We start from the raw sequence: 45,735 nt of genomic DNA on the forward strand, positions 1-45,735 counted from the left end.
CGCGGTGAAGCCTGGCTCGGCCAATGGGATCTGGCGCTCTATCGCTCGGAAGTTCGCCACGAGCTGCTTTCTGTAGAGACCCAGGCCCAGACTGCCACCAGCAACGCTATCATCGCCGAATCCAACGCTAGCCCCACCGTGCACCAGGGCGTGGAACTGAGCCTGCTCAGCCCGCTGTGGGACGGCGGCGGCAGCGGTGAGCTCCAGCTGCGCCAGGCCTACACCTTCAGCGACTTCCACTACCGCGACGACGAGCGTTTCGGCGACAACACCTTGCCCGGCATTCCCAAGCACTACTACCAGGCGCAACTGCGCTACAGCCACCCGACGGGTTTCTACACCAGCCTCAATACCGAGCATGCATCACGGGTAGCGGTGGACTACGCCAATACCTACTACGCGGCGGCCTACACCACCCTCGGCGCTACCTTCGGCTACGACGCGCCCAAGCAGGACTGGCAAGCCTGGGTCGACCTGCGCAACCTCACCAACCGCCGTTACGCCAACACCGTCACGCCGGGCTACGACGACAAAGGCATGGACGCTGCACGCTCCACCCCCGCTGATGGGCGGGGTATCTACACCGGCGTTTCCTGGAGCTGGCGTTAAATCAACCTTCGTGTTGGCGCAGGCGCTTGTACAGGGTGTTGCGACTCACCCCCAGCTCTCGCGCCAGGTGGGAAATATTCCCGCCCACGGCTTCCAGGCGCTGGCTCAGGTCGAGACTTTCATCCAGGTGTTCAGGTTTAGACAGCGGCACTGTTGCCTGCAAATCCACAAAAAAATCATCGGGCAGGTGCTCTGCGCGGATCGGCTGCTCCTCGGCCATTGCCAGCGCCACCTGCAACACGCTGCTCACTTGGCGTAAATTCCCCGGCCACGGGTGTTGCTCGAATAGCCTCAGCACTTCGGCGCTCAGCCCGGCCCATTGCGTCGGCTCGCGGTGTTGCTGCCACAGTTGCTGGAACAGCGCCTGCTTGTCGGTACGCTCGCGCAACGGCGGCAATTCCAGGGTCAGGCCGCCGATGCGGTAGTACAAGTCCTCGCGAAAGCGCCCGGCCTGCACCAGCTCGCGCAGTGCGCGGTTGGTCGCCGAGATGATGCGCAAGTCCACTGGGAATACCTCGCTACTGCCCACCGGCTGCACACAGCGCTCCTGCAATACCCGTAACAGGCGGGCCTGGGTGGGCAGCGGCATATCGCCGATTTCGTCGAGAAACAGCGTGCCCTTGTCGGCCTTGCGGATCAGACCGATGCTGCCTTTTTGGTTGGCGCCGGTGAAGGCGCCTTTTTCGTAGCCGAACAGTTCCGATTCCACCAGTTCTGCGGGAATCGCCGCACAGTTCACTGCGATCAACGCCTGCCGGCTGCGGGAACTGGCCTGGTGCAGGGCTTTGACGAACACCTCTTTGCCCACGCCGGTCTCGCCGTGAATCAACAACGGAATGTCCTTTTCCAGCAGGCGCTCGGCCTGGCGCACGGCTTTTTCCACGCGCACATCGCCAAAATGCAGGGTCTGGAGGTTGATCGAGGTCGGTGCTGGCGGCTGCGGTTGGCTGAACACCCGGGCCTGCACCGGCATCTGCCTGGGGCGCTTCAACAGGCACTGGAACCGATTGCGTCCCGCCGCTTGCAACGCAAAGGGCAGCCCTTCCGGCTGGTTGAGCAACTCCAGCAGCGACACCTTGAATAGACTGTCGATCATCACCCGCGAGAGGCTGATGCCCAGCAAGTTATCCGCACGCCGATTGGCCGAGAGCACCTGGCCGCTTTCATCAAAGATCAGCAGGCCGGCCCATTGGCTGTCGAGGTTGCTCAGGCCGGTGTTGAAGGTCAGTTGGAAATGTTCGCCGCGAAACAGGTTGAGGATCAGCCGGTTTTCCACGGTCTGGCTCATCATCTTGACCATGCCCAGGGTGTGGGAGGGCGGCAGGTAACTGTCGCTGGACACGTCCAGCACCGCGATGATTTCGCGCTGGGCGTCGAAAATCGGTGCCGCGGAACCGGTCATGAAGCGGTTGGCCTTGAGGAAGTGTTCATCGTGCTCAATATGCACGGCCTGGGCGCAGGCCAGTGCGGTGCCGATGGCGTTGGTGCCACTGGCGCGTTCCATCCAACTGGCGCCGGGGCTGAAGCCACGGGCCAGCGTGGGTTCGATAAACCGCTGGGTGCCCCACGAGGTCAGCACCTGGCCCTGATTGTCGGCCAGCATGATCAGGCAATTGGAATTGCTGAGGATGTTCTCGTAGTAGGGCAATACTTCCTGGTGGGTGGTCTGCACCAGGGAATGCTGGCTTTCCAGGAGCTGGCGAATGCCTTCGGCGGGCAGTTGGTCAAAGCTGGGGGCGCTCTGGTGGTCCAGGCCGTAGGCGCGGCAACGGCGCCAGGATTCCTGGATAAGGGTGTCGTGGGTCAAGGGTTCGGCCATCGTGCGACCTTCTTTATTATTGTTGTCGGGTCTTGCGCCATCTAACGTCAGACATCGAGCAATGTGGGAGCGGGCAAGCCCGCTCCCACATTTGATCTTCGTCGCGCATAAAGTGTTGTTCACAACTGTTCATTGTCAACCCCGGCAGTGTTCAGTTGTTCAGCCGGATTGTTCACTCCTGAACATCATGATTCACCCATCTCCTTACACATCAAGCGCTTGCGGTTTTGGCACGAAACTCGCTCTGACAACGCACCAGATTCATTCCAATAATAAAAAAGGTCGTGTCATGTCATTGACCCTGGAACATGTCTCCCGCGTTGTCGACGGCCAAACCTGGATCGACGACGCCAACCTGCGGTTCGAAGCCGGTTCTTTCAACGTCCTGCTCGGTCGCACCCTGTCCGGCAAGACCAGCCTGATGCGCCTGATGGCCGGCCTGGACAAGCCCGACAGCGGTCGCATCCTGATGAACGGTGTGGATGTCACGCAAAAGCCGGTACGCCTGCGCAATGTGTCGATGGTCTACCAGCAGTTCATCAACTACCCGACCATGACCGTGTTCGAGAACATCGCCTCGCCGTTGCGCCAGGCCGGTGTGTCCCAGGAGGTGATCCAGAGCAAGGTGCTGGAAACCGCCAAGATGCTGCGCATCGAGAAATTCCTGCAGCGCCACCCCCTGGAATTGTCCGGTGGCCAGCAACAACGCACCGCCATGGCCCGCGCCCTGGTGAAAGATGCCGAACTGATTCTGTTCGATGAGCCGCTGGTCAACCTGGACTACAAACTGCGCGAAGAGCTGCGCCAGGAAATGCGCGAACTGTTCAAGGCGCGCCACACCATCGCGATATATGCCACCACCGAGCCCAACGAAGCCCTGGCCTTGGGTGGCACCACCACCATTCTTCACGAGGGGCGAGTGATTCAGAGCGGCAAGGCCGCCGAGGTCTACCATCAGCCGCAAACGGTCCTCGCCGCTGAGCTGTTCTCCGAGCCGCCGATCAACCTGATGCCAGGGCGCATCAGCGGCAACGAAGTGAGCTTCGCCAATTTCGTGCATTTCCCACTCAATGTTGACCTGCGTCCTATCGGCGAAGGCGAATTCCGCTTTGGCGTGCGCCCCAGCCATATCAGCCTGGTGCCCAGCAACGATGATGACCTGGAGCTGGCGGTGACCGTGGAAGTCGCCGAAATCAGCGGCTCGGAAACCTTCCTGCATGTGCGCAGTGAGCATTTCCTGCTGGTGCTGCACCTGCCGGGGGTGCATGAATACGATGTCGACGCGCCGATCCGCGTGTATATCCCCACCCATAAACTGTTTGTGTTCGATGGTCAGGGCCGCTTGGTCCAGGCCCCCGGACGCCGTGTCGCGAGGGTTGCCTGATGGCCGAGATCCATTTGCGCAACCTGGCCCATAGCTACAGCCCTACGCCTACAGGGCCAGAAGACTACGCCATTCGGGAAATGAATCATGTGTGGGAGCAGGGCGGTGCCTACGCCTTGCTCGGGCCGTCGGGCTGCGGCAAGTCCACGCTGCTCAATATCATTTCCGGCCTGCTCAGCCCGTCCGAAGGCCAGGTGCTGTTCGATACCCAAGTCGTCAACGACTTGACCCCGGAAAAGCGCAACATCGCCCAGGTGTTCCAGTTCCCGGTGGTGTACGACACCATGACGGTGTTCGACAACCTGGCGTTCCCACTGCGCAACCAGGGCATGGCCGAAGCGAGAATTCACAGCAAGGTGCAGGAGATCGCCGAAGTCCTCGACCTGCAAAACCTGCTGAGCAAAAAAGCCCGCAACCTCACCGCCGACGAAAAACAGAAAGTCTCCATGGGCCGTGGCCTGGTGCGCGATGACGTGTCGGCCATTCTGTTCGATGAGCCGCTGACGGTGATCGACCCGCACCTGAAGTGGAAACTGCGGCGCAAGCTCAAGCAGATTCACGAGCAGTTCAATATCACCATGGTCTACGTCACCCACGATCAGCTGGAAGCCTCCACGTTCGCCGACAAGATCGCGGTGATGTATGGCGGGCAGATTGTGCAGTTCGGTACGCCGCGTGAATTGTTCGAACGGCCTAGCCACACCTTTGTCGGTTACTTCATCGGTAGCCCTGGGATGAATCTGATCGAGGTGCAGGCCAAGGCTGGCGGTGTAGGGTTCGCCAATACCCTGTTGCCGCTGTCCGAAGCGATGCAGCAACGTCTCAACACCACCGACTACAAAAAGCTCCAGGTCGGCATTCGTCCGGAATTTATCCACGTATGGGACGAGTACAACCCTGACGCCCTGCAAGCCGACGTCGTACATGTGGAGGACCTAGGCACCTACAAGATCATGACCCTCAACCTCGACGGCGCCACCCTCAAGGTGCGCCTGGCCGAGGACAAGCCGGTGCCGGAAGGCAAGGCCTCCATCAGCTTCCCCGCGCAATGGCTGATGCTCTACGCCGACGATTACCTGCTGGAGGTGGCGCCATGAACAAGGTGCAGAACAACAAGGCCTGGTGGCTGGTGCTGCCGGTGTTCCTGCTGGTGGCGTTCAGTGCAGTGATCCCGATGATGACCGTGGTCAACTATTCGGTGCAGGACATTTTCGACCAATCCAGCCGCTATTTCGTCGGGGCCGACTGGTACAAGCAGGTGCTGCTCGACCCACGCCTGCACGACTCGCTGCTGCGCCAGTTCATCTACTCGGCCTGCGTGCTGTTGATCGAGATCCCGCTGGGCATCGCCATCGCCCTGACCATGCCCACCAAGGGCCGCTGGTCCTCGCTGGTGCTGATCATCCTCGCCATTCCCTTGCTGATTCCGTGGAACGTGGTCGGCACTATCTGGCAGATTTTTGGCCGTGCCGACATCGGCCTGCTGGGCTCGACCCTCAACGCCCTGGGCATCAGCTACAACTATGCGGCCAACACCATGGACGCCTGGGTCACCGTGCTGGTGATGGACGTGTGGCACTGGACCTCACTGGTGGCGCTGCTGTGCTACTCAGGTTTAAGGGCCATTCCGGACGTGTACTACCAGGCCGCGCGGATTGATCGTGCATCGGCCTGGGCGGTGTTCCGACATATCCAGTTGCCGAAGATGAAAAGCGTGCTGCTGATCGCGGTGATGTTGCGCTTCATGGACAGCTTCATGATCTACACCGAACCTTTCGTGCTCACCGGCGGCGGACCGGGTAATGCCACCACCTTCCTGAGTCAGACGCTTACCCAGATGGCCGTCGGCCAATTCGACCTGGGCCCGGCGGCGGCGTTTTCCCTGGTGTACTTCCTGATCATCCTGTTGGTGTCCTGGCTGTTCTACACCGCCATGACCCATTCCGACGCCAACCGCTGAGGCCGCCAACATGAGCAAGCGCAAGCTTATTCCATTACTGATCTACATCCTGTTCCTGCTGGTACCGATCTACTGGCTGCTGAACATGTCCTTCAAGAGCAACACCGAAATCCTCGGCGGCTTGACCCTGTTTCCGCAGGATTTCACCTTGGCCAACTACAAGGTGATCTTCACCGACCCAAGCTGGTACACCGGCTACCTCAACTCGCTGTACTACGTGAGTCTGAACACGGTGATCTCCCTGAGTGTGGCGTTGCCGGCGGCCTATGCGTTCTCGCGCTACCGCTTCCTCGGTGACAAGCACTTGTTCTTCTGGCTGCTCACCAACCGCATGGCGCCGCCGGCGGTGTTCCTGCTGCCGTTCTTCCAGCTGTATTCATCCATTGGCCTGTTCGATACGCACATCGCCGTGGCGTTGGCCCATTGCCTGTTCAACGTGCCGTTGGCGGTATGGATCCTTGAAGGCTTCATGTCCGGCGTACCCAAGGAAATCGACGAAACTGCCTACATCGACGGCTATAGTTTTCCTAAGTTCTTCGTGAAGATTTTTATCCCGCTGATCGGCTCCGGTATCGGCGTCACGGCGTTTTTCTGTTTCATGTTTTCCTGGGTAGAACTGCTGCTGGCGCGCACGCTCACCTCGGTCAACGCCAAACCCATCGCAGCGGTGATGACCCGTACGGTGTCGGCTTCCGGCATTGATTGGGGCGTGCTGGCAGCGGCGGGGGTGTTGACCATCCTGCCGGGCATGCTGGTGATCTGGTTTGTACGCAACCACGTGGCCAAGGGCTTTGCCCTGGGCCGGGTCTAGAGGAGTCGATGATGGAATGGATGGCCTGGACCACCCCCACTGCGCTGTTCTTTGGCGGCATTGCCCTGATTCTGGCGGGCATGACCACTTGGGAATTACGTTCGCCGAGTATCCCGCGGCGCGGTTTGCTGCCGATCAGCACCACCCGTGGCGATCGCTTGTTTATCGGTCTTCTCGGCAGCGCCTACCTGCATTTGCTGGTCATTGGCGTTACCGACTGGAGCATCTGGGTGGCGTCCGCGCTCTCCCTTGTTTGGCTGTTGAGTGTGATGCGTTGGGGCTAGCTGTGCACGGGCTTGTGTGGCGAGGGAGCTTGCTCCCGCTGGAGTGCGCAGCACTCCCAAACCGATAACCGACTCGGATATCTATTTTGGGGCCGCTTCGCAGCCCAGCGGGAGCAAGCTCCCTCGCCACAGCAAGCTCGCTCCTACAAGCCCCGTTTGAAATTAACCTGGAGGTCTCTATGTTGAATAAAAACAATAAGCTGCGACATAGCATTTCATTGGCCGCCGTACTGGCCCTCAGTGGTTTGAGCGCTTCGGCCTGGGCTGATGCGTATGAAGATGCCGCGAAAAAATGGATCGGCAGCGAGTTCAAACCCTCGACCCTTACCGAAGCCCAGCAGTTGGAGGAGTTGAAGTGGTTTATCAAGGCGTCGGAGCCGTTCCGTGGGATGAAGATCAACGTGGTGTCGGAAACCCTCACCACCCATGAATACGAATCCAAGGTGCTGGCCAAGGCCTTCAGTGAAATCACCGGCATCAAGCTGACCCACGACCTGCTGCAGGAAGGCGACGTGGTGGAGAAGCTGCAAACCCAGATGCAGTCCGACAAGAACATCTATGACGGCTGGGTCAACGATTCCGACTTGATCGGTACGCACTTTCGCTACGGCAAGACCGAGTCCATCACCGACCTGATGGCCAACGAAGGCAAGGATTTCACCTCGCCCACCCTGGACCTCAAGGACTTTATCGGCCTGTCTTTCACCACCGCGCCGGACGGCAAGATCTACCAGTTGCCCGACCAGCAGTTCGCCAACCTCTATTGGTTCCGCGCCGACTGGTTCGAGCGGCCGGAGTTGAAGGCCAAGTTCAAGGAGAAATACGGCTACGACCTGGGCGTGCCGGTGAACTGGTCGGCTTATGAAGACATCGCCAAGTTCTTCAGCGAAGACGTCAAGGAAATCGACGGCAAGCGCATTTATGGGCACATGGACTACGGCAAGAAAGACCCGTCCCTGGGCTGGCGTTTCACCGATGCCTGGTTCTCCATGGCCGGCGGCGGCGACAAAGGCTTGCCCAACGGTTTGCCGGTGGACGAGTGGGGCATCCGTGTAGAGGATTGCCACCCGGTGGGCTCCAGCGTCACCCGCGGCGGCGACACCAACGGCCCGGCGGCAGTATTCGCCACGCAGAAATACGTGGACTGGATGAAAGCCTACGCGCCACCGGAAGCGGCGGGCATGACCTTCTCCGAATCCGGCCCGGTGCCGTCCCAGGGCAACATCGCCCAGCAGATCTTCTGGTACACCGCGTTTACCGCCGACATGGTCAAACCGGGCCTGCCGGTGGTGAATGCCGACGGTACGCCGAAATGGCGCATGGCACCGTCCCCAGTCGGGCCGTATTGGGAAAAGGGCATGAAGAAGGGCTATCAGGACGTAGGTTCCTGGACCTTCCTCAAGTCCACGCCCGAAAAGCAGAAACTCGCGGCCTGGCTTTACGCGCAATTCGTGACCTCAAAAACGGTGTCGCTGAAGAAAACCATCGTTGGCCTGACGCCGATTCGTGAGTCCGATATCAACTCCCAGGCCATGACCGACATGGCGCCCAAACTCGGGGGGCTGGTGGAGTTCTACCGCAGCCCGGCCCGCACCGAGTGGTCCCCGACGGGCACCAACGTGCCGGACTACCCGCGCCTGGCGCAACTGTGGTGGAGCAACATCGCCGCAGCGGCCAGCGGCGAGAAAACCCCGCAACAGGCGCTGGACAACCTGGCCAAGGAGCAGGATGCGATCATGACGCGCCTGGAACGCTCCAAGGTGCAACCGGTGTGCGGCCCGAAAATGAACCCCGAGCGTGACGCGCAATACTGGTTCGACCAGCCGGGTGCACCGAAGCCGAAACTGGCCAACGAAAAGCCCAAGGGTGAAACCGTGAACTACAACGACCTGCTCAAGCAGTGGGAGGCGGCGCGTAAGTAACAGCGCCATCTCAACCCCTGTAGGAGCGAGCTTGCTCGCGAAGAACTCACCGACGCCGCGTTTATTCAGGAAGCACGCGTTATCGTTGACGTTTTTCGCGAGCAAGCTCGCTCCTACAGGCATTTTTTGGTTTTGTGAGCCCTGACAAACGACCGCTTATCCCTCCCAACCCAACCTCATTTGAATTTTCCGCACGCCCCGAGGCTCTGCATTTTAGAAGCGCGTGATGTTGAGCGCTCTTGCGGGGCCACCTTGTGGGAGGCCCGTTGTAACGGACTTTGCGGAAACTGCCATCATGACACTCCTTACAGCGCTGTCTGGCCAGCCGGCCTCTCTCACCGACTCGGCCCAGGGCCGCCATCAACGGGTCTACCAACAGCTGCATGGCGAAACCCAAGACGCCACCGAACTGGCGCGTGAATACCTGCACGATCAATTGGCCCTGGTAGAGGCCACCGACTGCGACTTGCCAGAGGCCCCCGAACAGCTGCTGGCCTGGGTCGAGCAGCGCTGCGCCGAGGTGGCCCAGGCCTATGCCGACTATCTGGAACAGCGTCGAAACGGTGGGCCACGGCGGTATTTCCAGAACAAGGCCCATGCTTTGTACTTTCTGCAGTGCGTGGCGCCGACCAAACAGGTCGACGGCGCCTGGCTATACGGCTTGCTGCGCTATTGGCAAGACCAGCGCTTCGACGGCCTGCTCACCACTTACCTGGAAGAATTGGGCGACGGTGAAGCTGCGCAGAACCATGTGGTGATCTACCGCAAGTTGCTCAGCGAGCACGATGCCGACAGCGACGCCGGCCTTGAGGATGACCATTACCTGCAAGGCGCGCTGCAACTGGCGCTGGGCGTGTGCGCCGACGAGTTCCTGCCGGAGGTCATTGGCTTCAACCTGGGTTACGAGCAACTGCCGCTGCACCTGTTGATCACCGCCTATGAACTCAGTGAGCTAGGCATCGACCCTTATTACTTCACGCTGCATGTCACCATCGACAACGCCAGCAGTGGCCACGCGTGCAAAGCTGCACAATCGGTGCTGAACCTGTTGCCGCTGGGCGAGGGCAGGGCAGACTTCTATCGCCGTGTGGCGGCAGGCTACCGTCTGAATGATTTGGGCCTGGGTACCACGTCTATCATCAAACAATTCAACTTGCAGGACGAGGTGGTGGCGATGCTTGAGCGCAAGCGCGCCTTCGGCCAGCACATGCATTCGGACTATTGCCGCTTTGAAGGGCAGACCGTCAACCAATGGCTGGCCCGGCCTGGGCAGATCGGCGCTTTCCTCAAGGCCCTCGAAGACAAAGGCTGGATCAAGCACAACCAGGACCCCACCAACAGTCGCTTCTGGCAATTGATCGAGGGCGCTGGCGCCGCGATGTTCGGGGTGTTCAGCGGTTATGAAAAACAACTGATCCATGACTGGATTGCGGGTGAATGGGTTGCCAGCGAACGCGTGCCGCCCGTCCGGCCGGGACGCGGCAGCCGGTTTTCCCGCGAGCAGCATCGTCCCGCGGATCCTGATACCCAGGCCCTGGCGGAGTCATTGTGCAACTTGCCCGATGTGCAGCAGCTCAATGCACTGATCCCGTGGCTGTCGGCACGCCGTCACTGCACGCCTGCCGGGCTGTATGCCACTCGCCGCTTTATCCAACTGCGTGCGCGCCTGCGCTAAGGAATGTGCCTATGTCTGCGCAACAACTGGCTGATCGTGCCTTGTTGAATTTGGGCCGCGGGTTGAAGGAGGGTGGTTATCGCTTTATCACGCCAACGCCCTTGACCCATGAGCGTGTCTATCGGCGGCTGGCGACGCCCCTGGCAATGACGCTGCGCGATGTGTTCGGTTGGTCGATGCCGTTCGATCAAGGCCTGTTGCCCGAGGCCCTACGTGAAGAATTGCAGCAAGCGGATGTGATCGAAAAGCACGGCGCGCTATGGCGCAGCGCAGTGCGATGGTCGAGCCTCGACGAGCTGCTGTTCGCCCATTCGCCTTATCCCACCGACCAGGCGGACGCGGTGTTTTTCGGCCCCGACAGCTACCGCTTTGCCCACGTGATCGAAGCCTATCTGCAACAGCGTTTCGAGCCGCTCAAGCGCGCTGTGGACATTGGCTGTGGCGCCGGCGTCGGTGCGCTGGTGATTGCTAAAGCCCGGCATGACGCCCAGGTGCTGGCGGTAGATATCAACCCCCGTGCCCTGCGCATGACCGCGGTGAATGCCGAGCTGGCCGCGCTGAATAACGTCAGCGTGTACCACAGTGACGTGCTGGCCAGTGTGGAGGGCGAATTCGACCTGATCGTCGCTAACCCGCCGTACATGAAAGATGACCGCCAGCGCGCCTATCGCCATGGCGGCGGCGCCTTGGGGGAGCAGTTGTCGCTGCGCATCGTCAGTGAGTCCATCGGGCGCCTGGCCCTGGGCGGTAGCCTGTTGCTGTATACCGGGGTGGCGATGGTGGCCGGCAGCGACCCCTTCCTGGAGGCGGTCAAGCCGCTGCTGGGCAGCGACGCCTACGGCTGGACCTACCGCGAACTGGACCCGGATGTTTTCGGTGAAGAACTGGAAAAGCCAGGCTATGAACAGGTGGAGCGCATCGCCGTGGTCGCACTGACTGTCACCCGATTGCGCTGAATACCCGATGCTCACCTTTGGCATTGAAGAGGAATACTTCATCACCGACCTGCACAGCCGCCAGATGGTCGGCGAGCCCTCGGCGGCAGTGCTGGCGGCCTGTCGCGAAGCGATTGGCGCGGGCTTCTCGTTTGAGATGTTCCAGGGCCAGATCGAGGCGGCCTCTCCGGTGTTCACCTCCAGCGCCGAAGCGGCGGACTACTTCCGGGCAGTGCGCGGCAACCTGGCGCAATCCCTGGCTGAGTTCGGCCTCGGTGTGGTGTGCGCCGGCAGCCACCCCCTGGCCGATTGGCGTGGGCAGCGGCCAACCGATCAGGCGCATTTCCGGCACCTGTTCGACGATATTCAATATGTAGCGCGGCGCAGTGTGTTGTGCGGGCTGCATGTGCATGTGCAGGTGCCGCAAACGCTGGACCGTATCGCGGTGATGAACCAGGTGTCGCCGTGGTTGCCGTTGTTGCTGCTGCTCAGTTGCTCGTCCCCCTTTTGGGACGGCGCGCCCAGCGGCTTCATGAGCTACCGCCAGGCCGCGTGCGACGAGTGGCCCCGCATGGGCGTGCCGGAACACTTCAGCGATTGGGCCGAGTACCAGCGCTACCTGGCCATGTTACAGCGCATCGGCGCGATCAAGGCCGATGGCAATGGCTGGTGGGGAATCCGCCCAGCGGCACGCTATCCCACCCTTGAACTGCGCATGACCGACGCCTGCCCACGGCTGGCGGATGCCTTGGCCCTCGCCACGCTGTTTCGGGTAATGGTCGCCCATGCCTGCGCGATGCAGCGCCCTGGCGCCAGGTTCAGTGCCGAGGCGCGCTGGCTGCTCAAGGAAAATCGCTGGCAGGCCAAACGTTATGGTGCCGCCGGCACGTTCGCGTTAGACGACGCAGGCACCCTGGGCAGCGCTGAGCAATGGCTGCAGTGCGCCCGGCAGACCTTTGCCGCCACCGCAGAGGCCATGGGCGAGCCGCTGCTGTTCGATACCCTGCAGGCACTGCTGCGACGCGGCAACAGCGCGGCCGAGCAGTTGCGCTGGCAGGCCCAGGCCCAGGCGAGCGGCGCCGATGCGCTTGCCAGCTTGCGCCAGGTAGTCGACCTGCTGTTGGCCCAGACTCGCGGCGACCATTGATCGGGTCTTGAACGAGGTTGATGGAACACTGATGGTCTTGCTCCGCCCTTAATCAGTAACCCCTCAACGGCAGGAGCGCAGAGCATGCGAGCGATGACTTACCAGGGCGCACACAAGGTGCAGGTGGATACCGTGCCCGATCCGATCATTGAACAACCCGACGACATCATTCTGCGGGTCACCGCCACCGCGATCTGTGGCTCGGACCTGCACCTGTACCGGGGCAAGATCCCGACCGTGGAGCACGGCGATATCTTCGGCCATGAGTTCATGGGCATCGTCGAAGAAACCGGCCCGGCCGTCACCGCCGTGCAACGCGGCGACCGTGTGGTGATTCCGTTCGTGATTGCCTGTGGCGATTGCTTTTTCTGCCAGCTCCAGCAATTCGCCGCCTGCGAAACCACCAACGATGGGCGCGGCGCGATCCTGAATAAAAAATCCATCCCACCGGGTGCCGCGCTGTTTGGCTACAGCCGCCTGTATGGCGGTATTCCCGGCGGTCAGGCGGAGTGGGTGCGGGTGCCCAAGGCCAATACCGGGCCGTTCAAGGTGCCCGGCACCCTGGCGGATGAGAAGGTGCTGTTCCTCTCCGATATCCTGCCCACCGCTTGGCAGGCAGTGACCAACGCTGGCATCGGCAAAGGCTCCAGCGTGGCCATCTATGGCGCCGGGCCCGTGGGCCTGCTCAGTGCGGCATGCGCGCAGATGCTGGGTGCCGAGCAGATCTTCATGGTCGACGACCATCCGTATCGTTTGGCCTATGCGCAGAAAATGTACGGCGTGATCCCGATCAATTTTGAAGAAGACGAGGACCCGGCGGACACCATCATCCGCCAGACCGCCGGCATGCGTGGCGTCGATGGTGTGGTGGACGCGGTGGGTTTCGAGGCCAAGGGCAGCACCACGGAAACCCTGCTCACCGCGCTCAAGATCGAGGGCAGCAGCGGCAAGGCGCTGCGCCAGTGCATCGCCGCCGTACGTCGCGGTGGTGTGGTCAGCGTCGCCGGGGTGTATGCCGGGTTTATCCATGGCTTCATGTTTGGCGATGCCTTCGACAAAGGCCTGACCTTCAAGATGGGCCAGACCCATGTGCAGCGGTTCTTACCGGAGTTGTTGGAGCACATCGAGCTGGGGCATCTGCATCCGGAGGCGATCATCACTCACCGGCTGCCCCTGGAGCAGGCGGCGCGGGGGTATGAGCTGTTTGATAAAGCCGAGGAGGAATGCCGCAAGGTGATCCTGCTGCCGGGTGGGAGCGACCGGCCGCTGACCGAGCCGCTGGACGAACTGACCCCTGAGTTGCGCGTACAAAGCGTTCCCGGGTTCTAGGCCAATAACCGGAAAAATGTGGGAGCTGGTTTGCCTGCTATAGCGGTGGTTCAGTTGAATATTCAGTGACTGTCACGCCGCCTTCGCGGGCAAGCCCGCACAGGGGATCTGTGCCGGACGCTGATTTTGTGGGCGATGCATGACCAATGTGGGAGCTGGCTTGCCTGCGAAGGCGGTGTGACAGTCACTGCGCCTGTTACTGCACTACCGCTATAGCAGGCAAGCCAGCTCCCCCATGGATCTTCTTTGCTTCGACAGTGGTGCTTCCCACATTAACCGGTGTCAGGCTGCGGCTTGCGGCTGGATGCGCAATTCACCTTCGACATCTTTGACCAACCCGCTGGCGACAAACAGTGGCGCCAGGCGTTTGTGCAACTGTGGCTCGACAAACTCTTTGATTGTATCCAGCGCCAACGTACCACTGAGCGGCAGCTCGGCCTTGGTGTACGACAACCATGCCTTCTTCAACGCCATCAATACATCACTGCCCGCCGTCGAAGCGAAACGACGGTGCACCGGCTTACCCTCGAAGGTGAAGGTGTGTTGGAACTCATAGCCGCTTTCATCGCCGCCGTTGGCCGTGCAGCGCACGCAGGTGCAAGGGCCGTCGCCGAAGGCGCTGCGCAGGTAGGCGTTGAAGTCCACCACGGGCTTGAGTGACAGGCGCTTATCAACCTCGAACAGGTCCCCGGTCATTTTTTCGTCAGTGTTCAACGTCCATTCCTCGCAGTCGGTTGCTGTGTTTCAAAGCGCGGCACAATACCAGCCGAGCGTGGGTTTGGGGATTATTTGCGTCGTGGGAGGGTCAGCGGAAGAACTCACCGGGGGTGGAATCGAACTGCTGACGAAATGCATTGATAAAGGCTGAGGTCGATTCATAGCCACACCCCAGTGCCACATCCGTCACCCGCTCGCCTTGTTCCAGGGCGGGCAGGGCGCTCAACAGGCGCAGGCGCTGGCGCCACGCGCGGAATGTCAGCCCGGTGTCACTCAGGAACACCCGACTGAGGGTCTTTTCACTAACCTCCAGCTTTCGGCTCCACTCGCCCAACGTCGTCTGCTGCTCGGGATGCAGGTTGAGGCTGCGGTAGATCTGCCGCAGCCGTGGGTCGTGAGGCAGCGGCAACATCAAATCCACCTGGGGCGCGGCGGCGAGCTGATCGAGCAGTACCTGAGCCAGGCGCCCGTCCGGCCCGTCCTCGGTATATTCCACCGGCAATTGGCTGAAGTTGCGGATCAGCTCGCGTAGCAAACTGCTCACCTCCAGCACCTGGCAACGCTCGGCGGCCCAGGCGGTGACGCTGCAATCGAGGTACAAGCTGCGCATTTCCGTATGGGGCGAACTGAACACACGATGGGGCATGCCTGCCGGAATCCATACGGCGCGCTGCGGTGGCGCGACGAAACGACCGACGCTGGTCTGGATCTCCAGCACCCCGGAAATCGCGTAGGACAACTGCACCCACGGGTGGCTGTGGCGTCGTGTCAGCGCCCGGTTGGGCAAGGATTCAGTACGCCCGTACACCGGCCTCGGCAGGCTGGAAAGCCCAGGTACACTGCGGCGCACGGCTTTTTCATGTCCTTTAGGCGGCATTTACTGGCTCATTGGCGTTAGTCGGTAACAGGTGGTTACGTTAGAGTCGTCGCGACGCTCTTGGCAACCCCTGGAAGAATTGCTTATGACCCGGCCCCGGTTTCTCCCCGACAACTTCACCCTCACCCTGATCGCCACCGTGATCCTCGCCTCACTGCTGCCCGCCAGCGGCCAGACCGCCGTGGCGTTCGGCTGGGTCACCAACCTGGCCATCGCGCTGCTGTTTTTCCTCCACGGCGCCAAGCTGTCGCGCAAGGCCATCGTCGCCGGTGCCGGCCACTGGCGTTTGCATTTGCTGGTGTTCAGCCTGACCTTCGTACTGTTTCCGTTGCTGGGCCTGGCGCTCAAGCCAGTGCTGTCGCCGTTGATCGGCAACGAGCTGTACATGGGCATGCTCTACCTCTGCGCCTTGCCGGCCACTGTGCAATCGGCGATTGCCTTTACCTCCCTGGCCCGCGGCAATATCCCGGCGGCCATTTGCAGCGCGGCGGCGTCCAGCCTGTTCGGCATCTTCCTGACGCCGCTGCTGGTAGCGCTGCTGCTCAACGTGCATGGGGATGGCGGCTCCACAGTCGATGCGATTGTCAAAATCAGCGTGCAGTTGTTGCTGCCGTTCATCGCCGGGCAGGTCGCCAGCCGCTGGATTGGGGGCTGGGTCGGGCGAAATAAAGCCTGGCTGAAATTCGTCGACCAGGGCTCGATTCTATTGGTGGTCTACGGGGCTTTCAGCGAGGCGGTCAACGAAGGCATCTGGCACCAGATCCCGCTGTGGGAGTTGGGCGGCTTGGTGGTGGCCTGCTGCGTGTTGCTGGCCCTGGTGTTGGTGGCGTCTACGCTGCTGGGCAAGGCGTTTGGTTTTAACCAGGAAGACCGCATCACCATCCTGTTCTGCGGCTCGAAGAAAAGCCTGGCGACCGGCGTGCCGATGGCGCAGGTGCTGTTTGCCGGGGCGAGCATGGGGGTGTTGATTTTGCCGTTGATGCTGTTTCACCAGATCCAGTTGATGGTCTGCGCGGCGTTGGCCCAACGCTATGCCCAGCGGCCGGAGAGCATTCCTGAATTGATGGGACAGGTGGATCCGTGATGCACCTCTCATTCGCGGGTAAATAAGCTCAAGTTAACCGGCGTGCCGACGACTTACTTCTTAACTAACCCAAGAAGGAGTGTCGGCATGAACGTTCGTCGTGTTGCGGTAATGACTGGCCTCCTGGGCCTGTGGGCAAGTACCTGCGGCGCCGCCCAGACCGTGGGGCAGGGCACCATCAGGTTCAGCGGCGCGATTGTCGAGTCAGGGTGTGCGACAAATGCGCGCAGCGGCTCGGTAATGGAACTGCGCGGTTGCGCCCAATCCAGTCGTGGCAGCCGAATCGAGGTGCGCAGTGTCGCGCCGGTGGTCAGCGTCGACGCACCCCATGTGCGGCTGGTAGCGGACACCGGCGAGGGGCGCTATTACGATCAGCGTTACGTGCTGGTAGACCGCGCCGGCAAGCTGATTCAGTCGGGCAATTACGTGATTACCATGACCTCGCCATAAACCCTGGGGCGACGATCCGCAGCAACAGCGGTGCGAGAAACCTATAGAATGCTCGGCGGCGGCGCTTGTCCTGGGTGGCCGCTTGATCATCGTCAGAGTACCCCGCCCGTCAATGAGCCTTTCAGCCGCAACCCCACAAGCCAACTGGCAACCGGTCATCGCCCTCGCGCTGGCCGCGTTTGTGTTCAATACCACCGAATTCGTCCCCGTCGGGCTGCTCAGCGCCATCGGCGCCAGCTTTGACATGCCCGTGGCCAGCGTCGGCCTGATGCTCACCATTTACGCGTGGATCGTGTCGCTGACCTCGCTGCCGGTGATGCTGCTGACCCGCAACGTCGAACGGCGCAAATTGCTGATCGTGCTGTTCGGTCTGTTTATCGCCAGCCATATTCTCTCCAGCGTGGCCACCAGCTTCGGCTTGCTGATGGTCAGTCGGGTCGGCATTGCCCTGGCCCATGCGTTGTTCTGGTCGATCACGGCTTCACTGGCTGTGCGCCTGGCGCCAGAAGGCAAGCAGGTGCAGGCTCTTGGCTTGCTGGCTACCGGCACGTCCCTGGCGATGGTGTTGGGCATTCCCTTGGGCCGTCTGTTGGGCGAGGCCATGGGCTGGCGTACCACCTTCCTGGTGATCGCCGCCTTCGCCGCCGCCCTGGTGTTCTGGCTGGGGCGCACCTTGCCGCTGCTGCCCAGCCAGAACTCCGGCTCCCTGCGCAGCCTGCCGTTGCTGTTCAAGCGCCCGGTGCTGGTGGCGCTCTATGTGCTGACCGCAATGACTGTCACTGCGCAATTCACCGCCTACAGCTACATCGAACCCTTCGTCGAAGGCGTCGCCGGCCTGGGCGGCAGTGCCGTGACCCTGATCCTGCTGGTGTTCGGTGGTGCTGGCATCATCGGCTCGTTGTTGTTCAGCCTGGTGCATCGCTTCAACCCCCACCTGTTCGTGATCGGCGCAGTGTCTATCCTCGCCGCGTGCCTGGCGCTGATGCTGCCGTTGAGCGGCGCCGAGTCTTACCTGGTGGGGCTGAGCATTTTCTGGGGCATGGCGATCATGGGGTTTGGCCTGGCCATGCAGTCCAAGGTGCTGGTGCTGGCACCGGATGCCACGGATGTGGCCATGGCGATGTTTTCCGGGATCTACAACATTGGCATCGGCGGCGGCGCGTTGATGGGCAGTTGGGTGGGCAGCCACTTCGGCTTCGCCTGGATCGGCGCGGCGGGCGGTTTGTTGGCGGGGCTGGCGTTGGTGGGGTATTGCCTGGCGATTCGGCGGTTTGGGCAGGGTGGTGCCCCGATGCCAAGCTGATCGCCCCGTATCCACCGGATAACTGCAGACTAAGTGTGGGAGCCGGCTTGCCTGCGATGGCGGTGTGTCAGCCACTGCATCTGTTGCTGCACGACCGCTTTCGCAGGCAAGCCAGCTCCCACAGTTGATCTTCACTGCCTTGAGCAATGCGTTCGCTTGACTGACTGTCCTACGCCACCGGAATCAACGGATCGGCCGCTGCCAACGCCGCCGCTCTCTCTGCCATCGGTGGATAGATCCACACGCTATTGATCTGCTGTTTGAGTTCCTTGGCTTCCTGGCCCACCAGCTTGAGCTGACGGTCCCAGCCTTCGGTGTACACCGCGCCCCAGGCGCCGAGGTCGAGGCAGGTCACGTATTTGGGTTGGCTGTAGGCCATGGGGGCCACGCCGATCAGATCGGCGGCGACGTTGTTGCCGGCGTAGCGGCCCAGCGCGATGGCGTGCTGGCAGGACATGGCAGCGAAGTTGCCCAGCGCGTCAGTGGCGGCGTAGGCCACGTCGCCAGCGGCGAATATGGCAGCCTGGCCCTTGACCTTGAGGTGGGCGTCCACGTGCAGGCGGCCCTGGGGATCGCGGGTGCCCTCAATCTGTTCGGTCAGGGGGTTGGCGCGAAAGCCGATGGTCCAGATCACGGTGCTCGATTCAATCCGCTGCCCATCAGCCAGGGTCACGCCACCGGCATCCACCGAGGCGACCGAGGTGTTCAGTACCCATTCAAGCCCCAGTGCCTGGCTGGCTTCGATGATCGAGGGGCGTATGCCATCGCCCATCGACGCGGCAATCTGCGGCCCGCGGTCGACCACGATCACACGGATGTTGGCCGTCTCACCCAGTGCCGCACGCAGGCGCGCCGGCATTTCGGTGGCGGTCTCGATACCGGTAAAGCCGCCGCCGGCCACCACAACGGTATTGCGGGCCGGGCTGTCGGGCAGGTTTTTCAGGGCGTTGATATGGGCTTCAAGGTGCGCCGCGTCTTCGATCTGATCCACATCGAACACATGCTCGATGCCGTCCATGCCGGGGCGGTTCAGGCGGCTGCCGGCGGCCACTACCAGGCGATCGTAGGCGAGGGTGGCCGGGATGCCGGCCGCGTTGCGGTAGGTCACTTGCTTATTAGTGGCGTCGATGCTGTCGGCGGCGCCTTGCACAAAGGTCACGCCCACAGCGTCGAACAGCGCATCAAGCGGGGCCAGCATGGTATGTACATCGGGCTCGTAGAACCGCGGGCGGATACGCAGCTCCGCTTGGGGTGCGAGCAGGCTGATGCGCACATCGTTGCGGTCGTGTTTATCCAGTAGCCGAGCCGCGCTCAAGGCGCTCCACACGCCACCGAACCCGGCGCCAATGATCAGAATGTGTTGTTTCATGGGGTTGCTCCAGAGACCAGATAAGCCGCAAGGCATTGCCGGATCACTGTAAAAGCAGCAGGGCCTGTCCGAAAGGACATATAACCCTGGATGACTGCCACCTCTGCCGGCCTAGCGGGAAAAGCGCTCGCGGTAGTCGCGGGGTGAGATGGCCAGATGGCGGTGGAAGGTGCAGCGCATGCGTTCCTCATCGCCAAACCCGCAAAGCCCGGCGATCTGGTCGATGCTGCGCTGGGAGTCTTCGAGCATGCGGCGCGCCGCTTCCATGCGAAACAGTTCGATGGCCTTGGCCGGGGTGCGACCGGTTTTTTGCTTATAGACCCGGGCAAAGTTGCGTGGGCTCATATGGCTCTGCGCGGCCAGGCGCTCGACACTGAGGTCGCTGTCGCGCAGGTTGTCGCTGATCCATGCATGCAGCGCATCAAAGCTGGCGCTGTCGGCGGTTTGCGCTTGCAGCACCTGGCTGAACTGCGCCTGGCCACCGGGGCGCTTGAGGAACACCACCAATTCGCGTGCCACTTGCAGCGCCACTTCGCGCCCGCAGTCAGCCTCCACCAGCGCGAGCGCCAGGTCGATCCCGGCGCTGACGCCCGCCGAGGTCCACACCTGGCCTTGCTGCACGAAGATCGCGTCCACGTCCACCTCGATGCTCGGGAAACGTTGCTTGAGCAGCTCGCACATGGCCCAATGCGTTGCCGCGCGGCGCCCCTCCAGCAAGCCCGCCAGCGCCAGCAAAAACGTGCCGCTGCACACCGAGGCGGTCCGTCGCGCCTGGCCGGAGGCGTTGCGCAACCAGTCCACCAGCGCGGTATTTTCCAGCATGGCTTGCTCAATGGCCGGCGCGCCGGGTACCACCAGGGTGTCGATGGCAGCGGGGTCAAACTGTGCCAAGGCGACGGTGTCGACGCTCAAGCCCTCGGCGGTCGGCATCAGCCCGCCCGCCAGGCTGGCGTTGTGCAACACATAACCTTGCAAACCGCGCTCGGCCATGGCCTTGGTCGCGGCCCAGAACACCGTCTGGGCGCCAGTCAGGTCGAGCAAGCCCATGTGCGGGTAGGTCAGGAACACCAACGTGCGGGGTTGGGCCAAAGCAGAGAGTGCAGTCATGCGCAGGCCAGCAGCTTTTCCAGTTTTTCCTGATCCCGCGCAAACTGTCGGATCCCTTCGGCACGCAATCGCTCGGCGTATTCCGGGATGGCGCAGGCCTTGAGCAGCAGCGACGGGTTGGTGGTGGCGCCCACGGGCCCCAGGCGGCTGATGGCTTCCAGATTGCCGCTGTCGCAGACCACAGTGGTGAATGGCTTGAGTTGTTCAAGTTTGGACGTCATCGCCGCGTTCTCCGGAAAAGGGCACGGCGCTGTTTTACCATGTCCCGCGCACCTTGTTTACCCTGAGGCTGTCAGCTCCGGGCCGCCTTGGCATCCACAGAGAGGGGTAACCGCCAGAGTCCGGCGGAACCCTTCAGCCGGGCACTTGTCCCCGCTTCCCATGTCACCCCCCAGCCCACAGATACCTTAATTTTCCAAGCCTGCCGGAAGACACTCCAGGCCCTCGGCTGCGCCCGCTATTTTTTCCTGGGCGCCCGGCACTGCCGATCCAAGCGGCAAAACTGAATACGGACATTCTCGTCAACCGTGAATTATCAGGCAGGTTACCCATGCAGTTCAGCGACTTACTGGCAGCGATCTCCACCCATGCGATCCGTCTGCAGACCGAAGAGGGCGACCTGATCGTCCTGGGCGATGACGAAGCGTTGGACGACGCGCTCTGGGATCAATTGATCGCGCACAAACCCCAACTGTTGCAGTTGGTCGCCGAACATGGCGGTGACTGGCTGAGCCCGGCCTACCGCATCACACCGGACATGCTGGCCCTGGTCAACCTCGACCAGCCGGCCATCGACCGCATCGTCGCGGCGGTCCCAGGCGGCGCGGCGAATGTGCAGGATATCTACCCCCTGGCGCCGCTCCAGGAAGGCATGCTTTATCACCATCTTTCGGCGCAGAAGGGTGACCCTTACGTGCTGCACGCGCAGTTCGTGTTCGACAGCCGCGCACGCCTTGAGGCCTTTGCCGAGGCGTTGCAATGGGTCATCGACCGTCACGACATCCTGCGTACCTCGATGGTCTGGGAGCGCCTGGACGAGCCGCTGCAAGTGGTGTGGCGCAAGGCTGTGCTGGCCTGCGAAGAGGTGCCTCTGGACGGTGCTGACCGCCTCGCTCAATTGCTCGCTCGCTATGATGCCCGCGCTTATCGCATGGACCTGGGCCAGGCGCCGCTGCTGCGCCTGGTATTCGCTGACGACCCGGCCAACCAGCGGGTGGTGGCGATGCTGCTGTTCCACCACACCATCCTTGATCACACGGCCCTGGATGGCGTTCGGCATGAGATCCAGCTGTACCTGGCCGGGCAGCAAGCCCAGGCCCCTGCACCGGTAGCGTTTCGCAGCTATATCGCCCAGGTGCGCCATGGCGTCAGCGAGCATGCCCATGAGGCGTTCTTCCGCGACATGCTGGCGGATATCGATGAACCGACGCTGCCGTTCGGCCTGCAAGATGTGCAGGGCGGCGGCCAGGGGATCGACGAAGTGCGCATTCCCGTCGACAGCGCTCTGAGCCGCCGCCTGCGAAGCATGGCGCGCCCGCTGGGGGTGAGTGTGGCGAGCCTGATGCACCTGGCCTTGGCGCGAGTGCTGAGTGCGGTTTCGGGGCGGGAGGCGGTGGTATTTGGCACCGTTATGCTCGGGCGCATGGGCGCAGGCGAGGGCGGTGAGCGGGCCTTGGGCATGTTCATAAACACCTTGCCACTGCGGGTGGATGTGGGTGAGCAGGGCGTGCGCGCTGCGGTCAAGATCACCCATGAGCGTCTCACGCGCTTGCTCGATCACGAACATGCGTCCCTGGCGCTGGCACAACGGTGCAGCGGCGTGGCTGCGCCTACGCCGCTGTTCAGCGCGATACTCAACTACCGTCACAGCGCCGCCACCGACATGGCGGCGGTGATCGCAGTCGCCGACGGCATCCAGGTGTTGGGCGCCGAGGAGCGCACCAATTACCCGCTGACGCTGAACGTCGATGACCTGGGTGAAGACTTCGCCCTGACCGTGATGGTCGATGCGTCCATTGGCGCGCAGCGGGTTGCGGGTTATCTGCATACGGCCTTGCAAAGCCTGGCCGACGCCCTTGAACAACGACCGGATATGCCGCTCTGCGGCCTGAACATCCTGCCTGACGCTGAACGCCACCATTTGCTGCACACCTTGAATCATTGCTCCACGCATTACGCCGACACCCAACTTATCCACCAGCAAGTCGAAACCCATGCCGCTGCCCAGCCCGATGCCATTGCGTTGCGCTTCGAGCACCACGTCCTGACCTACCGCCAACTCAACGAACGCGCCAACCAGCTCGCCCACGCGCTCCTGGCCCACGGCGTGTGCCCCGACGCGCGCGTGGCGATTTGCGTGGAGCGTGGCCCGCAGATGATCATCGGCCTGCTTGGCATTCTCAAGGCCGGTGCGGGCTATGTGCCCATCGACCCGGCCTATCCCCAGGAACGCATCGCCTACACCCTGGCCGACAGCCAGCCGGTGGCGGTACTGGTGCAGGCCAACACGGCGCAGCAGGTCGGCGCACTGGCCCGGATCGACCTGGACCACCTGGGCCCGTTGCCCATCACCAACCCTGGGTTGCACCTGAGCCCGGCCAACCTGGCCTACGTCATCTACACCTCCGGCTCCACTGGCCAGCCCAAGGGCGTGATGATCGAGCATCGCCAGGTCGCACGCCTGTTCAGCGCCACCCACCACTGGTTCGGGTTCAACCCGCACGATGTGTGGGCGCTGTTCCATTCCTTCGCGTTCGACTTTTCCGTGTGGGAAATCTGGGGCGCGCTGATGCACGGCGGCCAGTTGCTGATCGTGCCGCAACTGGTCAGCCGCTCGCCGGATGAGTGCTACGCGCTGTTGTGCGACGCCCAGGTGAGCATCCTCAACCAGACGCCGAGCGCGTTCCGCCAGTTGATCGCGGCCCAGGGCAACAGTGCCCAGTCCCATTCCTTGCGCCAAGTGATTTTCGGCGGCGAAGCCCTGGAACCGGGCATGCTCAAGCCGTGGTACGCACGGGCAGTGAATGCCGGTACGCAACTGGTGAACATGTACGGCATCACTGAAACCACCGTGCATGTGACCTACCGTGCGCTGGAAGCGGCCGACGCGCACTTGGTCGGCGTGAGCCCGATTGGCGTGCGTATTCCCGATTTGCAGTTGTACGTGCTGGATGAGCGCCATGAGCCCTTGCCCCTGGGTGTGGTGGGCGAGTTGTACGTGGGCGGTGCCGGGGTGGCGCGTGGTTACCTCAACCGCCAGGCGCTGAATGCCGAACGCTTCCTTGCCGACCCGGCCACCGGCTTGCGCATGTACAAGACCGGCGACCTCGGCCGCCTGCTGGCCGACGGCAGTGTTGAGTACCTGGGGCGTAACGATGACCAGGTCAAGATCCGTGGTTTCCGTATCGAACTGGGTGAAATCCAGGCGCACCTGGCCACTGCCAGCGGCGTGCGCGATGCGGTGGTGATCGCTCGTGAAGATCAGCCGGGCGACAAACGTCTGGTGGCCTATGTGATCAGCGATGGCGAACTCAACGTGGCCGCCCTGCGTGACCATCTACTGCTGAGCCTGGCCGAACACATGGTGCCCAGCGCCTTCGTGCGCCTGGATACGCTGCCGTTGACCACCAACGGCAAACTCGACCGCAAGGCCTTGCCCGCACCCGATGCCGACGCCGTGGCCCGGCGCGAGTATGCGGCGCCCCAGGGGGCGGTGGAAACCACCCTCGCCATGCTCTGGCAAGACCTGCTCAACGTCGACCGTGTCGGTCGTGAGGACAATTTCTTCGAGCTCGGCGGCCATTCGCTGCTGGCGGTCAAGCTGATCGAACGCATGCGCCAGGTCGACCTCAGCGCCGATGTGCGCGTGCTGTTCGGTCAACCGACCTTGGCGGCGCTCGCTGCGGCGGTGGGCGGCCAGCAGACCGTGCAGGTGCCGGCCAACCTTATTCAAGCAGACACGCAGGCCATAACCCCGGACATGCTGCCCCTGGTCGAGCTGGATCAGGCCGCTATCGACCATATCCTTGAGGCCGTGCCCGGTGGCGTTGCCAACGTGCAGGACATCTACGGCCTGGCGCCGCTGCAGGCCGGCATTCTCTACCACCACCTGGCGACCACCGAGGGCGACCCCTACGTGTTGCAGGTGCAGTTGCGGTTTCACGACCAGGGCGCCGTCGACGGGTTTGTCAACGCGCTGCACACGGTGATCGAGCGCAACGATATTCTGCGCACCGCCATCCTCTGGGAGGGCCTGGAAGAGCCGGTGCAAGTGGTGTTACGCCAGGCACCCTTGGTGATCGAACGCCTGGATGCGCTGGGCAGTGATGCACTGGAGCATCTGCAACAGCGTTTCGACCCACGCCACTATCGCCTGGACCTGTCACGCGCCTCGCTGATGCGCCTGGCGTATGCGCAGGACAGCCACGGCTTGGTCGGCATTTTGCTGCTGCACCATATCCTCCTCGACCACACGGCCCTGCACGTGCTGGTCAAAGAGATGAGTGCCAGCCTGCATGGCCACAGCGCACAACTGCCTGACGCGGTGCAGTATCGCAACTACGTGGCCCAGGCCCGCCTCGGTGTCACCCAGGCCCAGCATGAAGCCTTCTTCAGCCAGATGCTGGGCGACATCGACGAGCCGACCCTGGCCTTCGGCTTGCAGGACGTGAACGGTGACGGCAGCGGCATCCATGAAGCGCGCCTGCCGCTGGAGCCTGCGCTCAACCTGGGCTTGCGCGAACAGGCGCGGCAACTGGGCGTGAGCACCGCGAGCCTGGTACACCTGGCCTGGGCCCAGGTGCTGGGCCAGGTGTCTGGCCAGCAGGAGGTGGTATTCGGCACCGTGTTGCTGGGCCGTATGCAGGGCGGCGAGGGCGCGGACCGGGCGCTGGGGATGTTTATCAATACCTTGCCGCTGCGGGTCAGCGTTGGCAGCGTCGGCGTGCAGGCCGGCGTGCGCGCCACCCATGCGCGCCTGGCGCAACTGCTCGGGCACGAACATGCCTCGTTGTCCCTGGCCCAGCGTTGCAGTGGCGTGCCGGGCTCGCTGCCGCTGTTCAGCACCTTGCTCAACTACCGGCACAGCGCAGCCGATGAAGCGCCGGGGGACAACCCCTTTGCCGCTTCCGGTATCGAGATTCTCAGCTCCGAAGAACGTAGCAACTATCCGCTGGTGCTCAACGTTGATGACCTGGGGAGTGGCTTTGCGCTGACGGTGCAAGGCGTCGCGCACCTGGATGTGCAACGCGTGGGTGAGTACATGCTCACCGCGTTGCGCCATGTGGTGAGCGCGCTGCAACATGCGCCGACCACGCCGCTGCAGGCGGTGTCGATCCTGCCGCCTTCCGAGCGTCATCAAGTGCTGGTAGGTTTCAACGCCACCGCCCGGCAATACCCCTCGCAACTTACTGTCTCGCAACTGTTTGAAGCCCAGGCGCTGGCCCGCCCTGAAGCGTCGGCGGCGGTGCAGGGCGAGCTGTCACTGAGCTACCGTGACCTCAATCGCCGTGCCAACCGCCTGGCCCATCATCTGATCAGCCAGGGGGTGCAGCCCGGCGAAAGCGTGGCGATTGCCTTGCCGCGTTGCCTGGATCTGCTGGTCTGCCAACTGGCGATCCTCAAGTGCGCTGCGGTGTATGTGCCGCTGGACGTCAACGCGCCTGTCGAACGCCAGGCCTTCATCGTCAAAGACAGCGGCGCACGCCATGTGCTGGACGACCTGGCGCAGTTGGATCTGGACACGCAGTCGCCCGCTAACCCCGACCCGGCCCAATCCGCGCAGAGCGTTGCCTACATCCTCTATACCTCCGGCTCCACCGGGACGCCCAAGGGCGTGCAAGTGCCCCACCTCGCTATCTCGCGGCTGGTGCTTAACAACGGTTTTGCCGAATTCAATGCCCACGACCGGGTGGCCTTTGCTTCCAACCCGGCATTTGACGCCAGCACCCTCGAGGTGTGGGCGCCGTTGCTCAATGGCGGTTGTGTGGTGGTGGTCGAGCAGGTGCAGTTGTTATCCCAAGCCGCGTTCGCCGAGCTGTTGCGGGAACAGGCGGTCAGCGTGTTATGGATGACCGCCGGGCTATTTCATCAGTACGCCGATGCGTTGATGCCGGTGTTCCGCCAATTGCGCTACCTGATCGTCGGCGGCGACGTGCTTGACCCTCAGGTGATTGGCCGGGTACTCAAGCTCGGCAAACCCCAGCATCTGCTGAATGGGTATGGCCCGACCGAAGCCACCACGTTCTCCACCACGTTTGAGATCACTACCCTTGGCGAGGGCGCTATTCCGATTGGTCGACCGATTGCCAACGCTCAGGCCTATGTACTGGACGCGCGCCAGCAACCGCTGCCCGTGGGTGTGACCGGCGAGCTCTATATCGGCGGTGCGGGCGTTGCGAAAGGCTACTTGAATCTGCCTCAGCTGAGCGCGGAAAAATTCGTCCCGAACCCATTCGGCGATGGCCAACTCTACCGCAGCGGTGATCTGGCCTGCTGGCGAGCCGACGGCAATTTGATGTATCTGGGGCGCAATGACCTGCAGGTGAAGATTCGTGGCTTTCGTATCGAACCCGGTGAAATCGAAGCGTGCCTGTGTGCCTGTGCCGGGATCAGGGACGTTGTGGTATCGGTTCGCGAAGACGAGCCTGGCCACAAACGGTTAGTGGCCTATTACACCGCCGACGCAACGTTGGATATCGCAACCCTGCGAGCTCATGTGCAAGGCCGGTTGCCCGATTACATGGTGCCTTCGGCTTATGTGTGGCTGGCGCAGTTGCCGCTCACCGCCAACGGCAAGCTCGACCGCAAGGCATTGCCGGTACCCGACCAGGCTGCCTTGATCAGCCGTGGCTACGAAGCCCCACAAGGCGAGGTGGAAAGCCTGCTGGCGCAGATCTGGCAGGACGTGCTCAAGCTTGAACGCGTGGGGCGCCATGATCACTTCTTCGAATTGGGCGGGCATTCGTTGCTGGCGGTCAGCCTGATCGAACGCATGCGCCAGGTGGGCCTGAGCGCCGATGTGCGCGTGTTGTTCAGCCAGCCAAGCCTGGCCGCGCTGGCGGCAGCCGTGGGCAGCGGCAGAGAAATCGTGGTGCCGGCCAATGGCATCCCCACCGGCTGCATACAGATCACACCGTCGATGCTGAGCCTGGTGCAACTCACCCCGCAGGCCATCGCGCGGATTATCGCCAGCGTGCCGGGTGGTGCAGCGAATATCCAGGATATCTACCCGCTGGCGCCGCTACAGGAAGGCATTCTCTACCACCACATCAGCGCCGAGCAGGGCGACCCGTACCTGCTGCAATCGCGCATGGCCTTTGACACTGCCGAGCGCCTGCACGGTTTTATGGGCGCGCTGCAACAGGTGGTGGCGCGCCACGACATTCTGCGTACCGCTGTGGTGTGGGAAGGGCTCGAAAGCCCGGTGCAAGTGGTGTGGCGCACCGCCCATTTGGGGGTGCACGAGGTGATGCTCGACCCGGCACACGGCGACGTGATGGCGCAACTGCATGAGCGTTTCGATGCGCGTCACTACCGCCTGGACATTACCCAGGCGCCCTTGCTGCGCATGGTCTATGCCCAGGACCCGGCGCACAACCGGGTCGCGGCGATCCTGCTGTTCCATCACCTGGCGCTGGACCACACCGCCATGGAAGTGGTCGGCCAGGAAATGCGTGCCTTTATGTTCAACCAGGCCCAGGATTTGCCCGCCGCCGCGCCGTTTCGCAACTATGTGGCCCAGGCGCGACTGGGCGTCAGTGTGGCGCAGCATGAGCAGTTTTTCCGCGACATGCTCGCCGAGGTCGACGAGCCCACCTTGCCGTTTGGCCTGCAGGATGTGCAGGGCGATGGTCGTGCAATCGAAGAAGCCGAGGTGCACCTGGAAGCGGGCCTGGCCCAGCGCGTACGCCAGCAGGCGCGCCAACTGGGGGTCAGCGCCGCCAGCCTGATGCACCTGGCCTGGGCCCAGGTGTTGGGCCTGGTCTCGGGCCGCGACGAGGTGGTATTCGGCACGGTGCTGATGGGCCGTATGCAAGCCGGCGAGGGCGCAGACCGTGCGCTGGGGATGTTTATCAACACCTTGCCGCTGCGGGTCGATATTGCAGCCGGCGCAGCGCAGGCGGTCAAAGCCACCCATGCACGCTTGAGCGCCTTGCTCGGGCATGAGCATGCGTCACTGGCCCTGGCCCAGCGTTGCAGCGGTGTGCCGACCAGCACGCCGTTGTTCAGCGCCTTGCTCAATTACCGCCACAGCAACCCAGGCGAAATGGCCCGCGACGGCCACGGCATCTGGGAAGGCGTGCAACTGCTGGGCGGTGAAGAACGCAGCAACTATCCGCTGACCCTGAGCGTGGATGACCTGGGCGCAGGCTTTGGCCTGAGCGTGCTGGCCGTGCCGCAAATCGGCGCGCAGCGCCTGTGCGACTACATGCTCAGCGCCGTGGAGCAACTGGTTGCCACCCTTGAGACGGCGCCCCACCGCGCGCTGCGCCAGTTACCGATTCTGCCCGCCGCAGAGCGCGACACGGTGCTGCGCGAGTTCAACGCCACTGCCCACGACTTCCCCCGTGGCCAGACGGTGCACGGTGCGTTTGAGGTGCAGGCCGAGCGCCAGCCCCATCGCATTGCCGTGCAGCAAGGCAGCGAGGCGCTGACGTATCAGCAGCTCAATCAACGGGCCAACCAGTTGGCTCATCACTTGCTGGAACTCGGCGTGCAATCCGATGACCGCGTGGCACTGTGTTGCCGTCGCGGCCCGCAGATGCTGGTGGGGCTGTTGGGCATTCTCAAGGCCGGCGCGGGCTATGTGCCGATCGACCCGGCGTACCCCGCCGAGCGTATCGCCTACTTGTTGCAAGACAGCGCGCCCGTGGCGGTGCTGGCCGAGACCAGTACGCGGGAGCTGCTGGGGCCCGTCGCCGTGGTCGATCTGCAGGACCCCGGTTGGCAGCGCCACGCCGTCAGCAATCCGCAACTGCCCGCCCTGACGCCCGCGCACCTGGCGTATGTGATCTACACCTCCGGCTCCACCGGCCAGCCCAAGGGCGTGATGGTGGAACACCGCACCGTGGAAAACCTGGTGCATTGGCACTGTGAGGCCTTTGGTCTGACAGCGGTAAGCCACACCAGCAGCGTGGCCGGCATGGGGTTTGATGCCATGGCCTGGGAAGTCTGGCCGGCCCTGTGCGTCGGCGCGACCCTGCACCTGCCACCCGCCGACATCGGCAACGAAAACATCGATGAACTGCTGGCCTGGTGGCTGGCACAGCCGTTGGACGTGAGTTTCCTGCCCACCCCGGTGGCCGAGTACGCTTTCAGCCTACCCCGGCAGCACCCCACCTTGCGCATCCTGTTGATCGGCGGTGACCGCCTGCGTCAGTTCACTCAGGAGCGGCGCTTTGCGGTGGTCAACAATTACGGCCCCACCGAGGCCACGGTGGTTGCCACCTCCGGCCGCGTGCGGGCCGGGCAGGTGTTGCATATCGGCCGGCCTGTCGCTAATGCCACCAGCTATGTGTTGGACGCGCACCTGCGCCCGGTACCGGTGGGCGTGGCCGGTGAGCTCTATGTGGGCGGCAGCGGCGTGGCGCGGGGTTACCTGAACCGTCCCGAGCTGACGGCCGAACGCTTCCTGCAAGACCCTTTCAACCCAGGGCAGATGTACCGCACCGGTGACCTGGTGCGTTGGCTGCCCGATGGCAACCTTGAGTACCTGGGCCGTAACGACGACCAGGTAAAACTGCGCGGTGTGCGGGTTGAACTGGGTGAAATCGAAAGCCGCCTGACGGCACTGGACGGCATCCGCGAGGCCGTGGTGCTGGTGCGCGAAGGCCGCCTGTTGGCCTGGTTCACCGAACAGCGCCCGCTGCAGATCGAGACCTTGCGTGCGCACCTGCAGGCCCAACTTCCCGAGGCGCTGGTGCCGGTCGCCTACATGCGGCTTGATCAGTTGCCCCTGACCGCCAACGGCAAACTGGACCGCAAGGCATTGCCAGAGCCAGACCAGTGCGCCTTGCTCAGCCGTGAATACCAAGCCCCCCAGGGTGACGTCGAAACCACCCTGGCGCGGCTGTGGGCCGAAGTGTTGCAGGTGGAGCAAGTGGGTCGCCATGACCACTTCTTCGAACTGGGCGGCCATTCATTGCTGGCCGTCAGCCTCATCGAGCGCATGCGCCAGGCCGGCCTTGGCGCGGATGTGCGCGTGTTGTTCAGCCAGCCAACCCTGGCCGCGCTGGCCGCCGCTGTCGGCAGTGGCCGCGAAGTGCAGGTGCCGGCCAATCGCATCAGTGCCGGTTGCCAGCGCATCACCCCGGACATGCTGGCCCTGGTGGACCTCGACCAGTCGGCGATCGACCAGGTGGTGGCCCAGGTGCCTGGCGGCGCTGCCAACGTGCAGGACATCTACCCGCTGGCGCCTTTGCAGGAAGGGATTTTCTATCACTACCTCACGGCGGCGCAGGGCGATCCTTACCTGCTGCAATCACACCTGGCGTTTGACGGTGTCGAGCGCCTGCACGCCTTTATGCGCGCACTGCAACAGGTGATCGACCGCCACGACATCCTGCGCACCGGGGTGGTGTGGGAGGGCCTGGCGCAACCGCTGCAAGTGGTGTGGCGCCAGGCGCAGTTGTGCGTGCAGGAACTGCAACTGGAAGGTGACGTACTCGCCGGCCTGCACGAGCGGTTTGATGCGCGGCGGTATCGCCTGGAGATCAGCCAGGCCCCGCTGATCCGCCTGATGTATGCCCAGGACCCGGCCAACCAGCGTGTGGTGGCGGTGCTGCTCTATCACCATATCGTGTTGGACCACACCGCCTTCGACGTGGTGTTGCGCGAAATGCAGGGCCACCTGTTGGGCCACGCAGCGCCCACCGCCGCGCCCATGCCGTATCGCAACTATGTGGCCCAGGCCCGTTTGGGTGTCAGCGAACAGGAGCATGAGCAGTTCTTCCGCCAGATGCTGGGCGATGTCGACGAACCGACGTTGCCGTTCGGCTGGCAGGACGTGCGCGGCGACGGCAATGCCATCGATGAACATACCCTGCAACTGGACAGCCAGCTCAACCGCCGCCTGCGCAGCCAGGCGCGGCTGCTGGGGGTCAGCGCTGCCAGCCTGTTCCATCTGGCCTGGGCGCAGGTGCTGGCCGCGGTATCGGCGCGCCACACGGTGGTGTTCGGAACGGTGCTGGTAGGCCGTTTGCAAGGCGGCGAGGGCGCCGACCGCGCCCTGGGTGTGTTTATCAACACCTTGCCGCTGCGCCTGGATATCGACGACCAGGGCGCCCGCGCCGCCGTGCGGGCCACCCATGCACGTCTGACCCAATTGCTCGGCCATGAACACGCCTCCCTGGCCTTGGCCCAGCGTTGCAGTGGCGTAGCGGCCCCGGCGCCCTTGTTCAGCTCGATGCTCAACTATCGCCATCGCGGCGCCGCCACCCGTTCGGCGGATGCGCAGTTGGCATGGGAAGGCATGCAGACCTTGGTCAATGACGGGCGCACCAATTACCCGCTGACCTTGAACGTGGACGACCTGGGCGACGGCTACGCGTTCACCGCCCTGGCCCAGGTGGATGCGCAACGGGTGTGCGGCTATATGCATAACGCGTTGAGCGGTCTGGTCGAAGCCCTTGAGCAGGCCCCGCACCAGGCGCTGAACCGCCTGCCGGTGCTGGGGCTGCAAGAGCGGCAACAGCTGCTGGTGCAGTTCAACGCCACCGAGGTGAACTACAACCTCGACCAGACCCTGCACGGGCTGTTTGAAGCCCAGGTTGTACGTACCCCGCAGGCCGTGGCGGTGAAGGCCGGCGAGCACACCTTGAGCTACCAGCAACTCAATGAACGCGCCAACCGCCTGGCCCATCACCTGCGTGACAGCGGTGTGCGCCCGGATGCACGGGTGGGTATCTGCGTCGAGCGCGGCCTGGACATGGTCATCGGCCTGTTCGCCATCCTCAAGGCCGGCGGTGCCTATGTGCCGCTGGACCCGGCGTACCCGCCAGAGCGCATCGCCAACATGCTGCACGACAGCGCGCCGGTGGTGGTGCTGGCCCAAAGCGCCACCCGCACCCTGCTGGGGGACGTGGCGGTAGTTGACCTCGACCACAGCACCTGGCAGCACCAACCTGTCACCAACCCGCAAGTACCGGGCCTCATTGCCCAACACGCGGCCTATGTGATCTACACCTCCGGTTCCACTGGCCAACCCAAGGGCGTAATCAACGAACATGCCGGGGTGGTCAACCGCCTGTTGTGGATGCAGGACGCCTATAGCCTCAAGGCTCACGATGCGGTGTTGCAGAAAACCCCGTTCAGCTTCGACGTGTCGGTGTGGGAGTTCTTCTGGCCGCTGTTCACCGGCGCGCGTCTGGTGATGGCGCGCCCTGAAGGGCACAAGGACCCGGCGTACCTGTGCGAGGTGATCGCGGCGGAGCAGATCACGACCCTGCACTTTGTGCCGTCGATGCTCGATGTATTCCTGGCCCACGGCGATGTCAGCCAGGCGGCGGGGTTGGTGCGGGTGATGTGCAGCGGCGAGGCCTTGCCGGGCAGCCTGGTGCGGCGTTTCAAGCAGCAGTTGCCGGGGATTGGTTTGTACAACCTGTATGGCCCCACTGAGGCGGCAGTGGACGTGACGGCCTGGAACTGCGCACGGCCCGAGGTGCCGGACAACACCCCGATCGGCAAGCCGATTGCCAACACCCGCCTGTATGTACTCGATGGGCAGTTACAGCCGGTGCCGCTGGGCGTGGTCGGTGAGCTGTTCATCGCCGGCGTGCAAGTGGCGCGGGGTTACCTGAACCGCCCTGAGCTGACCGCCGAGCGCTTCCTCGACGACCCGTTCACCCCTGGGCGCATGTACCGCACCGGTGACCTGGGCCGCTACTTGCCCGACGGCACGCTCGAGTACCTGGGGCGCAACGACGATCAGGTGAAGATCCGTGGCCTGCGCATCGAACTGGGGGAAATCCAGGCGCGCCTGATCGAGCATCCGGCGGTCAAGGACGCCGTGGTCGTCGCCCGTGACCAGCGCCTGGTCGCGTATTACACCGGCGCGCCCACCGATATCGAAAGCCTGCGCGCCCAACTGTTGCAGCACCTGCCTGACTTTATGGTGCCGGCGCTGTTCATGCACTTGGACGCCTTGCCCCTGAGCCCCAACGGCAAGCTCGACCGCAAGGCCCTGCCTGCACCGGGTATGGACGCGTTGCAGGTACGTGAGTACGCGGCGCCCGAAGGCGACACCGAGATCCTCCTGGCCCAACTCTGGGCCGAGCTGCTCAAGGTGGAGCGGGTAGGGCGCCACGACAACTTCTTTGAACTGGGCGGGCACTCGCTGCTTGCCGTGAGCTTGATCGGGCGCCTGCGCCAGGAAGGCATGGAAGCCGATGTGCGGGGCTTGTTCGAACAACCGACCCTGGCCGGCTACGCCGCAATGACCGAACGAATGGAGATCGTCCTGTGAACATCCTCGAGCTGCTGGCAACCCTGAAAACCAAGGATGTGCAACTGGCGCTCAAGGGCGAGCAATTGTCGGTGAACGGCAACAAGCAAGCCTTGAGCGACCCGGCGATATTGGCCGCCTTGCGTGAACACAAGCCGGCGCTGATCGAACTGATCAAGGCCGGTGAATACACCGCGACCAAGGCCGGTGAGGTGCAGGTACCGGCCAATGGCATCCCGGCCAATGCCGAGCGCATCACTCCCGACATGCTGACCCTGTCGACCCTGAGCCAAGACGAGATCGAGCGCATTGTCGCCACGGTGCAGGGCGGCGTGGCGAATATCCAGGACATCTACCCGCTGGCGCCGTTGCAGGAAGGCATCCTGTTCCACCATGTCAGTGCCGAGCAGGGTGACCCCTATGTGATGCAGTCGCAGTTCGCCTTTGACAACCTTGCGCGTTTCGATGCGTTTGCCCAGGCGCTGCAACGGGTGATGGACCGTCACGACATCCTGCGTACCGGGGTGGTCTGGGATGGCCTGACGCAACCCTCGCAAGTGGTGTGGCGCCAGGCACGCCTGCCGGTGCAAGCCTTGATGCTGGACCCGGCCGATGGCGATATCGCCGCGCAACTGCATGACCTGTTTGATGCCCGCCACTATCGCCTCGACGTCACCCAGGCGCCGTTGCTGCGCCTGGTGCGCGCTGAAGACCCGGCCAACCAGCGCATCGTCGCCACCCTGTTGTTCCATCACATGGCGCTCGACCACAGCGCCCTGGACGTGGTGTGCCACGAAATGCAGGCGTGCCTGTTGGGCCAAGGCGCGACCCTGGGCCAGACCGTACCGTTTCGCAACTATGTGGCGCAGGCGCGGTTGGGGATCAGTGAGCAGGAGCACGAACGTTTCTTCCGGCAGATGCTCGGCGATATCAGCGAGCCCACCTTGCCGTTCGGTTTGCAGGACGTGCAAGGTGATGCGCGGGGTATCGCTGAAGTCAGCCTGCCATTGGCGCCGGCACTGGCCCAGCGCTTGCGCGGGCAGGCGCGCCAACTGGGCGTGAGCGCCGCCAGCCTGTTTCACCTGGGTTGGGCCCAGGTGCTGGGGGTGTTGGCCGGCAAAGCCCAGGTGGTGTTCGGCACCGTATTGATGGGGCGCATGCAGGGCAGCCATGACACCGACCGCGCCTTGGGCATTTTCATCAATACCTTGCCGTTTCGCGTGGACGTAGACGCCCAGGACGTACGCACCGCAGTCAAGGCCACCCACGCACGTCTGACCACCTTGCTGCGCCATGAGCACGCGGCGTTGGCCCTGGCCCAGCGTTGCAGTGGCGTGCTCGCGCCGACGCCGCTGTTCAGCGCGCTGCTCAACTATCGCCACAGCGCGCCCGCCGCCAGCGCCGAGGCGGTGTCGGCCTGGCACGGTATCACCGCACTGCGCGCCGAGGAGCGCACCAACTACCCGCTGACCCTGAGCGTGGACGACCTGGGTGAGGGCTTCGGCCTGAGTTTGCTGGCCAGCACCCTGGTTGACCCTCAGCGCGTCTGCGCCTACCTGCACACCGCGCTGGAAAACCTGGTGAGCGCACTGGAGCAGGCCCCCCATACCGCGCTTGATCAACTCTCGGTGGTGCCCGCCGCCGAACAGCGCTTGCTGCTGGAACAGTTCAACACCACCCAGACCGTTTTCCCCCAAGGCACCACCCTGCATGGCCGCGTCGAAGCCCAGGCCGCTCTCACGCCGCACGCCATTGCCGCTGTGCATCAGGGCCGGCAACTGACTTACGCCGAATTGAACCAGCAAGCCAACCTGCTGGCGCATCATCTGCTGGCGCTGGGGGTCAAGCCCGACGACCGCGTGGCCATTGTCGCGCGGCGCGGCCTCGACACCCTGGCCGGGTTGCTGGCGATTCTCAAGGCCGGCGCCGGTTATGTGCCGGTGGACCCGTCCCACCCGGCCGAGCGCCTCCACTATTTGCTCAGCGACAGCGCGCCGGTGGCGGTACTCACCCAGCATGCGTTGCTGACGCGCCTGCCGGTGCTGGAAGTGCCGGTGATCAACCTGGACCGCTTCACCTGGCAGCACCATTCGGCGAGCAATCCCACAATCGCCGTCGGCCCGACGAATCTCGCCTATGTGATCTACACCTCCGGCTCCACTGGCTTGCCCAAGGGGGTGATGGTGGAACACCACAGCGTCGCCAACCTGGTGGACTGGCATTGCAGCGCCTTCGACCTGCGCGCCGGGCGGCATACCGCCAGTGTTGCCGGTTTCGGCTTTGACGCGATGGCCTGGGAAGTGTGGCCGGCGCTGTGTGTGGGCGCCACCTTGCACCTGCCACCGGCCCATGAGGGCGGCGAAGATATCGACGCACTGCTGGCCTGGTGGTGCGCGCAGCCACTGGACGTGAGCTTTCTGCCGACGCCGGTGGCGGAATACGCCTTCAGTCAGAACATCGAGCACCCGACCTTGCGCACCTTGCTGGTCGGTGGCGACCGCCTGCGCCAGTTCGGGCGGGCGCAGCGCTTTGAGCTGGTCAACAACTACGGGCCCACCGAAGCCACGGTGGTGGCCACTTCCGGCAAGGTCGAGGCGGGCCAGCCGTTGCATATCGGCAAGCCCATGGCCAATGCCAAGGTCTACGTGCTCGACCCACACCAGCGTCCGGTGCCGCTGGGGGTGGCGGGGGAGTTGTACGTGGGCGGCAAGGGCGTGGCACGCGGTTACCTCAACCGCCCGGAACTGACTGCCGAGCGCTTTGTGCGCGACCCGTTCAACGAAGGACGCATGTACCGCACCGGCGACCTGGTGCGCTGGCTGCCGGACGGCACACTCGATTACCTGGGGCGCAACGATGACCAGGTGAAAATCCGTGGCGTGCGCATCGAACTGGGCGAAATCGAAACCCAGCTCAACCAGTTGCCCGGGATTCTGGAAGCGGTGGCGGTGGTGCGTGAAGAACGGCTGGTGGCCTACTTCACCGAAAACCCACAACTGGACCCGCTGACGGTGGCCCAGATTCGCGCCCACCTGGTGGCGCATCTGCCGGACTACATGGTGCCCGTCGCGTTCATGAAACTCGACGCACTGCCACTGACGGCCAATGGCAAGCTTGACCGCAAGGCCCTGCCGGCGCCGGACATGGCCGCCGTCTTTACCCGCGAGTACGCCGCGCCCCTGGGCGAAATCGAAACCGTGCTGGCGCAGATCTGGGCCGATGTGTTGCAGGTGCAGCGCGTGGGGCGCTATGACCATTTCTTTGAGCTGGGTGGGCATTCGCTGCTGGCCATGCGCATGGTGTCCCAGGTGCGCCAGCGGCTGGGCGTCGAGTTGGCGCTGGGCGACCTGTTTGCCAACGCCGAACTGGCGGCGGTCGCCGAGGTACTGGCCCAGGCCGGTCGCAGCACCTTGCCGGATATCTTGCCGGCCAACCGTGATGAGGACGTGCCGCTGTCCTTCGCCCAGCAACGCCTGTGGTTCCTGGCCTTGATGGAAGGTGCCAACACCGCCTACAACATTCCCATCGGCTTGCGGTTGCGCGGGCAGTTGCATGTGCAAGCGTTGCAACGGGCCCTGGCGCGCATTGTGGGGCGGCATGAAACCCTGCGCAGCCGCTTCGCCCAGCAGGGTGACCAGGCCCAGGTGCTGGTCGTGCCGGCCGAAGAGGTATTGCCGCTGCAAGTGCAGGACCTGCGTCGCCATCCGCAGCCGCAACAGGCCCTGGACGCGCTGATTCACGGCGAAGCTTCGGCACCGTTCGACCTTGAGCGCGGCCCGTTGCTGCGCGGGCGCCTGGTGGTGATGGCCGATGATCACCATGTGCTGTTGCTGACCCTGCACCATATCGTCTCTGACGGCTGGTCCATGGGCGTGCTGACCCGCGAGCTGATGGCGCTGTACCAGGCTTTCAGCCACGGCCACGCCGACCCGCTGCCTCCCTTGCCGATCCAGTACGCCGACTTTGCCGTGTGGCAACGCCTGTGGCTGAGCGGCGAGGTGCTGCAGCGCCAAAGCAGCTACTGGCAACAGGCGTTGGCCGGTGCGCCGGCGTTGCTGACCTTGCCCACCGACCGCCCGCGCCCGGCGCAGCAGGACTACGCTGGCAGCAGCGTCGAAGTGCGCCTGGATGAACGCCTCACCGCCGGGCTCAAGGCCTTGAGCCAACGCCATGGCACCACCTTGTACATGACCTTGATGAGCGCCTGGGCTTCACTGTTGGCGCGCTTGTCCGGGCAGCCCGAGTTGGTGATCGGCACGCCGGTGGCCAACCGCATGCGCACCGAAGTCGAAGGGCTGATTGGCCTGTTCGTCAACACCCTGGCGCTGCGTATCGACACCTCGGGCGAGCTGAGCACCGAGGCGTTGCTGGCGCGGGTCAAGGTGTTGACGCTGCAAGCCCAGGCCCATCAGGACTTGCCCTTCGAGCAGGTGGTGGAAATCACCCGGCCGCCGCGCAGCCTGGCCCACAGCCCGCTGTTTCAGACCCTGCTGAGCTGGCAGGACAGCAGCGCGCCGACCCTGGCCCTGGGCGACCTGGCCCTGGAGAGCATTGTCGAGAACAGCCATTTCGCCAAGTTCGACCTGTCGTTGAACCTGGGGGAAGTGCAGGGCAGCATCCTCGGTGCGCTGGAATATGCCGTGGCCCTGTTTGACGAATCGACGATGCAGCGTTACGTCGGTTATTTCACCCGCGTGTTGCAGGCCATGGTCGATAACGACCAGGCGGTGCTGGCGCAGGTGCCGCTGGTGGATGCGCGCGAGCGTCGGCAACTGCTGGTGGATTTCAACGCCACCGCCGTTGAGTACAACCTCGACCAGACCCTGCACGGCCTGTTTGAAGCCCAGGTACTGCGTACACCCCAGGCCATTGCCCTGAAGGCGGGCGCGCAGCAACTGAGCTATGCCGAACTGAACGCGCGCGCCAACCAGTTGGCCCATCACCTGCAAGCCCTGGGTGTGCAGCCCCAGGCGCGGGTGGCGATCTGCGTGGAGCGTGGCCTGGACATGGTCATCGGCCTGTACGCGATCCTCAAGGCCGGCGCCGCCTATGTGCCGCTGGACCCGGCCTACCCGTTGGAACGCATCGCCTACATGCTCCACGACAGCGCGCCGACGGTAGTGCTGGGCCAGTCCAGCACCCTTGGGTTGCTGGGCGAGGTGCCGGTGGTAAACCTGGATTCGCCCACCTGGCAGCATCAGCCCGCCCATAACCCGCAGGCGGCCAGCGTGGCGGCCTACGTGATCTACACCTCCGGTTCCACCGGCCAGCCCAAGGGTGTGATCAACGAACACCCTGGAGTGGTCAACCGCCTGCTGTGGATGCAAGACGAATACGCGTTGACCGCCAGCGATACGGTCTTGCAGAAAACCCCGTTCAGCTTCGACGTGTCGGTGTGGGAGTTCTTCTGGCCGCTGTTCACCGGCGCACGCCTGGTCATGGCTCGTCCTGGTGGGCATAAAGACCCTGACTACCTGTGCCAGGTGATCGAGGCCGAGGGGGTCACGACGCTGCATTTTGTGCCGTCGATGCTCGACGTGTTCCTGGCCCATGGCGATGTCAGCCAGGCCGCCGGGCTGGTGCGGGTGATGTGCAGTGGCGAAGCCCTGCCGGGCAGCCTGGTACGGCGCTTCAAACAGCAATTGCCGGGGGTTGGCTTGTACAACCTGTATGGCCCCACCGAAGCGGCGGTGGATGTCACCGCGTGGGACTGCGCAGGCGCCGTGGTGCCGGATAACACCCCCATCGGCAAGCCGATTGCCAATACGCGCCTGTATGTACTGGACGAGCAGTTGCAGCCGGTGCCGTTGGGGGTGGTCGGTGAATTGTTCATCGCCGGCGTGCAGGTGGCGCGGGGTTACCTCAACCGTCCTGAGCTGACCGCCGAACGCTTCCTCGACGACCCGTTTACCCCGGGGCGCATGTACCGTACCGGTGACGTGGGTCGCTACTTGCCCGACGGCACTCTCGAGTACCTGGGGCGCAATGATGACCAGGTGAAGATTCGTGGCTTGCGCATCGAACTGGGGGAAATCCAGGCGCGCCTGACCGAGCATCCAGCGGTGCAGGAAGCTGCCGTGATTGCCCGCGAGCAGCGCCTGATCGCCTATTACACCGGCGTGCCGAGCGACGTCGAAAGCCTGCGCGCCCACCTGCTGCAACAACTGCCGGAATTCATGCTGCCGACGAGCTTTATGCACCTTCAGGCGCTGCCGCTGAGCCCCAACGGCAAGCTCGACCGCAAGGCACTGCCGACGCCGGGCCTGGACGCGTTGAGCGTGCGCGACTATGAAGCGCCCGTGGGTGATACGGAAATCACCCTGGCCGCACTGTGGGCCGAATTGCTCAGCGTGGAGCGCGTGGGTCGGCATGACAATTTCTTTGAATTGGGTGGCCACTCATTGCTGGCAGTCAGCCTGATCGGGCGCATGCGCCGCCTGGGCTTGTCGGCGGATGTGAAAGTGCTGTTCGGCCAACCGACCTTGTCCGCCCTGGCTGCGGCCTTGGGCGGTGGGCGTGAAGTGACGGTGCCGGCCAATCGCATTGCGGCCGATTGCACCCGGATTACGCCGGACATGCTTGCGCTGATCACCCTGGACCCCGCTGCCATCGAGCGCATCGTTGCCAGCATCCCCGGCGGTGCGGCGAATGTGCAGGATATTTACCCGCTGGCACCCTTGCAGGCCGGCATCCTGTATCAGCATCGCGCCGTGCAAGGTGACGATGCCTATGTGCTGCAGGCGCAGTTTGCCTTCGACAGCCGCCTGCGCCTGGACGCCTTTGCCCATGCCTTGCAGGCGGTGATCCAGCGCCATGACATCCTGCGTTCATCCTTCCACTGGGACGGGCTGGAGGAGCCGGTGCAGGTGGTATGGCGCACCGCCTCATTACGTGTTGAAAACGGCTCGGTGCCGCCACGCCTGGACCTCGCCCAGGCACCTTTGATGCGCCTGGTGTATGCCGAGGAGTCGCAGCGGGTGGTGGCGACGTTGCTGTTCCACCATCTGGTGATGGACCACATTGCGTTGGACATCCTGCAACACGAAATGCAGGCCTTCCTGTTGGGCACGCAAGACACCTTGGCCGCGCCCGGGCCGTACCGCAACTACGTGGCCCAGACTCGTCTGGGCGCTGAGGACCACGAGCCGTTTTTCCGCGAGATGCTCGCTGAGGTCGACGAACCCACCGACGTACCGCACCTGGGTGCCGATGAGCGCGTGAAGGTGAGTCTCGACCTGGGGTTGAGTCGGCGCCTGCGCAACCAGGCGCGTCAAGCGGGAGTCAGCGCCGCCAGCCTCATGCACCTGGCCTGGGCCCATGTGCTGGGCACGGTCTGCGCCCGTGAACAGGTGGTGTTCGGCACGGTGATGCTCGGTCGCCTGCAAGGCGGCGAAGGTGCCGAGCGCGCCATGGGGGTGTTTATCAATACCTTGCCGCTGCGAGTCGACCTGGGTGAACACTCGGTACTGACCGCGCTGCGTGCCACCCATGGCCGCCTGACCCAATTGCTCAGCCATGAACACGCGCCTTTGGCGCTGGCCCAGCGTTGCAGCGGCGTACCCATGGCCACGCCGTTGTTCAGCGTGCTGTTCAACTACCGTCACAGTGCGCTCCAGGCCGGGGGCGTGGCCGAGGCGTGGCAGGGGATCGAGGTGCTCAAGACCGAGGAACACACCCACTACGGCGTGTCGATGAGCGTGGATGACCTGGGTGAAGGTTTCAGCCTCACGGCCATGGGGCAGGGGGCCAGACGCTTGGGCGACTACCTGCATAACGCCTTGGTGCAGGTGGTGCAGGCACTGGAAGAGCGCAGCGACATCGCCCTCAGTGGTTTGCCGATCCTGCCCCTGGCTGAACGCCAGCAACTGCTTGAGGGCTTCAACGCTACGGCTCGTGCGTTCCCTCGTGAACACAGCGTGCAGCAGGTGTTCGAAGCCCAGGCGCAGGCGCGCCCCGACGCGGTGGCGGTGTTGCACGGCGAACAACGGATAAGCTATGGCGAACTCAACCGCCGCGCCAACCGCCTGGCCCATCACCTGCTCGGCCTGGGTGTGTGCCCCGGCGATAACGTGGCGATCCTGCTGCCACGCTCGGTGGCGTTGCTGGTCAGCCAACTGGCGATTCTCAAATGCGCCGCCGCCTATGTGCCGCTGGACATCAGCGCGCCGGCCGAACGCCAGAGCTTCATGCTGCAAGACAGCGGCGCGGCCTGGCTGTTGACCGGTAGCGACTGCAGCGTGGAGAGCGCGGCGCAGCGTCTGGACCTGGACACCCTGGGCCTTGACTCGCACCCCGACCACAACCCGGGCCTGCCGCAATCCTCGCAGAGCGTGGCGTACATCATGTACACCTCCGGCTCCACCGGCATGCCCAAAGGCGTATTGGTGCCTCACCGTGGCATCACGCGCCTGGTGCTCAACAACGGCTACGCCGATTTCAATCCCAATGACCGCGTGGCCTTCGCGTCGAACCCCGCCTTCGATGCCAGCACCATGGACGTCTGGGGGCCGTTGCTCAACGGCGGTCAGGTGCAGGTGATCGACCACGCCACCTTGCTCGACCCGCTGGCGTTCGGCGCGGCACTCAAGGGCGCGACGGTGCTGTTCGTTACCACGGCGCTGTTCAACCAGTATGTGCAACTGATTCCCCAGGCCCTGGCCGGCTTGCGTATTTTGCTGTGCGGCGGCGAGCGTGCCGACCCGGCGGCGTTCCGCAACCTGCTGGGGCTGGCTCCGGGGCTGCGCCTGGTGCATTGCTACGGGCCGACCGAAACCACCACCTACGCCACCACTTTTGAAGTGCGCGCCATTGCCGCTGAAGCCGACAGCGTGCCGGTAGGGCGACCCATTTCCAACACGCAGGTCTACGTGCTGGATGCGCAGTTGCACCTGCTGCCCCTGGGGGGGACCGGCGAAATCTGCATCGGCGGCGACGGTGTCGCCCAGGGCTACCTGAACCGCCCTGAGTTGACGGCGGAAAAATTCGTGCAGAACCCGTTCAATCCAGGCGCCTTGCTGTACCGCACCGGCGACCTCGGACGCTGGACCGCAGACGGACTGCTGGAGTGCATCGGGCGCAATGACGACCAAGTGAAGATCCGTGGCTTTCGCATTGAGCTGGGTGAGATCGAAGCACGCTTGGCGACATTCTCCGGAATCCGCGAGGGGGTGGTGCTGGCCCGCGAAGACGTGCCGGGGGACAAACGCCTGGTGGCCTATTTCACCTGGGCGGGCGAGCCGGTCGGCATCGAGCCGGTGCGTGCTTATCTGCAGGCGCACTTGCCGGCCTACATGGTGCCGTCGGCCTTTGTGATCCTTGAGCAACTGCCGTTGACGGCCAATGGCAAGGTCGATCGCAAAGCCTTGCCCGTACCGAAGTGGGACGCTTCGGCCAGCGGCACATTTGAAGCACCGGTCGATGCGCTGGAGCAGACCTTGGCCCAGCTGTGGGCCGAGGTATTGAAGCTTGAGCAGGTGGGGCGCCATGACAGTTTCTTCGAACTGGGCGGGCATTCCTTGTTGGCGATTCGCCTGGTCAATCGGCTGGACGAGGCCGGGTTGTCGGTGTCGCTGGCCGAGCTGTTCGAGCATGCCAGCGTGGCCTCGGTCGCGGCGCTGCTGCGCCTGCGCGGTGACGACGTGCTACCTGAGACGGCGGTGATTACAGTGCGTAGCCGCGGGGCGCAGGCACCGTTATTCCTGGTGCATGAGTTCAGTGGCATGGACGTGTACTTCCCGGCGCTGGGCCAGCACCTGCCTGGCGATTACCCGATTTATGGCCTGCCGGGCCTGGCGCTCGGCGAGGCGCATCTGGACAGCATGGAAGGCCTGGCCGCGCGCATGGTCGGGCTGATTCGCCAGATCCAGCCCCACGGTCCTTACCGGTTGGCGGGGTGGTCCTTTGGGGGTGTGCTGGCCTATGAAGTTGCCATGCAGTTGCTGGGGCAGGATGAGGCCGTGGCGTTTCTGGGCTTGATCGACAGCTACGTGCCGCGCATGACCGACCAGGGCAAGTCACGCTGGAGCGGGCCGGATGCCCTCAAGCGGCATTTGTTGTTGCAGTGCACGGCCTATTGGAAGGCACAGGGAGGTGTGGATGAGCTGGCGAACCTGGAACAACTGGAGGCAGGCCTTGGACAGCTGGACTTTGCAGCTCTGCTGCAACGCTGTCGCAATCAAGGTTTGCTATACGCGCAAATGGCAGCGGCGACGGACGCCGACCTGCTGAGCTTTTTGCAACGGGAAGTCGGCCATGGGCATGCCCTGGCCCACTACAGCCTGTTCCCGCTGCCGATCCCGGTTCACTTGTTCAGCGCCGAGCAGCGGCCTACCGAACTGTCGCGGCGCAGTGCCTCGCTGGGTTGGGACACCGCCCTGGTGCCTGGGCAACTGCGCCAGGTGCAGGTCCTGGGGGATCACCAGAGCATGATGCAGGCGCCGCATATTCAGAGCCTTGGCCAGGCCATGAGCCGAGCGCTGGCGGCGAGTACTCCGGTGAGTTGCGCGGCGCACTCACCCTTGCTGCGTATCCAGAGCGGGCGCGCCGGTTATGCGCCGGTGTTCTGCGTGCCAGGCGCGGGAGACAGCGTCACCGGCTTTGTGGGTTTGAGCGAAGCGCTGGGGCGCGACTGGCCGCTGTATGGCTTGCAGCCGCGGGGGCTGGATGGCGAGGCGGTGCCCCATAGCCAGGTGGAAGCGGCGGCCCAGTGTTACCTGGCGGCGCTGGAACAGGAATGCCCCGAAGGGCCGGTGCATCTGGTCGGGCATTCGTTCGGCGGCTGGGTGGCGCTGGAAATGGCGCTGCGCTTGCAGGCAATGGGGCGTGAGGTGGGGTCGTTGACGGTGATCGACAGCGAGTCGCCGGGGCGTGCGGGCAAGGCATATACCTCGACGGCGGCGTTGTTGCGGTTGATCGAGGCGATGCAGTTGGCGGCTGGGAAGTCGCTGGGGATTGATCCTGTGGACTTTGCCGGGCGCGATGAGGTGGCGCAGCGACAAGCGTTGCATGGGGGGATGGTGAGTGTGGGGTTGTTGCCGGCGCGTGCGGCGCTGGAGGCGATGGATGGGCCGGCGCGCACTTACGCGGCGGCGTTGCGCACGGTGTATCAGCCGCAAGGGCGGTATGACGGGGTGGTGCGCCTGGTGTTGGCGCAGGACCCGGCGTTGGATTCGGCGGGGAACCAGCGTGAGCAGGGGTTGATGATCGAAGGCTGGCGAGGGCAGGGAGGTGGGTTGGAGGTTTGGTATGGCGGGGGGAATCACTTTACGTTGCTCAAGGCGCCGAATGTTTTGGGGTTGGCCAGGTGGTGGTTGGAAGTTGTTGGGGTTGGGGAGGTGGTGTCTTGAGGGGTGTGCACCGATCCAGATGTGGGCGCTGGCTTGCCTGCGATAACGGTTTGTCTGCGTACATATCCGTTCCTGCGGTAACGGCCACTTATGGTTCCGCTCTTACAGCGGGTCACTTTTGGAAAGGCCCAAAAGTAACCAAAAGGCCTTCGCCCCACCACTCGGCA

At 63.6% G+C, this 45,735-nt stretch carries 21 protein-coding genes and 1 pseudogene (1 of these 22 only partly in view); 16 read left to right on the forward strand and 6 right to left on the reverse strand.

Annotated features, from left to right (window positions below; genetic code table 11):
• Positions 1–609, forward strand: partial view of a TonB-dependent receptor family protein gene (locus AC1RAC_RS11220; protein ID WP_492616581.1) — the 3' end only. The gene continues 1,509 nt to the left of window position 1, outside the view; 609 of the gene's 2,118 nt are visible here — the last part of the coding sequence; the start codon falls outside the window, past its left edge; the stop codon is at positions 607–609.
• Between the two features lies 1 nt (position 610).
• Here AC1RAC_RS11220 and AC1RAC_RS11225 read toward each other — a convergent pair whose 3' ends face one another.
• On the reverse strand, positions 611–2,428 hold the full coding sequence (locus tag AC1RAC_RS11225) for a sigma-54-dependent Fis family transcriptional regulator (RefSeq protein WP_060764788.1): 1,818 nt from the start codon (positions 2,426–2,428) through the stop codon (positions 611–613).
• Between the two features lie 289 nt (positions 2,429–2,717).
• Here AC1RAC_RS11225 and AC1RAC_RS11230 point away from each other — a divergent pair, with 289 nt between their 5' ends.
• From AC1RAC_RS11230 to AC1RAC_RS11275, 10 genes are all read left to right on the forward strand, one after another.
• Positions 2,718–3,812: an ABC transporter ATP-binding protein gene (locus tag AC1RAC_RS11230; protein WP_014718865.1), complete on the forward strand. Its 1,095-nt coding sequence runs from the start codon at positions 2,718–2,720 to the stop codon at positions 3,810–3,812.
• Positions 3,812–4,909 carry an ABC transporter ATP-binding protein gene (locus AC1RAC_RS11235; protein WP_492616582.1) on the forward strand — a complete coding sequence of 366 codons (1,098 nt, stop codon included), beginning with the start codon at positions 3,812–3,814 and terminating at the stop codon, positions 4,907–4,909. The genes AC1RAC_RS11230 and AC1RAC_RS11235 overlap by 1 nt, the downstream gene beginning before the upstream one ends.
• Entirely contained in the window at positions 4,906–5,772 is an 867-nt protein-coding gene (locus tag AC1RAC_RS11240; RefSeq protein WP_003192014.1) for a carbohydrate ABC transporter permease, read from the forward strand. The genes AC1RAC_RS11235 and AC1RAC_RS11240 overlap by 4 nt, the downstream gene beginning before the upstream one ends.
• Positions 5,773–5,782: 10 nt before the next feature.
• A complete protein-coding gene (locus AC1RAC_RS11245; protein ID WP_003232361.1) occupies positions 5,783–6,583 on the forward strand; it encodes a carbohydrate ABC transporter permease in 801 nt (266 codons plus the stop codon).
• Positions 6,584–6,594: 11 nt separating this feature from the next.
• Positions 6,595–6,867 carry a DUF2160 domain-containing protein gene (locus tag AC1RAC_RS11250; protein WP_014718862.1) on the forward strand — a complete coding sequence of 91 codons (273 nt, stop codon included), beginning with the start codon at positions 6,595–6,597 and terminating at the stop codon, positions 6,865–6,867.
• Between the two features lie 179 nt (positions 6,868–7,046).
• Positions 7,047–8,789, forward strand: a complete 1,743-nt coding sequence (locus AC1RAC_RS11255) for an ABC transporter substrate-binding protein (protein WP_003192009.1) — start codon at positions 7,047–7,049, stop codon at positions 8,787–8,789.
• Positions 8,790–9,084: 295 nt separating this feature from the next.
• On the forward strand, positions 9,085–10,464 hold the full coding sequence (locus tag AC1RAC_RS11260; protein WP_060766990.1) for an iron-containing redox enzyme family protein: 1,380 nt from the start codon (positions 9,085–9,087) through the stop codon (positions 10,462–10,464).
• Positions 10,465–10,475: 11 nt separating this feature from the next.
• Positions 10,476–11,420: a methyltransferase gene (locus AC1RAC_RS11265; RefSeq protein ID WP_492616583.1), complete on the forward strand. Its 945-nt coding sequence runs from the start codon at positions 10,476–10,478 to the stop codon at positions 11,418–11,420.
• 7 nt (positions 11,421–11,427) lie between these two features.
• Positions 11,428–12,546 carry a carboxylate-amine ligase gene (locus AC1RAC_RS11270; RefSeq protein WP_492616584.1) on the forward strand — a complete coding sequence of 373 codons (1,119 nt, stop codon included), beginning with the start codon at positions 11,428–11,430 and terminating at the stop codon, positions 12,544–12,546.
• Positions 12,547–12,630: 84 nt separating this feature from the next.
• Positions 12,631–13,875: a zinc-dependent alcohol dehydrogenase gene (locus AC1RAC_RS11275; protein ID WP_060764787.1), complete on the forward strand. Its 1,245-nt coding sequence runs from the start codon at positions 12,631–12,633 to the stop codon at positions 13,873–13,875.
• Between the two features lie 282 nt (positions 13,876–14,157).
• Here the strand turns inward: AC1RAC_RS11275 and AC1RAC_RS11280 are convergent, their stop codons facing one another.
• A complete protein-coding gene (locus tag AC1RAC_RS11280) occupies positions 14,158–14,589 on the reverse strand; it encodes a hypothetical protein (RefSeq protein ID WP_034127751.1) in 432 nt (143 codons plus the stop codon).
• Positions 14,590–14,680: 91 nt separating this feature from the next.
• On the reverse strand, positions 14,681–15,469 hold the full coding sequence (locus tag AC1RAC_RS11285) for an AraC family transcriptional regulator (protein ID WP_014718855.1): 789 nt from the start codon (positions 15,467–15,469) through the stop codon (positions 14,681–14,683).
• An 85-nt stretch (positions 15,470–15,554) separates the two neighbouring features.
• Here AC1RAC_RS11285 and AC1RAC_RS11290 point away from each other — a divergent pair, with 85 nt between their 5' ends.
• From AC1RAC_RS11290 to AC1RAC_RS11300, 3 genes are all read left to right on the forward strand, one after another.
• On the forward strand, positions 15,555–16,553 hold the full coding sequence (locus AC1RAC_RS11290; RefSeq protein WP_034127750.1) for a bile acid:sodium symporter family protein: 999 nt from the start codon (positions 15,555–15,557) through the stop codon (positions 16,551–16,553).
• A gap of 87 nt (positions 16,554–16,640) precedes the next feature.
• Complete coding sequence (locus AC1RAC_RS11295; protein ID WP_034127749.1) at positions 16,641–17,003, forward strand: type 1 fimbrial protein; 363 nt, start codon at positions 16,641–16,643, stop codon at positions 17,001–17,003.
• Between the two features lie 112 nt (positions 17,004–17,115).
• Positions 17,116–18,306 (forward strand): sugar transporter, encoded by a 1,191-nt coding sequence (locus tag AC1RAC_RS11300; protein ID WP_492616585.1) that lies wholly within the window; start codon positions 17,116–17,118, stop codon positions 18,304–18,306.
• 169 nt (positions 18,307–18,475) lie between these two features.
• Here AC1RAC_RS11300 and AC1RAC_RS11305 read toward each other — a convergent pair whose 3' ends face one another.
• From AC1RAC_RS11305 to AC1RAC_RS11315, 3 genes and pseudogenes are all read right to left on the reverse strand, one after another.
• Entirely contained in the window at positions 18,476–19,675 is a 1,200-nt protein-coding gene (locus AC1RAC_RS11305; RefSeq protein WP_492616586.1) for an NAD(P)/FAD-dependent oxidoreductase, read from the reverse strand.
• Positions 19,676–19,786: 111 nt separating this feature from the next.
• Positions 19,787–20,782, reverse strand: a complete 996-nt coding sequence (locus tag AC1RAC_RS11310) for a GlxA family transcriptional regulator (protein ID WP_034127747.1) — start codon at positions 20,780–20,782, stop codon at positions 19,787–19,789.
• Between the two features lie 62 nt (positions 20,783–20,844).
• Positions 20,845–21,003: pseudogene (locus AC1RAC_RS11315) on the reverse strand (transaldolase family protein); the annotation flags it as partial.
• A gap of 329 nt (positions 21,004–21,332) precedes the next feature.
• On the opposite strand from AC1RAC_RS11315, the gene AC1RAC_RS11320 reads away from it, so the two are divergent.
• Complete coding sequence (locus AC1RAC_RS11320) at positions 21,333–34,244, forward strand: amino acid adenylation domain-containing protein (RefSeq protein ID WP_492616587.1); 12,912 nt, start codon at positions 21,333–21,335, stop codon at positions 34,242–34,244.
• Positions 34,241–45,568, forward strand: coding sequence for an amino acid adenylation domain-containing protein (locus tag AC1RAC_RS11325; protein WP_492616588.1), 11,328 nt, complete (start codon positions 34,241–34,243; stop codon positions 45,566–45,568). The genes AC1RAC_RS11320 and AC1RAC_RS11325 overlap by 4 nt, the downstream gene beginning before the upstream one ends.
• The last annotated feature ends 167 nt before the right edge of the window (positions 45,569–45,735 follow it).

Source organism: Pseudomonas sp. GW823-FHT02F05 (assembly GCF_058797315.1).

Coding starts and splice junctions, on each gene's coding strand:
- AC1RAC_RS11285 (WP_014718855.1), bottom strand. CDS start 15,469: ATGCCGCCTAAAGGACATGAAAAAGCCGTGCGCCGCAGTGTACCTGGG.
- AC1RAC_RS11240 (WP_003192014.1), top strand. CDS start 4,906: ATGAACAAGGTGCAGAACAACAAGGCCTGGTGGCTGGTGCTGCCGGTG.
- AC1RAC_RS11305 (WP_492616586.1), bottom strand. CDS start 19,675: ATGAAACAACACATTCTGATCATTGGCGCCGGGTTCGGTGGCGTGTGG.
- AC1RAC_RS11225 (WP_060764788.1), bottom strand. CDS start 2,428: ATGGCCGAACCCTTGACCCACGACACCCTTATCCAGGAATCCTGGCGC.
- AC1RAC_RS11290 (WP_034127750.1), top strand. CDS start 15,555: ATGACCCGGCCCCGGTTTCTCCCCGACAACTTCACCCTCACCCTGATC.
- AC1RAC_RS11250 (WP_014718862.1), top strand. CDS start 6,595: ATGGAATGGATGGCCTGGACCACCCCCACTGCGCTGTTCTTTGGCGGC.
- AC1RAC_RS11260 (WP_060766990.1), top strand. CDS start 9,085: ATGACACTCCTTACAGCGCTGTCTGGCCAGCCGGCCTCTCTCACCGAC.
- AC1RAC_RS11275 (WP_060764787.1), top strand. CDS start 12,631: ATGCGAGCGATGACTTACCAGGGCGCACACAAGGTGCAGGTGGATACC.
- AC1RAC_RS11310 (WP_034127747.1), bottom strand. CDS start 20,782: ATGACTGCACTCTCTGCTTTGGCCCAACCCCGCACGTTGGTGTTCCTG.
- AC1RAC_RS11270 (WP_492616584.1), top strand. CDS start 11,428: ATGCTCACCTTTGGCATTGAAGAGGAATACTTCATCACCGACCTGCAC.
- AC1RAC_RS11300 (WP_492616585.1), top strand. CDS start 17,116: ATGAGCCTTTCAGCCGCAACCCCACAAGCCAACTGGCAACCGGTCATC.
- AC1RAC_RS11255 (WP_003192009.1), top strand. CDS start 7,047: ATGTTGAATAAAAACAATAAGCTGCGACATAGCATTTCATTGGCCGCC.
- AC1RAC_RS11245 (WP_003232361.1), top strand. CDS start 5,783: ATGAGCAAGCGCAAGCTTATTCCATTACTGATCTACATCCTGTTCCTG.
- AC1RAC_RS11265 (WP_492616583.1), top strand. CDS start 10,476: ATGTCTGCGCAACAACTGGCTGATCGTGCCTTGTTGAATTTGGGCCGC.
- AC1RAC_RS11320 (WP_492616587.1), top strand. CDS start 21,333: ATGCAGTTCAGCGACTTACTGGCAGCGATCTCCACCCATGCGATCCGT.
- AC1RAC_RS11235 (WP_492616582.1), top strand. CDS start 3,812: ATGGCCGAGATCCATTTGCGCAACCTGGCCCATAGCTACAGCCCTACG.
- AC1RAC_RS11230 (WP_014718865.1), top strand. CDS start 2,718: ATGTCATTGACCCTGGAACATGTCTCCCGCGTTGTCGACGGCCAAACC.
- AC1RAC_RS11295 (WP_034127749.1), top strand. CDS start 16,641: ATGAACGTTCGTCGTGTTGCGGTAATGACTGGCCTCCTGGGCCTGTGG.